Here is a 57671-nt window from a genome sequence, read left to right on the forward strand (position 1 = left end):
CAAAGCAATGTGCCCAGCGCGAGAAAAGATACAAGGCTCAATGCGCCTGCCAATCCATCAATACCATCTACCATATTAAACGCATTAATCGTACCAATGATACCTAACACAGTAATTACAACACCAAAGTACCCAAGCTTAAATTCGAAAAAACCTAATATAGAACCAAATGAACTTAAATGATTACCTGTTCCAAAAATCATAAAAATAGCAATAGCTAGCTGTACTACAATTCTAACCCTTACAGAAAGGTCATATTTATCATCTAGTACTCCCAGCAAAAGGATAAATGATGCCGAAATAATATATACACTAAAATAGACGCTATATTCTAAAAAAAGCATCGATGACATTAAAACACCAAAGTATATTGCAACACCGCCTATAAGTGGGATATGGCCGTCATGATGCTTTCTAGAGTTGGGGACATCAACAAGCCCAGTTCTAATGGCAACTGGCTTAGCAATATAAATCGCCATGACGCAAAATATAAATGACGATATTAAAGGAGCCAGATAAATCATTTAACCTCCATAGCTGATAGCACAATTGACACAGCTTACTAACCAGTTTTCATTAACCCGAAATTGGTCACTAGGCAAACTCACTTCTTCCTTTAAATGCAGAAACAGATACAACAGTAAACATTCCTAACAATAATCCGACAAAGGCTCCCAAAATGCATAGCATTGCTCTTTTTGGGCCTTCTTTTCTCTCTGGCATTATCGCAGGATCGATCGTGGTAAAAACATACTCATCTCGCACCTCGGCGAGCATGATTGTTTTAGTTTCATCTTCCATTAACTTATATAGGACAGCTCTGAGACTAGCAATATCATCTGTCTTTAGTTGCTTATTAAGAAAATGTAGGCTTCTCTTAGCTTCAGTTACATCTCGCTCTTTCATTGTCATGTTTATTTCAGAAATGATTAAATTGACCCAGTCCCTTGCTAGGACAGGCGAGTTATGCTCGATAGCAATGCTAATCAGACCAGTTTTCTTTATAAGCTGAACATCGAGCATCTCGAGAAATGCTTCAAATGCTTCTTGCTGTGAAGGTTTAGGAGTACGTGGTAAGTCCACCTCTCTTACCCACAATTTCTTTTCTACATCATAAATATCGGGATCATAAGAAAGCTTTTTTTGAACTGGATCCCATGATTTTGCTGCCATAATATCGACTAATAAATCATACTTTTCGATAAACTCACTAATAAACTTGCGAGACTGTAAAATCTCAATCGCAAGGCTAGTCTTGTCTATATCACCACCAGTGTTCAGCTCAATCCCAGCGACAGAGGCTAACCCTCCTAATTGAGAGGCTAGTCCACTGTCATCCTGAGAGCTAACAGGAGCAAGCAAAGCTTCTGACTTATATACGTCATGCATTTTAAAAGCTATCACCGCAAATATGCATAAAAACACAAATGAAAACAGCAGGACGACTGTCTTACCTTTCCATATTGAGATACATATTTCTCTTAAGTCTAGCTCTCCAGGCAAATCAGATATTTCAAAGGCTCTTTTACTGGACACTGTTCGTTCTCACTTTAAATACAAATAGTTGTTACCAACCAGATTCTAAATACTCGCACTTTTTACAATTTAAAATTACAAAAATGTTATCTACAAATAGACTTAAAAAGTATGGTTAAGCCTCTATATCCGCGCTATGGCAGCTAAACCAACACCTAGCTGATAAAAAATCTGTGTAGCTGTGCTCCAAAGGGTTAAGTTATCCATATGAGACGAGTCCATTGGAACAACGATAGTATCGCCAGCTGCAAGCTCAATATCGTCATTCACCGCAAACCAAGAATTTCTGTTGGGAATAAACACAGCACCATTAGCTTTGATAACATAGATTTTTTCGGCGTCAGCGCGATCTCGTAATCCCCCACTGAGGGTAATGTACTCTTCAATCGAAGTGCCTGATTTAAATAAATGAGATGAGCTGTAATTGACCTCTCCGATTATCGAAATTGACTCTCGCTTACCTGGCACATAGAGCGCATCACCATCCTGCAAGACAAGAGAGTCAGCTTGTGAAACAATACTTGGCAAATCAATTATCAGCCTGCCTAACGCTTTAACATTTGCAAGGTCCTTGAGCAGTCGATTAGCATCGCTGTAGCTAAGAGAGGAGTTTGCACCAATTGACTTCTGGAAGCTCTTCGCAGCAATATCCTTACGCAAATCGTCGGAGAGCCTTGCCAGTTGCTTACGCTCCTGCTCTTTTATGGCTTCTCGAGTAAATACTGCCGCTCCGGGTTCTGCATACTCGGTTAATCCGCCCGCACGATTCAGAAGGCTGAACAATGTCTCTCCGCGCTTGACAATATACTCTCCAGGGAAAACCACTTCCCCTTTAAGCGTGACACGATAACTAACCTGCCAATTTGGCTTTATCAAAACATTAAGTACATCACGATTATTAATTGGACTCTGGATGCCTTGCGCATTTAAAGGGATCTTGATGTGCGCAACCTGCCCATCCCCTTGCTCGCGGGTAATTTCAGCATATTCCGTATAGGCGGACTCTAGCAAACCTCCAGCTGCGGAAATTGCGTCACTTGCTTTCATCTTCTTTGTTATTGGATAAATACCAGGAAAGCGAACTTGCCCCAGAACTTCGATAATCTGACTCTCAGACGAGGAAGATGACTGATATTCAAGCTGTGCAAGGACTGGGGCGAGTAGAGTTTCTCGACCGAAAACCGTTGGCACATAGCTTTCTTCTATCACTTCTTCTTTTTCGATCTCTACTTCATTCTCAAGCTCTTGGTTTTGCTCTGCTGGCATCGTTTGGCTTACTTTCATATCCGGTTTAAAGGATATTTTATTTTCAAACTGACGCCGTTTATAGAGGTGCCAAAGCTTGACGCTTTTTTGCAACTCTTGCTCTTCAGCTGATATCGCCAAATTTTTCAATGCGCTTTCTTCTTGCTCTTGTGAGTTAAAACGACTGAAAATATACACTTCGTCATTTTTTTGTAATGGAATACTCTTAGACTCTAGCGCTTCAGACAGAGAGAATTGCAGTACTTCAATTTTCCCTAGCTGTTCAGCTTCTCTGACGATGATTGAATAACCCAGGTCAGCTTGTGGTAGTAAATCAGTTCTCGGATCATCTAAGTAAGACTTCAAAGTCGCGCCTTCAAACCATTGATAGTTACCTGGTCTGGCGACTGCACCTATCAGAGAAACGGAATCAACAACATCATCATTAACAGCCTGAACTTTGATTTCATCACCACCCTGAGGGATATAATCAACCTCGTTCTCGCCGAAATTGACTGAGATGACAGACTTTACGGCATTGTTTAGAACTCTGTTTACCTGAACACGCTGCAGGAATGCCCCTTCTTTGAATCCACCAAACATTTGAATCAAAGATTCGGCAGAGTCACCTTCTTTTAGTTCAAAAATCGCAGGTCGCTTTACCTGCCCCCCGACTTTCACTTGCGGCCCAACAGAAGGAATAAAAACCACGTCTCCAGATTGCAAAGTTACATCATCGCTACTATCGCCCTTTAAGAGAAGGTCGTACAAGTCCATTACTGCTATGGTGTTCCCCTGCCTTTTCACCTCAATGTTGCGTAATGAGGCTATTTTGGTAACACCACCAGTTGCGAATAAAGCATTAGTCACGCTTGACAAAGGTGAGAGTGTGTAACTGCCGGGACGATAAGCTTCACCTACGACCAACACCTGAATACTTCTCAGTTCAGCCATTGATACAAATGCACTAAGACCAATAGCTTCATTTTTTACTTTCTCCGCAATAACTTGCTTTAACTCCGCATAAGTCAAACCAGTTACGCTTACAGGCTTAAAGTAAGGTATGTTGAGCCAACCTTCACGGTCTACCGTGACCATGTGAGTCACGCTTTCTTTTCCATACAGATTGATAGTAACCGTGTCACCACTGGCTATCACATAGTCATTCGGTACAAGTTGTAATTCTGTTGGTGCAAAACTGGTTGGCTCACCAGAGAACAATTCATATCCAAAAGGTTCCAACTCCTCGACAACTGGTTCCAAAGGATCTCGTTTCTCTTTATCATCCTTTTCTGCCTTTCTCGGTAATACACTCGGAGTGCTGGTGTTTTGCATCTTCGTTTGGTTATTTGCAGCATCACCAGAAATGTCGGATAAATTTATTCCGTATTGCTTTGCCAGCGCCTGTTGTTGGCTTTTTGGCAATTTCTTAAACTGTTCTATTTGTTGTGCAGTAGGTGTAAAAGCTATTGAAACCGCACTAAACATCAGCAAAATTGCCGCAAAAATACGTTTGAAAGACATCCGGTTTTGTATCCTGTTTCACGATAGGCCAAAAAGATTGCGTATTTTACATAAAAGTGTTGCTATAAAAAAAGGGCTTATCGCCCTTTTTTTGATATATCTTTGGTTAATTATGTTAAAAGCTGTAAACTAAGGTCAAAGAAGTTTCTGTATCCGTACTTTCCTTGCCCTCATCAACTGTTGAGTTATGGGTAATATTATACGCCACCTTCATTTGTAAGGAGCCATTGATCTTAGTCAGTAATGCGGATTCAGAGGTGGTTTTAGTATTGGTATCACCATACTCCATCCCTACAACCTGAGTGAATCGTGCGTTATCCGATACCTGCCACTCAAAGTCAACTTTGGCAACACCAATGACCTCATTGTCTGTTGTGCCTGCAAGTGGGTTACCACTCTCATCTAGTTCTGTACTGTCATCCTGATATTCAAAGCGCTTCACACCGGGACCAATTTCCGCATCTAAGTACATAGTGTCCAGGTTAAGTAAACGCAAGCCGTAACCCACAGAAACGACAGTTTCACTACGATAGGCACCAAAGTAGTCCGAGTCGTAAGAACCAAAAATAAACAAGTGACTGTGATCTTCGTTAAGCTTGTAATTTCCCTGCATTGAAACAGAATACTTCTCGTTGGTGCGCTCGCTTACTCGCTCACCATCGTCATTTTCAATTTCATCTTCCTTATATATCCCGCTCAGCTTATATTCATTGCGCCAGTTTTTAAGGTTATGCTTCGCCTTAAGTGCCCCTTTAAGAGTCGTGGTTTCGGTATTACCACTGGTGATAATAGCTCCCACTTCACTGGTAACATCCCAGGTTTTTTGCTTTTTGGGCTTCTTTGCAGAAGCTTCTTGTGCAGCTACATTCGAGCTAACAGCTGCCAATACGCACAGAGATAAGAGTTTTAATTTCATTGCCTATAAACCTGTCATTAATTAGTCTTTGTGAAGGTGAACATCCATTTGCGGGAATGGAATTTCGATATTAGCATCGTCCAATGCTAATTTTATATTCTCAACCAGGTCAAAGTAAGTGGGCCAGTAGTCTGATGTTGCAACCCAGGGGCGAACAACAAAATTGACACTTGAGTCTGCCATTTCCAATACGGCAACCGTATATGCTGGCTCTTTTAGGATCCGTGGTTCTTTGTCCAGCACGGATTTTAACACATTTTTCGCCTCTCGGAGATCCGCTTCATAGCTCACGCCAATAACCAAATCGATACGACGTGTTTTTTCGCGGGAGTAGTTAACGATAGCGCCCGACATAATCGCCGAGTTAGGCATAATAATAACTTTGTTATCGGGTGTTCTTAATTCGGTCGAAAAGATCTCAATGCGTTGCACACTGCCCGCTTTTCCTCCGGCCTCAATATAGTCGCCGGATTTAAAGGGACGCAGAATAATGATCAGGACGCCTGAGGCGAAATTCGATAAGGAGCCTTGTAAGGCCAGGCCGATTGCCAGACCGGCAGCACCCAGAATAGCCACAAAGGAGGTTGTTTCTATGCCAACCTGAGACAGTGCCATCAACAGCGTCGCTGCAAACACTATGCTGTAAGCAATGTTACCAACAAACGCGCCAACCGCCTTATCTACTTTGCGTTTACTAAACGCTTTTTCTGTCAGATTTGCTGCAAGCTTTGCCAGTTTCATACCAATGAAGAATATGACCAGGGCCAGCAGTCCCTGAAAAAGGTGGTGTATGATAAGAGATGAGTTATCATCGACCCAATGAACAATCGTTTCCATAGTGACTCCTGTAAGCACTTGAGTGAGATAGCGGGGCGATTTTACCCAGCCAGTATGAATAGTAGCTGTACAAGTCGGGGATACTCAACGAACTTCTTTAAGATTTTTTTAATTTAACCCCTTTGCAAAGCCCATGTTTTTATGTATTATGCGCGCCACACCAGCAAAGGTGTTCTTATCTATTGTGGCGGCTGTAGCTCAGTTGGTAGAGCCCCGGATTGTGATTCCGGTTGTCGCGAGTTCAAGCCTCGTCAGTCGCCCCACTTCCTCTTATAAACTCAACAATTGTATACCATTAGTTAATTTACTTACATTAATTGTGTTACTTATTCTAAATATGACGATACAGAGCTTCTTGGCCAGAGTATTCATACTGATGAAACTACGACCGCAAGATAACGTTTAATACTGTTTTCGGTAAGTACAGCGCCAGCCACTTCAGCAGCCCTTTCGTATCCAATAGTCAATTTACTAAAAGACCCTTAAGCGTTTTTATCTATAAACTTCATAAAGTTACACTTTATCAACTATATCACACTGTACAGCTCACAAGATGCCGCATTGGTTACAACCAGGATATTAAGGAGTTTTCTGTATTTGTAAGCTGACCTCTAAGTGCGCCTACAACACAAATGAATGGTGTTACTGATAAAGGAGTGACATAAAAAATGCCACCTTTCGGTGGCATTACACACGGGATTATTTCTACTTTACAGATAGAAATTCTGTTTGCTATTTCCAGCTTCTCATCTTGTGGCCTTTTAAGGCATAGAAAAGAATAAACAGATAGCTGGGTAGCATTAAACTGTAAGCGCCCTGAGCACCAAGCCCAGCAACGTTTCCAACACCAATCAACAGAGGCCCTAGCGCGCCACCTGCAATACCCATGATTAACAGGCCAGATGCTGTGCCCGTTAAACGCCCTAAACCATCGAGCGCCAGAGGCCAAATAGCAGGCCAAACCATGGCATTAGCAAACCCTAGCAGAGCAATACACAGGAGTGGATCTGGCAACTGAGGACCGCCAAAGGGTACAAGAAAAATATTTGCCAGGGCTGTCGATTCATTGTCCCCTAAAACTACAGCAAAAACGGTAACAATACCAGCAATTGCAGACATGACGAGTGCATTTTGTTGCGACATAAAACGTGGAATTAATGCAATACCAATTGCATAACCAATCAGCATACAACCCATTGTGTAAGAAGTCATGACCGAGTAATCGGCAATTCCTAACTGTAAAGCATAAGAACCAATGGTATCAGCTGCAATCACTTCTACAGCAACATACAGTGCTATACCAATCACCCCTAATGCCAGGTGAGGATGACTCAAAGCTTCCTTAACTTCACCTTTACTGGTTTGCCCTTCTTCTTCAAAGACCAAATCAGGCAATGGAGAAAACTTGGCAAATGCCGCAAACAGGAATATCAAACCCGCAATAGCCAGGTAAGGTGCGATCAAGCTATTAGCCATCATATCTTTTTGGGCCTGGCTAAGAGATTCTCCTTCATTCACCACCCCACTAACAACCACAGCAGCAAATACAATGGGGACTATTACGCCAGCAGATTTGTTCAGCAAGCCCATGATACAAACACGGACCGCAGCCGAACGCTCAGACCCCATTTTAACAACGTACGGATTGACAGCAGTCTGAAGGACAGTCTGTCCAACTCCTATCATTAACTGTGCAAACAAAAAGATTTCAATCATTTGCATTTTAGCAGCCGGGATATACATCAACGCAGAAAGCGCCATGACAGCACACCCTATCGCCATGCCATTTTTGTATCCAACTCGTTTTATCAGCATGGCTGAGGGGATACCAGCAACCGTTACTGCGATGTAAAATGAGGAAATAATGAAAGAGGCCTGTAGCGGGCTCAGTTCCAGCATTTGCTGAAGAAACGGCGTGATTGCGCCATTCAACCAGGTGATACAACCCAATATAAAGAACATTGAGCCGGCAAGTGTCATCGGTAACCAGACACTTTGCTTTTCGAGGTCATCTTTTTCCACTGTCGCTTCCATAAAACTCTTCTTGTTGCTAATTAAGATTAATACAGGTCGGATTAAAACGAATTAAAAGTAATCCGGATTATTATATTCTGTGCTATCTGCCTTTATGAACGCATCCTCAAACCGGCGGTTCAATTATCTAAAACCAAAATGACAGCGCTGACATTTAACTTTACGTTAAAATTTGACCTTTTTCTAGTTAGTTTTGTAATCAAATGTCTTCAATCTGGGGAAAACGATATGCCTTCCCCGAGATGACGTAGCCGGGTGATTAGTCTAACCCTGTGGTGCGGCTAAACTTTTTATCGCCTAAACGGGTACGTAATAATACGCTACCGGATTGACTTACACTCATCGGAGCTGTGTAAATTTGCCAGCTCTTGCCATTATCAAGGCTCACTTCAATGGTTAAGTACGGGAATGCACTGTTCGCATGAAGCTGGCCATCAATCACTTTACCACCCGGTACGGGGAGGTTCACATTGACACCGGCTTTATCCAGCTTAGCCAGCTCTTTTAGTGCCAGCGCACCGGAGAATCTGTGCCAGTCCTGCGCAAAGCGCTTCTTATCCAGGCGCTCCCCTTCCCAGCTGGCTTTATGCCAGGCACGCTCTGCCATCGCGAGCAAACGTGGAAAGACCATCGCCTGCATCTGGCCTTCGGTACGAATGGTTTCACTCCAGACCTGCCCCTGAATACCGAGAATATTTTCCGGCTTTTCAAGCTCTGGTAACGGACGCCCAACCAGGGCTTCTAAGTTTTCAATAACCTCCCCACTGCGGGTAAAATCGGCGTTGGCATAGACATCATCGGGCATGTAACTGAAAGTCTTCTTGCTGTCCGTGTAGCGGGCTGCCCAATAATAACCTCGTTCAGCCGGGTGTGGCTCATAAGGGTGATCAAAGTATAAGTGCGTGCCATGGGACAACACCACCTGATAGCCATCATTGGCCAGACGGTGCGCCCTGTCAGCCACGCCCCACTCCCAGATATTGTCCCATACGTTGGCTGTGAAAACGTCATTTGGAAATGCATCGCGGTTAAACGGATTGACCTTGTCATACATCAGACCATCTTCCCAGGCGCCCGGCGCAATTCCTCGTTTTGCCAACAAAGTGGCGACTCGCTGCGTAAAATAGGGCTTGAGGTCGGTTGGACCAGCAATGCCATTGTTAGGATCGGCAAATAATGCCTGACACACAGGCGAATCCACCCAGGAGCCAGCCCCAACTTCGTCACCACCAAAATGCAGATTCGTCAGGCGCGTGCCGGCTTCACGATACATACCTTGCAACTCATAGGTGACCTTTTCAATGAATGCATAAGTCGAGCCCTGACAGACATTCATAGAGTTATCAGTATAATTCTGTACTGTGATGTACTGTGAGGTGTCTTGAGGATCGCTGAGCAAATAAGCTTTTGCCAGCTCCGGTTTGCCCGCTTCCATCAGGGTATGATAGCGCGCTTCCATTGCCTTAATCGATGCACGGGCATGGCCCGGACCTTCGATCTCTGGAATGATCTGAACATGACGCGCCTTGGCAAACTTGAGTAGTTCAACAAACTCATCCCGGGTCAGATAGCCATTACCCGAACCCGACTTATACGGACCGGTACCAAGCTGAGTTAGTAAACACTCACGCTCCTGCAAATCAAAACAGCGATAGCCGCCAATATCCGTCAGCTCTGGCAAGCCTGGGATCTCAAGTCGCCAGCCTTCATCTTCAGAAAAGTGCCAGTGGAACTTGTTCAGCTTGTAACGGCCCATCTGTTCAACCAGTTTGAACAGCGCCTCTTTGCCATGATAGTTACGGCCGTTGTCATAGTGCATGCCACGCCAGCCAAAACGCGGGGCATCTTTAATCTCTACATTAGGCACCTGTATCTGACCTTGTTGGTCGCTCGGGAATAGCGCGAGCAAACTCTGAATGCCATAAAACACACCCGCATTGTCATGGCCGGTGATCACAATTTTGTCGTCGTCTACTTCCAGCTGATAGCCCTCACTGCCCAGGTCGGCCAGCTCCTCCACTTGTAAATAGATGGTTTTGGTTTTACCGGCACTAATATGATCCGGCTGTGCTTCCAGTGTCAGGCCATAATCAGCCAGATCTTCCTGAAATACCGCGACTTCGCTTTTGAGTCTGCCCGCAAAACGGATCTGCCACTGACTGGACAAGTTTGCATAGCCTCGGTTGAAATCAACATCCATCGGCTTCGGGATAATGCGTTTCAGCGCGTCTTCGCGAGACAGCTTGCCGGTCTGCTGGTTTTGTTCATAACGCCATGCCGCGGTTGCACGGGGTGATAAGTCTTTTGGCTCGGCGTGACGATCCAGTTGGTTATCGCGAACAATCGGTGCGACAAAGTCCAGCATGTTTTCGCTGTCTGTATTGGCGAACACGGCCGGTTTGGTATTACCACTGACCATAAATGCCCGAGGCATAAAATCTGTATAAGCGGCTATCCATGCGGCGGCCTCATAAGGAATGGTCAACGTTTCGCCCGGCTTTAACCCGGCAAACGCTTTGGTAGGCACTAAGCGGTGTAAGTCGCCATTTACATGCTCAAACTTCAGCCCACTGGCCTGCTCAGTCGCGACCTTTCGGATGGAATGAAAGTAGATCTGCCAGTCGCTTTCGCCAGCAGGTAACGCTACCTTTGAGTTGTTTTGTAAGGTGATAGAAGCCAGAAAGCTGCTGCTGCCATTGTGATGATTGCTTTCGACTGCAAATGTAAAAGTGGTATTGTCAGTAAATGCTTGCAGTTGCGAATTATCCCAGGTGGCTTTAGCCATCATCGGGACTAAAAGCGTGGCCGCGATGGCCCGGGTGAGCAGTTTTTTCTGTATTTTCATTCCGGCTCCTTAACCTGCGCTGAGCGCAAACTTCAAATTGTTGTAAATACCATCATATAGAAGAAAAAATGACAGCGCTATCAAATTTTCCTTACAAGATCTCTATCGTCTTTTTTATCAGAGAGTTAATACAAAAAAGCCGCCAAAAACTGGCGGCCATGATAGCAGTAAACACTTACCAGATTTTGACCCGCTCTTGCGGTTTAAGATACATTTTGTCGCCTTCTTTGACATCAAATGCATCATAAAACGCAGGCATATTGGGTAACACGCCAATAACACGATAGTGGCTGGGTGAGTGCGAGTCGGTCATCAATCGATTTCGCAGCTCTTCATCACGGTAGTTGCGACGCCAGATCTGCGCCCATCCCATAAAGAAACGCTGCTCACCAGTGTAACCATCAATCACCGGTGCCGGCTTACCTTGCAAAGATAGCTGATACGCTTTTAACGCCACACTCAGACCACCAAGGTCACCAATGTTTTCGCCTAATGTCAGCTCACCGTTTACACTGGCATCTTCAAAAGGCTGATACTGGTTATACTGCTCAACCAGCTTTTGGCTGCGCGCCTGAAACTGAGCCAAATCTTGCTCACTCCACCAGTTGCGTAAGTTGCCATCACCATCATACTTAGCGCCCTGATCGTCAAACCCATGACCCAGTTCATGACCAATAACGGCGCCAATGGCACCATAGTTAACGGCATCATCGGCTTCCAGGTTAAAGAAAGGCGGCTGGAGGATGGCAGCAGGGAAGACAATTTCGTTATTAACCGGGTTGTAGTAAGCATTGACGGTCTGCGGTGTCATAAACCATTCGCTGCGGTCAACTGGCTTGTCAACTTTGCCGACCATGTCCTGATAGGCCCACTCATTGTAGCGAACATAGTTGCCAACCAGATCATCGGCACTGATCTCTAACCCTGAATAGTCTCGCCACTTGTCCGGATAACCAATCTTAGGTGTGAACTTGCTGAGTTTAACCTTAGCAGCCTGCTTGGTTTCTGCGCTCATCCACTCCAATTCATTGATTGACTGCTCAAATCCTTTGATCAAGTTATCTACCAGCTCACCCATACGGGCTTTGGCTTGTGGCGGAAAATACTCTTTTACATAGATCTTACCCAGCAACTCGCCCAGTACATCATTGCTGGCATTTACGGCCTTCTTCCATACCGGTGCCTGCTCTTCCAGCCCTCGCAGTGTCTTGCCATAGAAGTTAAACTTCAGGTCAACCGCCGTTTTGTGCAGCAGCTGTGCATAATCACTGGCAAAGTGAAACGTCAGATAATCGCGCCAGGCAACCACATCTGTTTTACCAATTAGGTCTGATAATCCTTCCAGATAGCTAGGCTGAGTCACGACCAGCTCATTGGTAGTCAGGCCAAACGCTTTCAAATAAGCCGCCATGTCGAAATGTGGCAACTGTGTATTGAGCGTATCAACCTGAAATTTGTTGTAGGTTTTATCCGCATCCCGACTTTCAACCCGTGACCACTGTATTTCTGCCATCGCGGTTTCAAGTGCCATGATATGCTTCGCTGCCTGCTCAGCACGCGGCTGATCATAGCCCATCACCTGCAACAGGCGTTCAATGTATTGGCTGTATTGCGCACGAATTTGTGTAAACTTTTCTGTATCCTGAAGGTAAAAGTCTCGGTCCGGTAAGCCTAAACCCGATTGCCACAAATAGAGCGTATTCATGGTGGAGTTTTTGGCATCATTATTTGCATACCAGCTTAAAGGCGTCGTGCCGCCCTGAGATAAGGCACGAGCAAATAAAACTGGCAGCTCAGATTTACTTTGTAATGCCTGAAAAGGGGCAAGGTAAGATTGCAGAGGTGAAGTACCTAACTCTTCGCGTGCCAATTCATCGGTGTAGCTGCGATAGAAATCGCCAAGCTTGGCTTCGTCTGAGCCAGGCTTGGCCTGATCGTTACTGGCTGCCTGCTCCAGCGTTTTACGCAATGCTTTTTGTGATGCATCATACAGTTCAGTGAATGAGCCATAATTTGACTTGTCTGCAGGTATTTCGGTACGCGCTAACCATTTGCCATTCACATGGTAGTAGAAATCATCCTGTGCCCGTACGGTACTATCGATATTGTCCAGTGCGACCCCTGAGTTCAGCGTACTCTCTGCTTGCATCACTTCGGCTTGTGCGTCAGTTTTCACCTGCTCGCTACACCCAGTCAGACCCAGTGCCAGCGCAACCGCTGCGGCAGTGACTGCTATTTTTTTCATTTTTATCATCCTTACTATTAATTTTGCTCAACGCCCGTTGCTACTGATGCGCACTATACTGTTGCGCCAGTGCGTCCAGAATAGCCACATTGGCTGCGGGAAACGCCAGTTGCTTTAACTCACCCCAGCTCACCCACTGGCTGGGTTGCCCTTCCAGCCCTGTCGCTTGTCCCGAAAAATCTTCGACCTTATGTACTTCCAGTTTAACCTGTTTGTCGCCATAGTCATGCTCAATTGTCAGTAAATGTTCAGAACCGTGGACGTCAATACCAATCTCTTCTTTCAACTCTCTGGCCAATGCCTGAGTCACGCTTTCCTGCGATTCGATTTTGCCACCAGGAAACTCCCACAGGCCACCCTGATGCTGCTCTTTGGCCCGTTTACATACAAAAAACTGCGCATCCCGAATGATGACACCCACAGCTACATTCACCACTTTTTTCGTCATATCTAACTCGAATAATCTGTTTTTCTGAGATAAAAAAAGCGACACAAGGTCGCTTTTTCTCAATGTCGCTGCAAACTTAAGAGAGTTTACCGCAACATTGTTTATACTTTTTGCCTGATTTACACGGGCACGGCTCGTTGCGCCCTACCTTAGGTTCAGTGCGTGCCGCGACCGCTGCACCCTGAGGCGCTTCTCCACCGACTGGCGCTGACTCTTCATGCTGATACTGGCGCGGTGCCTGCTCGCTGCGACGATGTTGCTCTTCTACTTTTTCAACATCTTCTTCAGCACGTACTTGCACTTTGCTCAGTACACCAACAACGTCCACTTTAAGGTTTTCAAGCATTTCCGAGAACAACTCAAACGACTCGCGCTTGTATTCCTGTTTCGGATTTTTCTGTGCATAACCACGCAGGTGAATACCCTGGCGTAAGTGATCCATCGCAGCAAGGTGATCTTTCCAGTGCTGATCCAGACTTTGCAGCATGACAGCCTTTTCGAATTGACGTAGTACCTGGGCACCCACCATCTCTTCTTTTTGCTTGTATGCGGCTTCAATCTCCTCACCGATACGCTCACGCAAACGCTCTTCGTATAGTTTATTGTCTTCCTCAAGCCATTTGGCAATCGGTAATTCAACCATAAAGTCGTTCTTCAGGCGCTCTTCCAAACCAGGGATATCCCACATTTCAGCCAGGCTCTGTGGCGGAATGTATTGATCAACCGCACTATTAATTACATCACCACGGATAGCAGAAATAGTTTCTGAAATGTCGCCCTCTTCCAGCAGCTCGTTACGCTGCTCATACACCACGCGGCGCTGGTCGTTGGCTACATCATCATATTCAAGCAGTTGCTTACGAATATCAAAGTTACGTGCTTCTACTTTACGCTGCGCATTCTCAATCGCACGGTTAACCCACGGGTGTTCAATGGCTTCGCCGCGTTGCATGCCGAGTTTACGCATCATGTTAGTCATACGTTCACCAGCGAAAATACGCATCAGGGCGTCGTCCATTGACAAGTAGAAACGGCTTGAACCCGCATCACCCTGACGACCTGAACGACCGCGTAGCTGGTTATCGATACGACGAGATTCATGACGTTCAGTACCGATAATATGCAGCCCCCCCGCTTCTAGCACATCATCGTGACGTTTCTGCCACTGCGCTTTAATTTCATCAATCTGCGCATCGCTTGGGTTGTCCAGCTTGGATACATCATTCTGCCAGTTACCACCCAGCATGATGTCCGTACCACGACCCGCCATATTGGTTGCAATCGTGACTTTGCCGGGTAAACCAGCATCTGCAATGATATCCGCTTCCTGAGCGTGGAATTTCGCATTCAGTACGTTGTGTTCAATCTTTTCCTTACGCAGGAAGTGCGACAGATACTCAGAGCTTTCGATTGAAATCGTACCGACCAGTACAGGCTGACCGCGTTTCTGACAGTCGCGGATATCGGCCAGAATGGCTTCAAACTTCTCGTCCTGAGTCAGATAGACGAGATCAGCACGATCATCACGGATCATCGGCTTGTTGGTCGGGATAACCACGGTATCCAGTCCGTAGATTGACTGGAATTCAAACGCTTCTGTATCGGCAGTACCTGTCATCCCGGCCAGTTTGTCGTACAAACGGAAGTAGTTCTGGAAGGTAATGGAGGCCAGCGTCTGGTTTTCGTTTTGAATACGAACATTCTCTTTGGCTTCCACCGCCTGGTGCAGGCCTTCTGACCAGCGACGCCCTTCCATAGTACGACCCGTGTGCTCATCAACAATGATGACTTCATTGTCTTTCACAACATAGTCAACGTCTTTCTGATATAGCTTGTGTGCACGCAGCGCCGCATAAACATGGCTCAGCAGGGTAATATTACCCGCAGAGTAGAGCGAATCGCCCTCTTCAATCAGGCCATTTTTAACCAGTAATTCTTCCACTTTAACCTGACCACGCTCGGTCAGGTGTACCTGCTTGCTCTTTTCGTCGAGCGTGAAATCACCATCACCTTCAACCCCTTCTTCATCTTCCTTCTCCTGCAGGATCAGCTCAGGTACGATGGTGTTGATCTTAGTGTATAGCTCAGAGCTGTCTTCTGCTGGACCGGAAATAATCAACGGTGTACGGGCTTCATCGATCAGGATTGAGTCAACTTCATCCACGACAGCATAATGCAGTGGGCGCTGAACACGCTCTTCAATGCTGAACGCCATGTTGTCGCGCAGGTAGTCAAACCCGAATTCGTTGTTGGTACCATAAGTGATGTCGGCTGCGTAGGCTTCTTTTTTCTGAGCTGGCATCATACCCGGCACGTTACAGCCAACGGTGAGCCCTAAGAATTCGAACAGTGGGCGGTTATTCTCGGCATCACGCTTGGCAAGATAATCGTTCACGGTAATCACGTGCACACCTTTGCCTGTCAAACCATTTAAGTAAGCAGGAAGTGTCGCAGTGAGTGTTTTACCTTCACCGGTACGCATTTCAGAAATGCGACCCTGATGCAGGACAATACCACCGATCATTTGTACGTCGAAGTGGCGCATACCAAATACCCGTGTCGATGCTTCACGCACCGTAGCAAAAGCTTCTGGCAGCATGTCATCCAGGCTGGTGCCTTGCTCAAATCTTTGTCTGAATTCCGCGGTTTTAGCTTGCAGTTCTTCGTCTGATAGCGCCTTATATTGTTCTTCTAGGGCATTAATCAGGGCGACCGTTTTTCTCAGATTTTTAATCATTCGGTCGTTGCGGCTACCAAAAATCTTGGTAAAAATTTTCGTTATCATGTTTAAACCATTTCACTCATCTATTTGCGAGCACCTATTTGGGTAACGCGGTTGTCACGCTCGCTCGTCCTGTTGGCGACAAAGTCGGACCTTGCTGTGTGCCGAGTTAAATTTGTGCCCTATCATACCAGACTATGCGCGTCTGCAAACCATCAAAAAGTAATCTGTTCCTATTTAATTATACAAGGCAGGGAAACACACCCGAACCACTTAATGGCAGCTGGTGATATCGACTTCCAAATACAGAAAGTAGGTAAGGTTTTTGACGTACTGCTCCTATATATTGAGGCAATAGATGCGTATTTCAAGCATAATCTGTTTCGTATACACGTATCTACTATCTGTCACGGTATGCACACGTTATACTTGTACATGGAAGAGCGAAACCAGTAAGTTAGCCGTTGTGAGTGGGTATTATGAGTAAAAATCGGTTTGACCCTAAGCCGCTAGGCGAATTGGCCGGTGGCTGGTCAGATAAACTACATGGCTATATGCAAAAAGCGCAGGGGATCACAGAACTGCAGCAACCTCTGCAAAACGCATTGGGCCCTGTTCTCAGCAAAAAGTGTCGTGTTGCCAATTATCAGGACGGAACTTTGTATGTTGAGGCAGCTTCGGCGACATTAGCAACGCGATTAAATTACCTGAAAATGGAGATCCTCAGTAGTTTTCGCGCCGCTGGTTACCATGACTGTTGCCAGGTTAAGATTGGCACCAATCCAGAGGCACAACAAAGACTTACCAAGCCTCACAATCAGATTAAGACACCCAGTACGAGCTATTCAGGACGCCAAATGAGTGAGCAAACGGCAGGCGATTTAATGGCACTCGCCGAGCATGCTCCAGCCGGGCTAAAAGAAAAACTACTGCGCCTGGCAAAACATGGCAGGCAAAAAAAATGACGCACTCGGCGTCATTTGTTATCTAATTTTTTTCAGGCAGTAACCAAAGACGTATCTACGTCCATGCCTGGTGCTGGCATAGTCACAGGCTCATCAAATGTTGCCCATTCCCAAGCTGACTCCGACGCCATGATCTGACGCAGTAGCTTATTATTAAGGCCATGACCTGACTTGAAGCAAGTGATCTTGCCCAGAATGTTGTGCCCTGCCATAAACATGTCGCCCACACAATCTAGGATCTTGTGCTTTACGAATTCATCTTTATAACGTAATCCGTTCGGGTTCAAAACCTTGAACTCGTCCAGAACAACAGCATTATCCATACTGCCACCCAGAGCCAGATTATTTGCATGCATATACTCGATGTCCTTCATGAAACCGAATGTACGTGCACGGCTGATCTCTTCAGTAAAGCTCTGTGCGGTAATATCCAAGCCAATACGCTGACGACTGGCATTTATTGCCGGGTGGTTGAAAGCAATTTCAAAGTCGATGTGGAAACCGTCATAAGGCTCAATTTCAGCCCATTTGTCGCCGTCTTCCACACGCACTTTTTCTTTGATTCGAATAAAGCGCTTTGCCTGATTCTGCTCTGCAATACCGCCTTTTTGCAGTAAGTAAATGAAAGGTAATGCACTACCATCCATAATCGGTACTTCTGCACTATCCAGCTCAACGATTAGGTTATCAATTCCCAGTGCCGCAACGGCCGCAATTAAATGCTCCGTTGTTGACAGACGGACACCGTCTTTATTGGTCAAACAAGTACACAATTGCGTGTCGCCCACAGCTTCGGGGGTTGTTTCAAAATCGACAACCGGGTCGAGATCTACGCGACGAAATACGATCCCCGTATTTACGCTCGCAGGTCGGAGAGTGATCGTGACCTTTTCACCTTTGTGTAATCCTACACCTGTGGCTTTAACGACTTCAGCAATCGTTCGTTGTTTTATCATAGGTTCGTCCGCTTCTGACTGGTTAATGACTAATGAGACCGCAAATTCTATCACAGATAGAAGTCGCTGCCAATCGTTTGTTTTTTAACCTGACGTTAATCAGATTGTTTGCGCAAAAACGCAGGGATATCAAAGTAATCCCCTTTTTCCTTACCACCTGAGCTATTCGACGATGTAGGTGTACTCGTCGGTTTAGGCTCAGATACTGCCGGACCGCTTTGCTCAGGTTCACTACTTTCACCGGTGCTTTGCGTAAAGCTAGGGACAAACATATTCTGTCCTTTGCCGCCTTCGCTGTCCGAACCGACCACTTTTTTAAGGCCACTCTCTACAATGCCAAATTGAGGTCTGCGCTCGCCACCCAGTCCAGTTGCAACCACTGTTACACGTAGTTCTTCACTCATCTCTGGGTCGATAACAGCACCAACCACGACTGTTGCATTTTCAGACGCCAGCGCCTTCACATGGTTCCCCACAATCTCAAATTCTTCGATTGTGATGTCCATACCAGCCGTGATGTTAACCAAAATACCTTTCGCACCAGTTAAATCAACATCTTCAAGCAGTGGGCTGGAAATCGCAGCTTCAGCCGCTTCTTGTGCCCTGTCGGGACCACTGGCCGCCGCCGTGCCCATCATTGCCGTGCCCATCGCCGACATAACAGTACGTACGTCCGCAAAATCCACATTGATCAAACCTGAACGCGTGATCAGTTCTGCAATGCCCTGCACCGCGCCGTACAATACGTCGTTTGCTTTAGCGAAGGCATCTAATAATGTAGTGCCTTTGCCTAAAACTTTAAGTAACTTGTTGTTAGGAATTGTGATGAGTGAATCTACAATTTCTGACAACTCACCAATGCCCTGATCGGCTGCGGCCATACGCTTTTTGCCTTCCAGGTCGAATGGACGTGTTACCACTGCCACAGTCAGTATGCCTAGCTCTTTAGCCACACGTGCAACAACCGGCGCCGCACCTGTGCCGGTTCCGCCACCCATACCGGCAGCGATAAACACCATGTCAGCCCCTTCAAGGCTCGCTTTAATGGCATCGACATCTTCTTCTGCTGCGCTGCGTCCCACTTCTGGGTTGGCACCTGCACCCAGGCCTTGGGTGATCTGAGTGCCCAGCTGCACAGTCACATCGGCAGAGGATTTACGCAGAGCCTGCGCGTCGGTATTCGCTACGATGAAGCGAACACCTTCAATTTCCTGCTTTACCATATGTTCTACAGCGTTACCGCCGCCGCCACCGACGCCGATGACTTTAATAACGGCTTCTTCGCCGTGTTGTTCCATAATATCAAACATCTTCACTCTCCGACTTGAGCTTAAAACTCACCTTGGAACCATTTTGTGATCCGGTTCCACCAACCATCTTCGGCATCCGCTTTCGTCCTGTGTGCATTTTTGACTTGCAGCGTTCGGCCGTATTGTAACAAACCTACCGCTGTTGCGTATGCCGGATCATCAACATAATCGGTTAACCCTGTTATCCCTACAGGTTTACCAACACGAACGGGCATCTGGAAAATGTCTTCCGCCACTTCCAATGCCCCTTTCATTTTCGCACTGCCGCCAGTGAGTACAATACCCGCGGCAATTTGATCTTCAAACCCAGACCGACGTACCTCTTCAAGTACGAGCTCAAACAGTTCTCTAAATCTGGGCTCAACAACCTCAGACAAGGTGTGTCGAGACATAATCCGCGCAGGCCTTCCACCTACGCTGGGTACTTCAATCGTTTCTTCGTTGCTAGCCATCTGGCTGCTCGCATAGGCATATTGTACCTTCAGCGATTCCGCGTGAGAAATAGGGGTGCGGAAAATTTTTGCAATATCCCCTGTTACCTGATTTCCAGCAACCGGGATAACGGCGGTATGGCGCAATGCACCGTTGACGTAGATAGCAATGTCCATGGTACCGCCGCCAATATCGACAACCGCCACGCCCAGCTCTTTTTCGTCTTCAGTCAGCACTGAGTAACAAGATGCCAAGGCCGTAAAAGTCAGCTGATCAACCTGTAACCCACAACGCTCGACACACTTTTCGATGTTTTTCGCCATGTCATTTGAGCAGGTAATAATATGCGCCTTGGCTTCCATTCTGACACCACTCATTCCCAGTGGGTTCTTAATGCCTTCTTGCATATCCACACTATATTCCTGAGGCAGCGAATGCAGCATTTTACGCTCTGCTGACATAGGTACCGAGCGTGCAATGTGGATTACGTTCGCAATATCATCATCAGTGATCTCTGCATTATTGTTAATTGCAACAACACCGCTCTCGTTCTGGCACTGAATGTGTTTACCCGAAATACCGAGATACACGGAGCTGATCCGACAATCAGCCATCAACTCAGCTTCGTCAACAGCACGCTTAATAGAATCGGACACCAGATTAAGGTCGTTGACACCTCCTTTATCCATACCATGGGCAACCTGATTTCCGACCCCCACGATACTCAGCTGGTTGTCTGCGGTGATCTCCCCAACCGTTGCAACCACCTTAGAGGTGCCCACATCCAGTCCAATCACTAAGTTTCTCTCTGCCGACTTGGTCATGCTTTACTCTTATCTTTATTGTCTTCGTTCTGGCTGAACTTCCAGCTAACCGCCAGTCCCGTATCATACCTCAGGTCAATCGCATCTACCTGAGCCCCCTCAGGCTTTTCCAGCCTAGGGTAAACATCTATAAACCTCTGAACACGCTGTGCTTTGTCTTCACGGCCCAGATTGAGTCGAATACCGTTATCCAGCCATAACTGCCAGGCAAATCGCTCTGACAGTGCCAAACTAACCAGGTTAAACTGATTGACAGCCAGCATTTCTTTTAATTGTACAAACGTCTGCCAGGCTTCTACTTCACTCCCTTCCGGGCCGTATAGCTCTGGTAGCGTCTTTGACAGCCGAGTGCTGTTGGCTTGAAACACATCGCCTGCACTATTTAACAACAGATCGCTATTCCAATAAGCAACCGGTTTATGTTCAACCACGTACACCTGCAGGGTATCTGGCCACTGCTTCCTGACCGAGACAGTCGCCACCCAGGGCAGAGCTTGTACCTGATCGTGCACAGCCTTTACATCAAGTTCAAAGAAACTCGACAGATCCGCTTTTCGGATCGCTGCCACAATGTCGTTCTCGGCCGTGTAATAAGGCTGGCCAAGTACCGTCAGGGTCTTGATTTGGGTATCTCTGTGCTGGGTCAACCAGTCACGAGCCCACAGCCCAGTTTGCATCAGACCAAGTAGCACAATCAGAAAAAAGCCCACACCAAAAAACAGTGACCAGTTGACACTGTGCTTCAGAGCAGCGATTTTTCCCAAAAGAGCACGCATATTAAAGGGTTTGCTCCAAAATGCGAATAACTAATTGTTTAAATGACAACCCATTTTGCTTTGCTGCCATAGGCACCAAAGATTTTTCTGTCATTCCCGGTACCGTATTTACTTCCAGCAGATAAAACTGACCATTGCCATCTTGCATGGCATCTACCCGCCCCCAGCCTGTTGCACCAACCAACTCAAACGCATGCTTGGCCATTATCTGTAACTGCTCGGTATGGGCCGCACTAATCTCTGCCGGGCAATAATATTCGGTGCTGTTGGCCTGATACTTTGCCTGATAATCATAAAACCCACGTGGCGTGCGCATTTCAATCACAGGGAGTGCCTCTTCTGCAAGCATAGCAACGGTAAACTCTCTGCCTTCAATCCACTGCTCCACCAAAACTTCATCGTCATATTTAAATGCTTCAGTGAGCGCAGTTTGCAGCTCTGGTGCTGTGGCAGCCTGAGTCATACCAATACTGGAGCCCTCGTGACTTGGCTTCACCATAACTTTGCCAAATTCAGCCATCAATGCGCTGGTATCTATATCTTGAGAGGCTTTGACCACGCAGTAACGCGCCGTGCTCAACTTGGCAGATTCAAACAACTGTTTGCAGCGGATCTTATCCATCGCCAGAGCACTCCCCAGCACACCACTACCGGTGTAAGGTAAGCCCATAAATTCAAGCGCCCCTTGCACTGTACCATCTTCACCACCTCGGCCATGCAAAGCAATAAACACCCTGTCAACCTTGAGACTTTTCAATTCCCACAAGTTACGCTCGGCAGGGTCAAATGGCACGACCTCTACCCCGGCTTCTTCAAGCGCATTGATAATTGCCTGACCAGACTTTAGCGATACTTCTCGCTCGGCTGAATGACCACCCAGCAGTACAGCAACTTTGCCAAACTCACTCATAATGCACCTTGTTTTAATTTTTCGACCGACAACTCTGTGGCTGCCAGCTGCTTTACAATTTGCCCGATGTTGCCGGCCCCTTGCGTGATCACCAGATCATTGTCACGCAATACGTCTGCCAGTACGGCTTGTAAATCCTGACCATCCGCGACATGGATTGGCTCAACACCACGCTGGCGCAGACTGCGACACAGACTCTTGCTGTCTGCACCGACGATAGGGGTTTCTCCGGCACTATATACATCCAACAACAACAGTTGGTCGACTTCACTCAGAACCTTCACAAAGTCTTCATAAAGGTCACGGGTGCGGGTATAGCGATGCGGCTGATACAACATAACCAAGCGCTTATCAGGCCAGCCAGCTCGCGCTGCACGGATAGTTACAGCCACTTCTGAGGGATGGTGACCATAATCATCGACCAACATCACTTCGCCACGTTCATTTTGGAAAGAACCATAATGCTGAAAGCGACGCCCAATTCCGGCGAATTTTTCCAGCGCCGATAAAATAGCTTCGTTACCTATGTCGTGATCTTTTGCCACGGCGATAGCCGCGGTAGCATTCAGTGCGTTGTGCTTACCGGGCATGCTGAGTGTTACCTCGAGCTGTTCGCCAGCTTTATGCACTACTTTAAAACGACTCTGGTTCTGCGTTTGCTCAAAGTCCACCATGCGGTAATCCGCTTCAGGGTTTTCCCCGTACGTGATCGCAGGTCGGGCGAAGCGGGGTAACAACTCTTTGGCAACATCGGAGTCGGTACACACCACAGCTAAACCATAGAAAGGCAGGTTGTGAATGAACTCGACATACGTGTCTTTCATCTTTTCAAAGTCGCCATCATAGGTGTCCATATGATCGGCTTCGATATTAGTGATCACCGATACCATTGGCTGCAAATGTAAAAATGACGCGTCACTTTCGTCGGCCTCTGCAATCAGATAATCGCTGCTACCCACCTTGGCATTACTGCCCGCACTGTTTAACAAACCACCGATAATAAAGGTTGGGTCTAATCTCGCTTCAGCGAAAATACTGGCGATCAAACTGGTTGTTGTGGTTTTACCATGAGTTCCGGCAACAGCGATACCATGGCGAAAGCGCATTAACTCAGCCAACATTTCGGCCCGTCTGACGACCGGTACCCGGGCGCGTTTCGCCGCCACAATCTCCGGGTTGCTGGTATCAATGGCGCTGGAAACCACGACTACGTCGGCATCTTTAACATTGTTTTCATCATGACCGATAAAAACTTCAGCCCCTGCGCGGATAAGGCGTTCCGTCATCGCATTCTGGGCAATGTCTGAACCGGTAATTCGGTACCCTTCAAAAGCCAGTACTTCTGCAATTCCGCCCATACCAGCCCCACCTATTCCGATGAAGTGGATGGTGTTAATGCGTCTCATGGCTCTGCGTCTGTTAATTTCTTTCACTGTTTTCTCTTTTAATTCGTTACTTCTTCGCATATGGCGGCCACTGACTGAGTTGCTGAAAGCTGTGCACAGGCTTTGGCTTTATTTGCTTTGTCCCAGATCAGTGCCCGGTCGCGACAATAAGGCACCAAAGTGTCGCACAAATGCTGTGCAGATAAGCCTGACTGCGGGATCAAAAGTGCCGCCGACTCATCCACTAAAAATCGCGCATTGGCCGTCTGATGATCATCCACCGCATGCGGTAAAGGCACAAAGATGGCCATCTTACCTGCGGCAGCAATCTCGCTCACCGTCAATGCACCCGCGCGGCAAATCACCATATCGGCCCAGTCATAAGCCTGATCCATATCATCAATAAACTCGGCCACTTTGGCCTGCAATCCAAAGCGCTGGTAGTCACCTTCTAGTGCTACATGATTGCCTTTACCGCTTTGGTGCCAAACCTGTATGTCGCAGGATGTTGCCTCAGTCAGTAATGCCATAGCCTCAGGGACCGTATCGTTGAGCACTTTCGCGCCCAGCGAACCACCGACAACCAGCACATTGACAGAGGCACCCGGTTGTTTCGGCTGAAGCTGCGCAACACTTGCACGTACGGGATTACCGACAACATCATGGGCACGCTCGGCAAAAGCCTGCGGAAATGCCGCTAATACTCTGCTGGCAATGCGCGCCAACAATTTATTACTCAAGCCGGCAACCGCATTTTGTTCATGGATCACCAAAGGCACCCCAGCCAGCTTAGCTGCCAGTCCAACGGGACCTGTGACATAACCTCCCATCGCCAGGATCACGTCCGGACGGCGATTGCGAATAATGGCTCTGGCAGCAAAAATGGCTTTTATCACCATCCAGGGTGCAGTCAGCAAGCGTTTTACCCCGTTACCGCGTACCCCTTTTACTTCTATAAAGTCGATGTCTATACCATGTGCAGGTACGACTTGCGCTTCCATTCTGTCTGCGGTACCTATCCAGGATATCTTCCAGCCCTGCGCTTCCAGTGCTTTAGCCACCGCAATACCCGGAAAGATATGCCCGCCCGTTCCACCAGCGACGACAAGTAACCGCTTGGTCATTTTTTACCTCCACGGGAAGTGGCCTGTCGCGTCGACAGCTTGGTTTCAAAATCAATGCGTTGCAATAAACCGGCGGCGATCGTCATGATCAATAAGCTAGAACCACCGTAGGATATGAAGGGTAACGTCAAGCCTTTAGTTGGCAGCATTCCCGCACTCGCGCCGACATTCACCACAGTTTGAAACGCAAACCAGATACCAATCCCCAGTGCCAGATAACCTTCGTATTCTTTACCCGCTTTCAGCGCTTTTTGCCCGATGAGTAACGCTCTGAACACCAATGTAGCCAGTGTCATCAACACACAAATCACACCGATAAAGCCCAGTTCCTCCGCCACGACCGCGAAGATAAAGTCATTGTGGGCCTCAGGTAAGTACTGCAACTTCTGTACACTATTACCCAGCCCCTGACCGAGCCAGCCACCCTGACCGTACGCCATAAGAGACTGGACCAGCTGATAACCTTTACCGAAGGGATCTTCCCAGGGCTCCAGGAAACCGACTACCCGCGCCATCCGGTAAGGCTCAAAAATAATCAACATCACAACCAGCAACACACCGGTCAGCATCAGGGCAAAAAACTGCCAGAGTTTTGCACCTGCCAAAAATAGCAAACCGACCGTTGTAACAAACATCACCACCACAGTACCTAAGTCTGGCTGCATCAAAATTAAAAATGCGTAGACCGCAAATACAATAATGGGTTTTGCAAACCCCTTGAGGTTTTCCTGCACTTCGTCACGCTTACGCACCAGATAACCGGCAATGTAGCTAAAGAAAAAGAGTTTCGCAGCTTCAGCGACCTGAAAACCGATTGGTCCAACGGGCAACCAGCGTTTTGAACCATTTACTTCACGCCCGATAACCAGTACAACCGCCAGTAACACCAGTCCCAACAACAGCAAGTACGGATTAAAGCGCTTCCACCAGGTCATCGGCACTGTGGTACTGAGCCAGAACAACACTAATGCCATGACCAGGAACATGCCGTGGCGCGTCACTATGTGATATGGGTTATCGTACAAGCGTTCTGCTACAGGCATAGAGGCACTGGTCACCATCACAAAACCAATTCCGACCAAGCATAACATGGCATACAGCAGCGGTACGTCGAATAACGAGTCCGATGGAGCCGGGGTGAAAGAGCGCCGCAGTGCGGTCATACTCAGCATGCTTGCCCCTCAACCAGCCGACAGAACTCCTCGCCACGGGCCATGTAGTTGGCATACATGTCAATGCTGGCACACGCTGGCGCCAGTAACACTAGGTCCCCGGACGTGGCTTGTTGGGCTGCCAGTGCTACGGCTTCACTCAAGTTGTTGACCATCTGACTCTCAGGATGCAAAGGCATGAAATCCGCGCCATCTTTACCAAAGCAAAAGATGGTTTTGCAGTAGTGTTGTAAAGGTTGCTTGAGTGGAGACAGATCCGCGCCTTTGGCATCGCCGCCAACGATCAACAGGATCTGCCCCTGCTCACCGGCCAGACTCTCCAACGCCGCCACCGTCGCACCAACATTGGTTGCCTTAGAGTCATTAAAATAACGAACCCCTTTTACATCGGCAACCAACTGACAGCGATGCGGTAACCCTTTGAATGCTCTGAATGCCCTGATGAACGCACTCTGTGGCAAAGACAGCGGTGACAAAAGCGCCATCACAGCCAGAGCATTAAACTGATTATGTTTACCTGGCATGGCAAGTTCATCGACCGGGCACAGTTTTTTGCCATTGAGCGAAAAATAACTCTGTCCATCTTCTTGTGTTAAACAACAGTTAGCCCCTTCAAGCGCCACACTCAGCGCGTTATCATGGGGCAGATAGGTGCGGGCGTCTTCGGCGTTATATACAAGACAATCGACCTGCTGATAGATGCGTAATTTGGCTTCGCAGTAGGCGGCAAAATCCGGGTATCTATCCATATGGTCTTCGGTGATGTTGAGGATCATCGCGCTCATACAGTGCAAACTATGGGTGGTTTCGAGCTGAAAACTAGACAGCTCCAGCACAAACACATCAAAGTCTTGCTCCAGTAGATCCAACACCGAAGTACCAATGTTCCCACCCAGGCCAACTTTGAGACCAGCTTGCTGACATACCTCAGCAGCCAGGCTGACCACGGTTGATTTACCGTTCGAGCCTGTTACAGCAATTACCGGCTTTTCATTCAGGCGAGCAAATAATTCCACGTCGCCAATGACTTCAACTCCGGCAGCAATGGCCTGGGCAACACAGGTCTCATACAAAGGTACACCCGGGCTAATCACAACCAGATCGGTGGCACTCAGTGCCGCCTCTGCGAGCGGGCCAAATACCGCTTCACACTCTGGCAGATTATGATTCATCCAGTCGGCTCCGGGAGGCACAGGTCGTGAGTCAACTACCTTAGGGGTAATCCCATGGCGTACCAAAAAACGTACTATGCCCAGACCGGTCACCCCCAGCCCGAGTACAGTTATATGTTTATTCTTTAAGGTGTCTAAATAACCCATATCCTGACCTTAGTGTACTACTTTAGCGGATCTTTAAAGTTGCCAGCCCCGCCAGCACTAATATGATCGAAATAATCCAAAATCGCACAATTACTCTGGGCTCTGGCCAACCCTTTAATTCATAATGATGATGGATAGGCGCCATGCGGAAAATCCGCTGACCACGCAACTTATAGGAGCCAACCTGTAAGATCACAGAAAGTGCTTCCATAACGAACACCCCGCCCATAATCAGCAACACCAGCTCCTGACGTACCAAAATGGCGATAATCCCGAGTGCGCCACCGAGTGCAAGTGAGCCAACGTCGCCCATAAAGACTTGAGCCGGATAGGTGTTAAACCACAAAAAGCCAAGCCCTGCACCAACAATTGCCGTGCAGACCACCACTAGCTCACTGGCAGAGGCTATATGAGGAATATGGAGGTAATTTGCAAATACAGCATTTCCGGTTACATAAGCGATAATGGCCAGTGCCGACGCCACAAGAATGGTCGGCACTATGGCTAAACCATCGAGTCCATCGGTCAGGTTCACGGCGTTCGACGTGCCTACCAGCACAAAATAGCTCATCACCAGGTAAAACAAGCCCAGTTGAGGCAATACGTCTTTGAAAAATGGCACGACGAGCACAGTTTCTGACGGATCTGAGGAAGTGAAGTAAATAAAGGCCGCGACCGAAATCGCAATCACCGACTGCCAGAAATATTTCCACCTAGCTATCAAACCTTTACTGTCTTTACGTATCACTTTACGGTAGTCATCAACGAACCCGACAACCCCCAGCGATCCAATCACAAACAAAGTGATCCAGACATATTTATTGCCAAGGTCACCCCACAGTAAAGTGCTGGCAAAAATAGCACCTAAGATCAACAACCCGCCCATGGTTGGAGTGCCAGACTTAGATAAGTGCGATTCAGGACCGTCATCCCGGACTGTCTGGCCAATCTGCATTCGCTGTAACGCTCTGATCAGCTTAGGTCCGAAATACAAAGAGATCATTAACGCGGTCAGGATCCCCAGGATCGCACGCAGCGTCAGATAGGAAAAAACGTTAAAGCCACTGTAATATTGCGTCAGATATTCCGCTAACCAGGCTAACATGGGCGTTCCTCTTCACTGTCAGAACCATTATTGGATGCTTGCTCGGCTGCAACCAGATCGGCAACCAGTAACTCCATGCGTGCACTGCGTGACCCTTTTACGACCACGGTACAAACCTCATCGCGTTGTGCCAGTAATTGTACAATTGCCTGCAGCATATGCTCTCTCTGAGAAAAATGCCGATTGGCAGTTTCAAGTACATCGCTGGCATAACGACTCAATACACCTAATGAAAACAGCGCATCAATGCCTTTTTCTTTGGCATATTCACCTACTTCTTCATGGTATCGACGTGCTTCTTCTCCCAGCTCGCCCATATCACCTAATGCGAATACACGATAACCTGGCATACTGGCCAACAAATCAATGGCGGCTTTAACTGAACGAACATTCGCGTTGTAGCTATCGTCAATGATCCGCAGCGTGTCTGATACCTCGATCAAATTGACGCGACCTTTTACCTCTGCCATGTTTTCCAGCGCCAGTTTCACATCTTCCAACGTCGCACCCAGTTGTACGGTACAAGAGGCTGCTATCAGGGCATTCATAACGTTGTGCTCGCCGGGTAAAGGGAGCGTGATGGAGACGCGTTGCGTACCCTGACACAATGTAAAAGTGGCACGGCCCAGTGTATCCAGGGTGATATCTTCCACCCACAGATCACGTTGCTGTGTCATAGAGAAACGACTGGTACGCTGAGTTGTCAGACTTTGCTCCCACATCGGCGCAAAGCGACAGTCACAGTTCAACACAGCAACACCGTTATCTTTCAGACCGGAGAAAATTTCCCCTTTTGCCTGCCCAACTCCTTCAATCGAGCCAAAACCCTCAATGTGCGCCGGCGCAACATTACAGACAACAGCAACATCTGGATTTACCAGTGCACTGGTATAAGCAATTTCACCGATATGGTTTGCGCCCAGCTCTATCACTGCAAATTCATCGTCTTCACTGAGACGCAACAAAGTCAGTGGCACCCCAATGTCATTGTTGAAATTACCGGCAGTCGCCAACACTTTACCCAACCGGGACAGAATGGCCGCAGACATTTCTTTCACTGTGGTCTTGCCAACACTCCCCGTAATAGCAAGTGTTTTTGGTGCTACCTGCCTGATCACGGCCTGACCAAGTTGCCCCAGTGCCAGTCGTGTATCTTTCACTACCAGTTGAGGAATATCTACTTCTACCGGATGATCAACAATGGCGGCAATCGCGCCTTTTTGCTGCGCCTGGGCAACAAATTTGTGACCGTCAAAATTCGGCCCTTTTAACGCCAGAAACACTTCGTTTTCACTAATTGTACGTGTATCTGTATTTACATTTGAAACACTGCGGTTTTGCCCGTCATAAGGGGCCTTCAGTACATCCGCAAGCCAAGAGAGATCCATCTTGATCATGCACTTTCCCCTGATAATATTTTCTGGGCCCAGCTAATATCACTAAAAGCCAGGCGTTGTTTTCCTATAATCTGATAGTCCTCATGCCCTTTACCCGCGATCAGGATCACACTGTGTTGATCAGCGCCCCGAATTGCGTCACGTATGGCACTCGCCCTATCAGGCTGACAAAGAGCATACTCGGGCTTACTGAGCCCAGCCTTAATGTCTTCAATAATTGCTAATGGATCTTCACCACGCGGGTTGTCACTGGTGATCACCACAGTATCTGCATATCGCTCAGCCGCCTGTGCCATTAACGCGCGCTTGCCTTTATCGCGCTCACCACCGCAGCCAAACACACAAGTTACTTTGCCTGGTACATGCTGCTGCAACGCCTGAAGTGCCAGTGCCAGCGCATCTGGCGTATGGGCATAGTCGACCACACATGTTGGCTGCCCGGCAACTTCGATGGCCTGCATCCGGCCGGTGACGGGCTGTAATTGTGCAGCTCCTGCAACCAGCTGAGCCAGTGGAATACCCTGAACCAGCAATACAGCAAATGCCGCACTCAGGTTGTACAGATTAAACTCACCAAATAGCGGGGTACTGACCTCAGCGTCTCCCCAGCTGGTGTGCAATCTAAAATGGATCCCCTGACTGTCAAATTGTGCCTCACTGAAGTACACGAAATGCTTTAACGCGTCATGTAATAGGCCATCAGCAGGTTTGCGACCAAAACCTATCGGGTGAACAACCTTACCCGCTTTCAGCCATTCCTGTGCCCAAGGGTCGTCAATATTAACCACCCCGTAATTCGGCGCACAGTCACTAAATAGCCTTAGTTTGGCCTCGGCATACTTTTCCATTGTGCCATGATAATCAAGATGGTCGCGGCTCAGATTGGTAAATACCGCCACATTAAACTGACACTGTGAGACTCGCCCCTGTACCAGCCCATGAGATGATACTTCCATAGCAGCCAGTTGGTAGCTGTGACGCAGTTCATTTAAAATACGCTGCAAATCAACATGAGACGGTGTGGTATTATGCAATGGCGTCAACGCATCTGGTGCACCATATCCCAGTGTGCCAATCACTGCACCGGGCAAACCACACGCGCTAGCCAAATGTGCAATCATTGCCGTCGTGGTTGACTTACCGTTGGTCCCAGTGACACCAACGAGTTTCAGAGCACGGCTGGGCTCACCATAAAATGTCGCCGCCAGCAGAGCCACTTTGTCTGCCAGTGCGCTGATCCGCAATACTCGTTCATCCTCTACATCGAGGGTACAGTGTGTGTCGGCCAAGACCACAGCTGCGCCACGCTTTAACGCTGCACCGACATACTGACCACCATCTTGCTGATGGCCCTGAAGTGCAATAAAGCAATCGCCCGGACACACATCTCGGCTGTCCAGGCGCAAATCGTTGACGGGGATAGCTGGGTATGACACCCCAATATTAGCCAGTGCAAGGCTCAGATCATGTATCATTATCAGGCCTCGACAGGTAGGCGACACGCTCTTTATCCGGTGCCACATTTAAAATTCTCAGTGCATTGGAAACGATTTCGGCAAATACCGGCCCCGCCGTATGACCACCGTAATACACATCACCACCAGGTTCATTGATCATCACAACCACCGCAAGACGGGGATTGCTGACCGGTGCAACGCCGGCAAAATAACCCACATATTCGTCGCCATACCCGCCTGCGATGGCTTTTTCCGAAGTACCGGTTTTAGCTGCTGCCCGATATCCATCGACGATGACATTAGAAGCCGTGCCGCCTTTTTCAAACACCGATTCCATCATCTCCACCACAGCCAGTGCATCTTCTTCACGAAACAGACGTTCCCCCGGCACAGGTCCATCCTGCTTCATTATGGTCAGTGGCCGGGAAATCCCGCCAGCACCAAACGTCGCGTAAAGTCTGGCTACCTGTGCAGTACTGACTGAAACCGCATAACCATATGACAAGGTAGCAATTTCAAAGTCAGACCAGCGACGATTAGGGTAAAACAGGCCCGAACTTTCGCCAATCATCATAGTGCCGGTGTCTTCGCCAAACCCAACCTGCTGATACAGGCCAACAAAATATTCTTTGGGCAGCATCTGGCTGATTTTAGCCACCCCCATGTTACTGGAAATCTTAAGGATTTCGCGCAGTGTCATTTCACCGTGATTACGCTCATCTTTGACCAAGCCACCATTAAGGCGCATCCAGCCCGGATAGGTATCTATGGTATCGTCCGCCTGGATCACGCCATGATCTAACCCGGCCAGCACAGCCAACGGCTTGAGCGTGGAGCCGGGCTCAAATAAATCGGTTATAGCACGGTTACGGCGTTTATATGGCGCCGCATCACTCATATCATTGGGATTAAAGCTGGGACTATTAACCATCGCCAGAATTTCGCCGGTGTGAACATCAACCACCATGGCCGAGCCAGAGGTTGCCTGATAAGTCAGTACAGCTGATTTAAGTGCCTGATAAGCAATTGCCTGGATACGTAAGTCAATACTCAGGTGAACATCTTCCGGCTCTACGCGTTCTTCTTCGGCCAAAACCTGAACCTCGCGCCCCTGTGCATCCTTACGTATGGTGCGGCGGCCTTCGGTACCAGTCATCGCCTTGTCATAGAGCTTTTCAATGCCTTCGATACCAATGCCATCAATATTGGTGACACCCAGTACATGGGCCGTGACTTCCCCATTGGGGTAATAACGTTTCGACTCGTCGAGTAAGTGGATCCCGGGTAAGCGCATCTGACGAATATAGTTGGCCACCGCAGGCGTGACCTGGCGCTTTAAATATACAAAGCGACGCTTGGGATTGTCGCGCAGGCGTTTATCTATCTTTTCTTGTTTGATTTGCAGTACATCAGCCAGTTCCCGCCAACGCACTTCGTCCCGATAAAAAGCGTGTTTACGGGCACTCAGCTCTGCGGCGTTATCGGCTAATGCCTGAGTATCTTCACCATTACGGCGGGCTTTTCTCAGCACCTTTTTCGATAATGCTTTGTCCAGCGCCTTAGGATCAGCATAAACACTGACCACAGGCACACTGACCGCCAGTTCCTTGCCATTGCGATCGAAGATCATCCCGCGTTGTACCCGCACAGTCTCAACCCGTACAGTGCGCTTGGCATTTTCAGAACGAGCTTTATCGGGCTCAATCACTTGCAAATAAGCGGCACGCGCAATCAGTGCGGCAAACACCAGCACCAGCATCACGCTGACCAACGCAAAACGCCAGCTGATTAAATTGACTGTGGTCTTCTTCGCCGGGCTCATGGTAGTACGATCACCTGTTCTTCTTTACTGGTTGGCCGCTTCATCTGCAATTGAGTTCTGGCGACTTCTTCAATACGTGCATGTTGCGAGTAAAACTCCTCCTCAACCAACAAGTAGCGCCATTCCAGATCCAGTTCATCTCGTTTTTGTAATAATTTATCCTGCTCAATCAGCTGCTGGCGGGTTAGGTGGGTCACCTGCACCACGGCAAGAGCCGACCCTAAGGTCAATGCCAGCAACAAAAACGTCAGCTTGTTATCCAGTAACAATTGGCATATTTCTACGAATAACTTAGGCTGACGCTGATGCTTTTTCATTACAGTTTCTCAGCAATTCTCAACACTGAGCTGCGCGCCCGCGGATTGGCATCAATTTCTGCCTGGCTCGGTTTGATAGCCTTGCCCACCGCCTTCAGTGTCAGATTTTGCTTTAGCTGTGCATCCGTCAGCGGCAAGCCGCGTGGCACAGCCTCGCCTTTACTCTGTTTTTTAATAAATTGCTTAACAATGCGATCTTCCAGCGAGTGAAACGAGATCACCACCAGGCGCCCACCCGGTTTTAATACCGTCAACGCAGCCTGCAATGCCGTCTGGATCTCTTCCAGCTCACTGTTGATATAAATTCGAATCGCCTGAAAAGTGCGGGTAGCAGGATGTTTGTGCTTGTCTTTTACCGGCACCGCTTCATCAATGAGATCTGCCAGTTGCTTGGTTGAGGTGATCTCAGTGTGCTCACGGGTTTCAATGATTTTGGTCGCAATCCGGCGGGCAAACTTTTCCTCGCCATATTTTTTGATCACAAACACCATGTCTTCCAGTTCGGCTTCCGCTAACCACTGTGCGGCACTGCGACCTGCCGTTGGGTTCATGCGCATATCAAGCGGACCATCTTTCATGAAGCTAAAGCCACGCTCGGCGTCATCAAGCTGAGGTGAAGACACGCCAATATCCAGCAAAATACCATCAACCTGACCCAGCAAGCCGGCATCACGGGCAACGCTCTCAATGTGTGAAAAACGATTGTGGGCAATACTGAAACGCGGATCATCGGCAAACTTTTGCGCCGCCGCAATCGCTTGCGGATCCTGATCGATGGCCTGCAACCTGCCCTGCTCGTTCAGCCGCTTAAGTATTTCACCCGAGTGACCACCGCGGCCGAATGTGCCATCGATATAAGTGCCATCGGGTTGGATATTCAATGCATCCAGCGTTTCAGCCATCAGCACTGAAATATGTTGCCATTCTGTCGCCATAAAATTTGGTTTTCACCCCAGTTATAAAGAAAAGTCATCCAGCTCAGGGCACGCTTCCACGTCACCACTGCGCTCGATCTCAGTATCGGCCTGCATTTGCTCATACCAGCGTGCTTCGTCCCAAATCTCAAACTTATTGAGCAGTCCCACCAGCATCAGCTTTTTGCCAAGGCCAGCGTGCGCACGCAGCGTGGGCGCCAGTAAAATACGGCCGTTTTTGTCCAGCTGGTATTCTTCCGCATGCCCCAAAAGCATGCGCTGCCAGCGTCTGACTCTGGGGTTAGTGTTGGAGAGTCGTTGTAGCCTGGATTCTATTTCTCGCCATTCTGACAGTGGATACAGCCACAGGCATGGTTCGTTGATCGCAATAGTGCAAATCACAGCGCCCTGTTCTTCAGACAGCAGAGGCTGGCGATACCGAGTTGGTATCGAAAAGCGTCCTTTGTCATCGAGGCTCAATGAGCTTGCGCCGCGGAACATACTTACCCGCTCGGCCTGTTACAATAAACGAATCTTTGATCCAATTTGATCCACTCTAACCCACATTTTCCCACAGGATGACAGTCTAGGGCTTGACAAGCCTTTTTGTCAAGTTGGATCACTCACCTTGACTCGCCTACAGGCCAGAAAAATCGCGGGGTTTATGGAACTCCATGAAATCGGTGGGAAAATGTGGGCAGACGAATAATCCGAGATCTTTTGGCTGAAAAACGTACCTCATTTGACTACTTAAGGATATTTCATTCATGAGATTTTTAGGCTTGATGGTGTTACCAAAAAGCCGAAAATTTAATAACTCTCGACTAGTATTTAGGTTAAACGGGTTGGTTAAAGCGCGCAGCGCTTGTATCATGCCGCCACCTCATAACCAGGCGAGTTTGTATTATTAAAGAAATATCAATAAAACAGCGATTTTACCGATTGATGCTGGTGCTCAGTCTGCCTGGGTTCTTGTTGATCCTGGCTCTGTTATTCGCGCAACGCAGCAATATGCTACAAATGCAGGAACAGCAGGCGTTAATGTATGCCAACCAGGTTGCCACGCTGCAGCATGCGGAAATTGCCGCAACACAAAGGCTATTGCAGCAATTGGCCTATCAGCCAAAAGAATTACAACATCAGCCAGGCGTATGTCCGCAGCTGCTTTCAAGTGCACAGCACTTATCACCCAGCTTCGCGAATTTTGGTCTGGCCACACCGGATGGCAACGTCACCTGCTCGTTATCTCGAATATCTGGCCCAATCTCTATCGCCGATCGTCCCTACTTTCAGCAAGCGATAGATGAAGGCACATTCAGCATTGGGGAATACCAGCATGACAGAAGCATTAACAGTGCAACGCTCAATTTTGCTCACCCAGTCTATCAGGACGGGCAGCTCGCCATGGTGATCATTGCCGTCAAACGCCTGTCGCACTGGAGTCGCTCACTATCAAGGCTGACGCTGCCTCAAGGTACCCGTGTGATGGTGGCCGATCATACCCGAGCGATTGTCGCAGAATACCCCTACAGCAATGCGCCTTTAGGCAGAGCCGTTAGCGAAGACTGGCCCGAAGGCCTGAATGAACAGGCAGTGCTGCTCAATGATGCCAATGGCCATCACCATGTGTACATTCGCCTGCCCTTGTTGGCAGCACGGGGTGAACTGACCATTTATTTCGCTTTCCCCTTTGAAAGTGCCTGGCAACAAACACAGCGCCACTTTGCCTTGGTTTTAAGCAGCTTTTTTATCTTGTTGTGCCTGCTTATCTGGCTGGCCCGTTATCGTCTCAACAAAACCCTGTTGCAACCCTTAACGCAATTCAGACAAGCCATTGCGGCTCTGGCACAGGGACGCACACTGGACCTCACCAGCCACACCATGCCTCAGGAGCTTGCGGTTCTGGGTGAGCATTTTGAAAGCATGGCCAAGGTGCGCTTGCAAACTGAACAGCAATTGACAAATAAACACACTGAACTCCAGACCTTGCTGTCGGCGCTGCCCGACAGTTACCTCCGTGTTGATACTCAGGGCCAGGTGCTTGCTAAGCATGGCTCGCTGGTGCAGCAAGGCAATACACTGAGTGAGCTATTTCCCCATCATATTAATAAACGGATCCGTGTTGCGCTGACGTTGCTCAAAGATCAGCCGCACCTGCTTCTGGAATACACGCAGGGCGAAAACCAACGAGGCTACGAAGTCAGAGTCCAGGGGATGAGTCATGCTGAAGAGGCCGTTATTGTGATCCGAGATATCAGTCATCGCAAACAACAGGAAGAAGCACTAAATCTGGCTGCGCTGGTTTATAACAACTCAAGTGAAGGCATGGTGATCACGGATGCTCATGGATATATCTTAGATGTGAATCTTGCCTTTACCGAGGTGACAGGTTTCTCTGCGCATGAAGCAATAGGCAAAACCACCGCCATACTCAATTCAGGCAAACACGATCGCGCTTTTTATCGCCAAATGTGGCATGCACTGAGCGATACCGGCCGCTGGCAGGGCGAGATTATTAACCAGAGAAAAAATGGGGAACTGTATACCGAATGGCTGACCATAGATACCGTCTATGATGAACAACAAGAAGCCTATCGCAGAGTCGCGATTTTCACCGATATAACCGACAATAAGCTCAAAGATGAGCAACTTTGGCGACAAAGCCACTATGACTCATTAACCGATCTGCCCAACCGGACCAGCCTTAAAAAACATCTCAATAATCTGCTGGCAGAGCCAGGTAAGCAACTGGCCATACTGTTAATGGACATTGACCATTTTAAGGATATCAACGACACCCTGGGACATTATTACGGCGATCAACTACTCACCCAGGTTGCCAAAGCATTGCAATCACTTGAGCAGACTGGCGTCACACTTTCGCGGATCGGCGGTGATGAATTTGTCATCATTTGTGAGCACTGCAATAGCGAAGAAAAGGCCATCGCCCTGGCAGAGCGGGTTCAGCAAGTATTTAAACAGGACTTTGTGTTGGATGGAGAGTCCTGCCATGTGGGTGCCAGCATTGGCATTGCACTGAGCCCCCGTGATGGTGATAGCAGTGAATTATTGCTAAAAGCGGCGGATCAGGCCATGTATCGAGCCAAAGATCAGGGCCGTAACGGATATGCGTGTTTCGATTCGACTTTACGCCAGCAAAGCGAGCAGCGTTTATTAATGCTCAGAGACATGCGTCAGGCATTATCCGACGCGCAGTTTGTGATGTATTACCAGCCCATTGTGAACATGAAAGATCAGCAGATCCATAAAGCCGAAGCCCTGATCCGCTGGCAGCACCCCGATAAAGGCATGATCAGCCCCGGTCACTTTATACCCCTTGCAGAGGAGACCCAGCTGATCCATCAACTGGGAGAGTTTGCCTTCCAGCAAACCCTGCAAACACTCAGCCGCCTGCAACAACGCCATGGTGTGTTCCAGATCAGTCTGAACGTATCGCCGGTGCAGTTCAATGCCAAGCACACCAGCCTGCTGAAGTGGCAAGAACAGCTCCACAACGCCAATTTGCAACCCGAAGACGTGGTCATTGAAATCACCGAAGGCCTGATGATGCAAGGAGAAGGCCGTAGTCAGGCACGGCTTGGTCAGCTTATCCAGCAAGGGTTTTCAATTGCGCTGGATGATTTTGGTACCGGTTACTCCTCCCTGGCTTATCTTAAGCAAATGGACACCGACTTTATCAAGATAGACAAACGCTTTGTTGATGGCATTGAGCACAACGAAGACGACCTGGTACTGTGCGAAACCATGATCATGATGGCACATCAGCTGGGGCTCAAGGTTATTGCAGAGGGCATTGAGACCGCCACGCAGCATGAGCTGCTCAAACAAGCAGGGTGTGATTATGGCCAGGGGTATTTTTATGCCAAGCCTATGAGCCTGGCAGATTTAGAGGCTTTGTTGTTAGAAAAATCACAGTAACTGCAGTAAATTGCGCTACTGTGACCGGCGTTATAGCTTGTTCTTAACAGTAAGGATAACTTGGTATCGAGCCCCCAGGTGGTATGGTGCAACCAAACGGTAGGCGTTTTCTTTGCAACCAAATCCTATTAACACGTCACACATGCCTATCTGTGTGAAATGGCTTTAGTGTCAACACAGGAGGCACAGTCACAATCACGGTGTCTGGAACCACGAATCCTCAAAGGTAATCGTGCAAACGGGTGCCCCATCTTACAAGTTAAAGAAGGATGGGGTGCTATAACGCAGTGCTATTATTGGTCATCAGATCCTTTGCTAATTCCCTTAAGAAAGGGCCCATATACATCACTCAATAGCGCATTATCAATAAAGTGGTCATAACCGATATTTCCACTCAGTTTATCCCCCTCTTTCTTCCAGTATGCACTCGACAGTTTTGCACTCTTTTTATAAATCCCTTTCTCAATAAAGTAGGCAATCAAATAAGGCGCCTGAGCGGAACCCGCTTTCCAGGCATCCACCAAATTTTTAAGCGCCAGCTTTCTGTTTCTGTTTTCAAATTTTCCCTGTAATAATGCCAGCGCTCAAAGAACATGGTATCGATTCATCACCTGAGCACTACGTTCAGCGGTTTGGCGCAGCAAGGCGACACCGGCATACATCTGAAGCGCATTTTCTGCATGTACAATTAAAACAAAAAAGGCCACTGCACTGCAGTGGCCCAACAAGATCTCCAGATCTTACATGTTTGTTATTATGGATTATCCTTAAAAGTCAGTACTTACTCTGCGTCTTGCAGGCCCAGAGCTTTGATCATCTTAGTACCGATATCGACATGGTGTTGCAGCGTAGAGAACTGCTCAGTCACGCCCGCCGGACCAAAGGCATAGACAGGTACTGGAGCCGCAGTGTGCGTACCTGTGCCCCAAACTACGTTTTGTTGCTTCGCCACTACACGACCGATTTTTGCAGTAAAGTCTTCTGTGTCATATACATAGAAGTCAGAGAAATCTTCAAATTTAGGCAGTGGGTAGTTGCTGCTATTCAGAGCGTCTGAGGCATTCACTTTTGCAGCTTCTTCTAATGTCACTGTGTATGGCGTGTATTTCTCAATAGCCTCTTTCCATTGCTGATCTGTCGCATCTGTGTAGTTGTAATCTCCATTCACTTCACCCAGCACGTCGTAGAAGGTGCCTACTTGTCCATATAAAGTATCCAGAATGCCCAGCCCACCAAAGTTAAACTTAGGCTTATACTCGGCGCCATTCATACCATCACCAGGCAACAATACGCCTTCTGGCTTGTTGTGGCTTGAGTAACTAAAACCAAAGCTGCCGGTTTCATGGTCAGCGGTGACCAATACCAACGTATCTGTGCGCTCTTTTGCCCACTCATGAACGGCTTCAACAGCTTCGTCGAACTTAAGCAGCTCGTTCAACATCCAGCCGGCATCATTCGCATGGCCTGCCCAGTCAATCTGGCCGCCTTCAATCATCAGGAAGAAACCGTCTTCATCTTTAGACAGGATATCCAGTGCCTTAACCGTCATCTCTTTTAGAGACGGCTGCGTACAACTGTCATCGGCCTTACAGTCTCTGTAAGCAATGCCATCCGCCATACCTGAGTTGGCAAACAAGCCAAGCAGTTTATCGCTATCCGTTTTAGCTAACTGTGCCTTATCAAACGCCAGTGTATAGCCATGCTTGTCTTTCGCTTCAACAACAACATTGCGGTCATCACTGCGCTTCGATTTTTTATAGACACTGGCAGGCATGCCCAGCTCTGCAAGTATTTGCTGATCCTCGGCATCTTCTTTAATATCAGATGGGATAAAGACGCGTGCACCACCAGAAAGCATGACATCGACCATGCCGCTTTCTACCATTTCAACCGCAATTTCAGGCTCCAATGAGCGATGTGGTTGGTGTGCTGCAAAGGCCGCTGGCGTAGCGTGTGTTAAGCGAGTATCAGAAACCAGACCTGTCGCTTTGCCAGCTTTTTTCGCTTTCTCAAGAATAGTTTCGATAACGTAACCCTGGTCATCCAGGCCAATCATCTCTGAGCCCGATGCTTTACCAGTCGCCAGCTGAGTTGCTGAACACGCAGAGTCTACAACCAGGCTGCCATTTGCACCGTGAGGTGCGTTCAGAGACAGACCCAAGTGGCCACCCGCTGCAAGCTTAGACAGTGCAGTTTGGTTGTTTTTATTATTGTATGTTGAGTTAGGTGCACGGCGCGCATACTCTTCCAGTAAACCAACCTGCTGGGCACCCATACCATCGCCAATCATCAGGATAACATTCTTAACCTGAGTCACAGCCGTCGGAGGCACTTTCACCTCTTTAATCACTTCGACTTCAACTTCTTTAACCACTTCTTTTGCAACTTCGACTTCCTTTACGACTTCAACCGTTCTGGTGTCGTCATTGTTACATGCGGTCAATAAGACGGCAGATACTGCCACTGCTAATAGCTTTTTATTCATTGTAGTGTTCCTAAAACGTAATCATCTGAGCCGCGGCACAGTTTAGGGACACTTGATGACTTTTTTATTTCACCCGAGTGACACTTTTTGTTCGTCTACTGTTGTTTTTTAGTCAAAAAAGAGCCAGCAAGATGGCCGCTCACACCAAAGATAAAAATACTCAGCAACACAGATGCAGCGGTAATCTTCGTCAGTAGCAGGCTATACGCAAGATTGGAACCCAGCAGCATCAGGCTCAGTACCACAGAGGCTAGCCCCTTTGGACCAAACCAGGCCAGCGTCACTTGCGCCCGCCAGTCTAAACGGGTCGGCATAAGCAGCACCATAACAGGGATAAAACGAAACACCACAACAGCCAGCAGGGCATAAAGCCATATCTGCCACTCAAATGCAGTAAATAACAGCACACTGGCACTGATCCCAAAGATGACCCACAGGATATAGGCTGCCAACTCTGCTATTTGCTCACTTTCCTCAATTAATTTGTCTTTAAAGGCATCGCGAAACCCATAGTCAAACAACAGGCCGCTGATAAACACCGCAATAAAACCACTTCCCTCCAGTAACTGAGTAAGCGAAAAGATCCCAATCGCAATGCCGATAAATAAAAACGGGCTACTTTTAGCGGCAAAAAAGTGATGACGATAGGTCAATTTTATCAGCCATATGGCGGCAATGGTTAACATTAATGCAACAGCAAGTGCAATCCCTACCTCCTGTAAAAACAACATCAAAAGTGAGTGCCCCGAAGGCGCTTGCGTATGAATGCTGCTGCTTAATAAAAACAGAAAAACAGGCACACACAAGCCATCATTCAGACCACTTTCGACATTGATGGCCTCACGGAGTTTCGCTGGTACTTGTTTATCCTGAATAAAGCTCTGACACAGCGCGGCATCAGTTGGTGTCAACATGATGGCCAGAATAAGCCCTGCCAACCAGGGCAGTGAGAGTAGCCAATGTGCCCCCAATGCGGCCAGGCCCATAGTCAAAGGCAGAGCCAGCAGTAATAACAGGGGAAGTTGATAAGAATGCAGCAGCACTCTGAGCCGGGTTTTTGCGGCATCAGAGAAAAGAAAAATGGCCAGGATCAGCTCCACCAGCGGCAAAAACTCACGCAAGCTCTCCGGACGCAACGACAGTGATCCCTGGAAGTACCATCCCAACGCACAGCCAAACAGCACAAACCACATCGGCCCGGTAAACTCCGCCCGCTTCAGCTGACGAATAGCAATGGAATACAAGAAAATAGCCAGCCCCAACCAGGCCAGCACCAGATAGATTTTTTCCATTCAACGCCTCCTTGGCCCTACCAGAACAAACATATGTGTTCAGTAATGTAGCGATGAAACTTAGGATAATCAATTATCTGGTTCATGTGTGTTCACCCAACATGAGTGAACACACAAAGCTGCCTATACTCAGTTGGCGCGGCGGTACCAAAGTTCAATTAACTTACCATCCCGTTTGCTTGCACTCAGAACAGGCAAACCAAGTTCATCGAAAAGAAAATGCTCTTCAACATTGCCTTCTCCTTTTCTTATCCAAATGCCATCGTCATAGTGCGTCTCATAAGATGACACGACATGAAAAAGCTGCGATTAGCCCCGCTTATGCTGTTTTCTTGTGGTTAATTTTTGCTAGAATGGCGACAAATTTTTTTGGAGAACCGTCAATGGCAATGTATGTAGTGGGACATAAGATCCCTGACTCAGATTCAATTTGTGGTGCAATTGCACTGGCTTACCTGAAGAACCAGATCGGTGAAGAAGCAATCCCAACACGTTTGGGCGATGTCTCTCCTGAGACTCAGTTTATTCTGGACCGCTTTGGCTTTGAAGCGCCGGAGCTAAAACTGAGTTATGCGGGTGAAGAAGTCTATATCGTTGACCATACCGAAAAGACTCAGGCACCGGATGACATCGATGAAGCAACGGTTGTCGGTGTGGTTGATCACCATAAACTGGGCGACCTGACTACCTCAACGCCGCTTGAGTGCTGGATCCGTCCGGTTGGCTGTAGTAACACCATCATCAAAATGATGTACGACTTCTACGGCGTAGAGATCCCACAAGGGATCGCAGGCCTGATGATGTGTGCAATTCTGAGCGATACCGTGATCTTTAAGTCACCAACCTGCACTACAGCAGACATTAAATGCGTTGAAGCGCTGGCTGAAATTGCAGGCGTAGAAGACTTTAAAGCACTGGGCATGGACATGTTCAAAGTAAAATCAGCGGTTGAAGGTACACCGGCACGCGATCTGGTTATGCGTGACTTTAAAGACTTCAACATGAATGGCAACCTGGTTGGTATTGGCCAGCTGGAAGTGATTGACCTGTCTGTATTTGATGACATCAAAGCCGACCTGGAAGCCGACATTGCTAAGCTGAAAGAAGAAGGCGGCCGTCACTCAGTATTACTGCTGCTGACCGATATCATGAAAGAAGGCTCACAAATGCTGATCGCATCTGACGACGAAAGCATTGTAGAAAAAGCCTACCAGGTCACCCCTGAAAATAGCCGGGTATGGCTGGATGGCGTACTGAGCCGTAAAAAGCAGGTCGTTCCGCCACTACAGGATGCGTTTGCATAATCCGCATTACTGTCGGTAACCCTAAATTAAGCCCTGATCATATCAGGGCTTTTTTGTTGCTAGCTGTTATGTACCGCTGACGGCGCCTCTTGTGGCGTACTACTGCGTTTGCCCTGATACTGATAGACAAAAATCGCAAACATGATAATCGCCAGACTCACCAGGATCCGCGAGTCAAATGCCTGATCCGTCACCAGATAAGACAGTAATACTCCAACTGTTGGTACCAGGTAATTGCTGAATGAAGCAAATGCAGGTCCTTTACTCATGATCAATTGCATAAACAGAATATAGACCACACCACCACAGAACACGCCGAGATAACCGCTGGCAAGCATCGCATCGACACTTATCTGTGTGACATTAAGATCCGCAAACAGCATCGCTAACGGTAGCAATTGCAATGCGGAGAGTGCAATAACGTCACGGGCAACTACAACCGGATGCAAATGCTCAAGCTTTTTCACCAGAATTAAGCTCAGTGCAAAGCTCAGTGCTGCGATAAAGATGGCCGCGGCACCGACAAACTGGGATGCTGACTGCGCCTGAAGCTGAGGTAAAAATAAATAAAGCAAACCGGCAAAGCCAATTAATCCGCACAGAATGCCTTTGACGCTGAAATCGCTGTCCTTTAGCAACAAAGGCGCCAGTAAAATCGTCAGTAACGGGTTCATACCCGTGATGACAGCAGCGTGAGACGCCGCCGTCGTTTGCTGACCCCAGGCAACCAGCAAAAAGGGCAAGGTGGCTTCCAGCAATCCAATCACAAACAGTAATCGCCAGTGACCTGGCTCACGCTTTAAGCCCAGAAAGTAACAAGCAACAATCAGTACCAGTGCGCCAATGGTGGAGCGCAATGCTGCGATCCACAAAGCTGGCATGCTCTCAAGAGCAATGGCGTTAAAAATATACTGAGATCCCCACAGGAAACCACACGCCACTAACATAATCATATATTTCATCAAACACTCCTTTTATGAATTGGCTGCATCTGATTGAGCAAAGGCACGCTCCAGTACCGATGCAACCGCCAGCACCTGATGCTCACACCACAACTGCCCAACCACCTGTACCCCAATCGGCAAACCGTTATTATCTTTTCCAATACAAACAGTTGCCACAGGTTGGCCACTTAAACTGTAAGCCATGGTAAAGGTGTAATTGTCGATCTGTCTTACTGAGTGTCCGTGGGCTTGTGCCGTTGTGGCACTGACCGGGCACAAAGTGATTGGGTAACGCTGGCTAAAAGCCTGCATTGCAAAATTGTATTGGTCCCACTCACGCAGTCGGCCACGCAATTCAGTGACCGTCAGCTGACAAGACGATGCAGACTCCAAAAAGGCCTCAAACAGGGGAGACAGTGCTTTGCTCCCCATTAATTTTGCCCCCTGATACCAGCTTTGTCCGCCATCAGCACCAAACGCAATCATCTCCAGAGCCAGCGACTTAACCTTATTCAGACATGCCGGCGCGTCATTGGTCACTGATCCAACAAATGGCGCAAGTGTATCAACGGCCCGTCGCAATGCCTGCACGATTTCCGGCTGGACATCGCACCAGCCATTGTTTTCATACCAGGCCACATCCAACGTAGAGATATCACAACGCTGGTAATCCTGCACGGGTACAGGCATAGTATTCGGGTCAATGCCATCTGGCCCGGCAATGATCTCCAACAGTAACGCCACGTCATCAATGTAACGCCCCATAGGACCATAAGACGCCGATCTTACGTGCAGACTGGCCCCTTCCATGGGCACCCGTCCGGTTTGTGGCAAGCGACCTTGTGTGACTTTTAGCCCGGCAATGCCCACCATGCTGGCAGGAACACGAACACTGCCCATAGAATCTGAACCAAGTCCGGCTGGCGAACAACCCGATGCAATAGCAGCCGCTTCTCCCCCGCTGCTACCACCGGGTGATAAGTGCGAGTCAAGCGGATGATTGGTTCGGCCATAGATCAGGTTATCCGTCTCGAACGCCATCAGTAATTCAGGCACATTGGTAATGCCCAGAATAATGGCTCCTTGCGCTTTGACCCGCGCAACTATGGTGGCATCTTCTTCGGCAACAAACCCGGTCAGCCCTTCCGTCCCCATGGTGCAGGGGAAACCTGCGACCTTACACATGTCTTTGACTGTCATAGGCACACCATGCAGACGACCCAGTGGTGCGCCACTGCGTACCTTTTCGTCCGCAGCTTGTGCCTGTGCAATCAGGTCTTCAACCCGAGCCACCTGAACAATGGCATTCACTTCACCATTGTGTTTTGAAATCATATCCAGATAATGACGCACCAGCGCTTCACTTGATAGCGCACCAGACGCTATCAAGTCAGCCTGAGTGCGCAATGATAAAGTTGCAATATCCACTCAGACCTCCGGTTTACTTGGCAATTAGTGGCTGGTCATACTGGATCTTCTCCAGACCATTAATGGGGAACATGATTTGATCGTGGATCACGATGCCAGGTGGTTGTGTGCTTTCGAACACACTGCCATCTTTGTCAATAACCGTTGCAGGTGCTGCGGTAATAAAGGAAGAGGCACCTGTGATAGACGCATTCGGGTGATAACTGATGATCAGATACAACAGTGAGCTGCCATCCTCAGTAGGCAGTAGCGGACAGCCGTTAATTTCTTTTTCATAGCGCGCATTACCACGTTTATCTGTGATGAATACATTCGGCAGGCCACCGAAAGGCTGTACCACTAACTCGCCTGCCCGATCCCAGACCGCCAGCATCGAGTACATAGAATTGGGAAACAAGTGCTTGAATCTGGCCACAGTTTTCGCCGAATTATCGTTATAACACTGAAACTTGTAACGACCACGCGCTTTAGACCAGGAGCCTAAGGTGATCTCTTCTTTCGGTCCGTCGAAGAAGGGTACAGGATTCGAGTGCTCTGGTAAACGACGCTCGATGTAGCCATGATTACCGATCAGGTCGACATAAGTTGGCTTGTCCATAATGGGACGATTTTTAAGTCGGGGATCGGCGTCTGGCATGTCCAGAAAACTCTGCAACCAGGCTACATTAACAGGATCGGTCGTTGAGGCAAGAATGGTATCAGCCTCACAGTTCTCTGCACTTAATGGCTTGGCATCCAGCGCCCCCGGCGTTGGATCGTATTCGCCAACAAACTGAAAAGACAGATCGTTAAGGCTATCGTAAGCCGCCGGGAATTCGAATAATTTACGACCACAGTAGTTATTTACCCCTGTGGTTAAATGACCTTTTACAGTGCGTTTGGCAATAATTTGTTTGTCGTGTTCACTCTGCTGGGCTTGTGTTTGAGGTGCAGCATACAATCCGGTGGCACACAGCAGTCCGATGATCAGTTTGTTCATGAGTTTGTTCCTTTTATCCTATTGGGCTAATAGCGCATCTGCGGCTCCAAAAACGACTGGTGTTTGCCAGGACTAAGAGTGAGCCGCAATATTGAACTGAAAAGTTAAATGCTAATGACAATCTTGCCGCGCACATGCTCGGTTTCTGATAAGGCATGAGCTTCGCCGATGCTGGTAAAAGGCATTTCAACAATTTCCGGAAGCTTAATTTCTCCGTTGTCAATTAATGCACCAATCTCACTAAGCTGACCGCCGTTTGGCATCACCAGTACGCGCTCATGCGCGAAGTCATATCGGGCTGGCAGCTCATGTGTCTTGAGTGTGGAAATATATTTGCCAGTTGCTTTGACTGTGTCGTAAATACCCGCAACATCGTTGTCGACAATATCAAAGACCACATCAAACTGACCCAGAGATTGCAGATAGTCCGGTGTGTTGTAGTCGACCACCTGATCCGCGCCTAAGGTACGCAAGTAGTCATGATTCTTTGCTGATGCAACCGCCGTAACGGTGGCACCCAGACGCTTTGCAAACTGCACAGCGAAGCTGCCAACACCGCCGCTGGCACCATGAATAAGGATCGATGTCTCAGAATCGATATCAGCCAATTGATTAATCGCCTGCCAGGCGGTCAAAGAGGTAAGCGGGACAGATGCGGCTTGTGCAAAATCCAACTTCTGTGGTTTTTTCGCAACCAGCGCAGCATTCACACTAATAAACTGTGCATAGGCACCGTCTTTGGTCAGATCGCCAAACGCATAGACCGGGTCGCCAACCTGAAAGCCCGTCACGTGCTCACCGACTTTAGCCACAGTTCCGGCAACGTCCCAGCCCAGGATCAAGGGCAACTGATGAAGCTCTTCTTCTGCTAACCAGCCTTCGCGGACTTTCCAGTCAACCGGGTTAACACTGGTGTAAGCCACCTCTATCAGTACGTCGTCCTCAGCAACGTTGGGCAGTGCGACCTGCTCTTCAAGCAGTTTACTCTGCCCCCCGTATTCGTGAATTCTGAGGGCCTTCATAGTCGTGATGTTCGTCATATTTGCTCCTGATTAAATGTAATGAATCAACCAGTCATATGCTAATACGACGCTGTTTTTGTGCACCTGTCCAGGCAGTCAGGTTTACCCAGATAGGCCATTTGGTCGCGTTCAGGCTGCACCTTTCAGGCGGCCACTTCCAAATGATTCAGCACTTTTCCATGCTCATTCAACCTCAACTCAGCGACCTGATATTTACCAAATAGCAAAGGCAGAGTACTTTGCAAACTGGCGGCCAGATCCACTAACAGCACTTTGGGATTATGTTCATAATAGCGCCCCCAGGTAGATTGCTGCTGTTGTGGTAACATCTCGACGTTAGCCCGTGCCACTTCATGGAAATAAAACCCCAGCCGGCCAATCATTTTTTCAACGATGGGGGTAACAGTCACTAAGGTATATTTCTGACCTTTTGACCACATAATATAAGGTAAGGACTCCAGTAGTTTGAGCGCGCCACCTCGTCCCTTAAATGACGAGAATGCACCAATCTCACAAATTTCCTGACGAGACAGCTCTATGCCCAATGTATCGAGCACATGTGTTTCAATGTTATCTCCTTCTATATATTGCTCCGAAAATAAGGCTTTGTTTGCCGCATAGGTAATCCCATAGGCCGCCAAATACTCTTCACAACCATTGGCGCTTTTTTTCAGTGATATGAATTCATCGACCTTAGGCTCAATAATGGCTTCATGGACCAGTTCATAGTGACTCGCGACCAGCTGCTTAAGAATAGAAAAACAGGATGAGTCTGGGTTTATGGTATTAATGGTGGACAGTGTTTGTGTACAGTTTTCGATTGCAGTCATGATATTTCCTTTATGCTAGTTTGTGATTACCTGTCCACTGTACTGCCCTATTCCCATTACAGACACAACGCAATATTTCGTTTCATTTCAAGTGATTACATATCACGCTGATATATTTCAGGACCTTTCACTGTCCAACAGTACAGCTGCCCATTGGATCGGTTATGCGATTTTTAGCGCTCCCTATAATGGGTCGTATTGAAGCAACACGGCTTAACAAAAAACGTACTAATGCGAAACGGCTTAATTAAAAAGGAACTGAACCATGACTAAGGCAATCTCAATCATCGAAAACAACTGGCAGGTACTGGTAACACGTGCATCAAACAAACTTATCGACTGCTTTAAACTCAGACACAGTGTTTTCTCTGAAGAACTGCGTTGGGTAAAAACAGAACAAAGTAAAATGGAAATCGATAAGTACGACTTTGCCAGCACTCATGTCATGGCCTATCAGGAAGATACTGTGAAAGGTTACATGCGTATCACTCCTGAGCACTCGCCCTGGCTGCTGAATGACACATTTAGTTTCCTGATTGAAGATAAAAACTATCAGTTTGAGAAAAACAGTGCAGAAGTAACACGTCTTGCAGTAGACATCATTTCCCGAGATGCCAAGGTAAAAGACACCTTTACAGTGTGTGACCTGTTGATAAAAGGACTACTGGCACATGCACAGCAAAATAATATCCAATACTGGTATATCGTTGTTTCAAGACAGATTTTGTCACTACTAAAACGTAAAGGCCTGCCATGTGAAATACTGGGTAAAACAGTGACTATGCCTGATGGAGTAAGAACCGTTGCAGCCAAAATTGATGTACGCCAGTTTATTTCTGCCTGTAACCAGTTTTATCTGACAAATACTGCACCAGAACCTGTGGAAAATATATCCTACCTGCAAGCTGCATAAAATATATTTAAAAAGCCGGAGCTTGGTTACCATCCGTTCCAGTAACCAAGCTGTACCCGGGATAAAAACTTCACAAATTAACACTTGACTAACTATGCACTCACCATAGAATAAATATTCTCATTAAAACGTAACTATGGTGTGCTTAATATGATTGATAAGGATAAATTGATCCAAACACTGGATTTTGTCGATAGCTGTGTAAAATCGGAAAATGACAGTATCTCAGTAAATAACTTATTTAATAAACTAGACAAACTCATTCCCATCAGAACCGCGATTTTAGCCATCGATGTACAAAATCAATTCCAGCTCACGAGTCCCTCGCAGTTATTTTCCTACAACTTGAGCAATGAGTGGCAGGATATCTACTTTCAGCGAAAGTTCTATCAACAGGACCCCGTGCTTAATGCGCTGTCTCAAAGCAACCAGGTGGTTGACTGGCAAAGTGCATTTCAGTTCTCTCCGGCAAAAGAGCAGTACTCCAGTGATTTTCAGTTTTTATCTCAGAAATATGTGGGCAGTCATGGCCTGTCTATTGTTGTCAACAACCACAGTGGCTCTACCCTACTGTCTATTTCGACCGAGGCTACGACCAATAAAGCAGACGCGCATATCTTGTCTTACATCGCGCCACATTTTCACGAACTGTTCTCACGTGATGGTGAGAACACCCGACGAAAAATTGGCATGCCACAACTGTCCAAACGAGAGCTAGAAGTCTTGCAATGGGCCAAAGAAGGCAAAAACAATGGTGATATTGCCATCATCCTCAGTATATCTGAGCGTACAGTGAAGTTTCACTTGTCTAATATATTCACTAAGTTGAATGTGGTAAACCGCTCTCAGGCGATAGCGAAAGGCATGAGCTTCGGTATTATCTAGGCAAACCGCCCCTTAAAAGGAAACAAATATATTTTGTTACAAATAATATATCCACAAAAATAGCGAACTCCATTTAGGTGGATATATTATTTTCAAGATCACAGTTAGAATAATACTAGCTTTTTATTGAAGATAATAGAAAAATACCATTTACAACAACAATTCTTGCTTTAGCAGACATAAAAAAGAAAAATAAAGCATACCAAATATTGAAATTAATCGTGAGCCATTATGGTGCATTATTTACACTTGATTCACGAACTAACATAGGCGTTATACTGTTGTAGTTATTCCACAGATACAGAAATACAACGCCCTGTCGTCATAATATTAAGCAGCCATCGCCTGCTCGTCAGGTTCAGGCTCCGCTATCTGCCAATTTTCAATGACGATTTCACAGCTATTCCCTTTGAGGACTTCAACATTTCCAAAGTTAATCCGCAGTGCGCCCTGCCTGTATGCGCAGGGCTCAAATACATCCAAACCCAGAGTCTTTGCAGCATCATGTAACTGCTTTTTAGCACGGCACAGTTTTACATTGAACTGAGTTTCATTGTCGCCAATCATACGGTGCAATAACTCCCGCTCAACCCACCCGGTCAGCAAAGGATCGACTTTTTCGCCCTCTTCCCAGGCTTTCATTGCTTGCTCATGGTATTCGCGCACCAATAACAGCAGGATATAGTGATGTACACGCTCGCCCAGATCCACACACTGAGAACCACGCTTGAGCAACAAGCGCACATGCCAGTCGTTGTCGCTGACCTCAAAACGCAGTGAGACTGGCGTGTCACTTTTTATCGCCGGCGTCATTTGCATGTTCCCAGGTACAGCAGTGGGAGCAGGCGTAACCTTCAGTGCTTCTTGCTCTACAAATGCCTCATCACCACCAAATAAACGTAGACAGATATATTTTTCGAGCAATGCCAGGTCAAAAAACCGCTGATAGTCACCGTAGCTTTCCAGCACTGAGCCAATCGCCAGAGCGCACTGATCTCGATTAAAAAAATGTGCACTCACCTGCAAATAGTTACAGCCATGTTCTATTGCACGCAGTGCATTATCATGAGCGTCAATGTTTGAAGAATAGAAGATAAATTCCGTATTCAGCTCGTAGGCCAGTGCTTTGGGCGCCAGCCAAAGCATAAAATTCTCAACCCCGGCAGGGCGGAACCCACCCAGGCAATCTTCAAATGCGATCCGATCGCTGCCAATCATGTCGCAGACTCGCAACGCTTTTTTAAGCTCCTGACTGCCAATGCGATACGCCTCTTGCAATACCAGCCTGAAGCGAAAGACCTTATGCGTCAGAGCCGACTCAAGTATATCGATCAGATCAGCGACCCGCGCTTTGCTTGCCAGCAATTCAGGCTCAACACGTACATAACATAACCGGGGCAAGTCCGCGCCTCCTTCCTCCAGCATCTGTTGCAACTGTGCTACTGTCATCGTGCCCCAGACGTCGTCCATACAGGCATCTGCCCCGGACCAGACTATGTCTGCAAATTTCGCCTGTTTACTCAGAGCCAGCAGCTCAGCCGCAACCGGCTGCTCTACACGTTCAACAAAACCCTGAAATGTGACTGGATACAGCTGTCTGTTCCAATTTTCCACCTGTTTTCGAACGATTCCCATTTGTTGCTCTCCTTTTAATCCCTCATAATCTCGACGGTAAACAGAACCACATAGTTAAATACTGTCTAGACAGCGTGCTGCGCCTGCGCACGCTGAGCCAGCACAAAGTACACCGCAATGCCGCCCCAGATAAATGCCAGTCCCAGCCACTGACCTGCCATCACCACTTCTTTAAACAGCAGCACCGCAATCAACAACATCAGTGTCGGGTTAAGATACTGGGACAGAGACACAAATGCGCTGCTAAGATGTTTCACAGAAAAGTTATAAAGTAACAAAGGTAAGGTAGTTACCACCCCCAGTATGCACAGTTTCATCATGTCATCCTGCTGTAACTGATGCGATAAACCACTGCCCGACGCGATATACTGAGACCACGCCAGATACAATAAAGCGGGTAATGCAGCACACACATGCTCCGCCGCCAGAACCACCACCGCAGGTTCCTGTAAATACCGCCTGAGCACCACATAAAGTGCAAACGTCAAGGAAATAACCAGCCCCTGCCAGGGTAGCGCAGCATAAGCTTGCATCTTGATGTACAGCAGCACGCCACACAGGCACAAGCTCAGACACGCGTACTCTTTGAACTGCAGCCCTTCTCGATTAACCAGCTTGAGTAACAGCAAAGTCAGGACCGGTGCCAGGTAGTATCCCAGACTGGCGCTGTTGAGCTGCTCGCTGCTAATGCTGCTGATCACCAGCAACCAGTTGCTGGCAATGAGCAGAGCACTGAGGGCAATTAACTTAAACCGGGCACGCAGCAATGCAAGCAACGCGCTTTGTTGCCCCATCAGCGCTACCAACACCAGACACATCAGCGTCGCCAGGACAATTCTCAGGCTCAGTAAATCAAACAGGGCAATGTGCGTCAGCTGATGAAAAAAAATCGCGGCTGACGCCCACAACAGGTAGGCAAGTAAATTACTTGCCTGCGCGGTTTTAGTGCGCCTCAACATGGCTGCGCACTCACTTGCTGAAACAATACAAAATCCTGGCCACTGGCCACACTCAGCCTGTCACCATTTCCCACTCGCTGAGGCCCGACCTGAGGGGTACCCTCATTGCTGAGTATGGCGGCCACCCGGGTAATATCACGACGACAGTCCGCCAACAGCTCCTGTACTGAGCAACGCGGCAGCTGCTCCATTAACAAGTTAATCGGTACCAGACTGTGCAGGCTCAAACCTCGACCATAAAGTGCCCGGGTCGGGAACTCCCGGTGATAATGGAAAGTAAAGAAATCGCCGTCATGACAGCACAGTGGCAACAGCAGCTGCGGATCAATCACAGGCTCCAGTTCTATTACAGTGGTAAAGGCCCCCTGTAAGGCATCTTCTTCCAGCTGCACTGTGGTGACAGTCTCAACCCCGGCAATCTGGCTCTGGATAAGTGTCTGCTTTTGCTGTTTATTATCAACTAACAAACTCACCTGATAGCCAGCTTCGAGCAGGGCATCTGCAACCAGCGTCGTCGACAACCGCTCGCGGCCCACCAGCAAAACCCGTCCCTGCTGAACATGTTTGAGTTTTTGCCGTATCAGCCAGGCTTTGCTGTACGGGTAAATCAGGTTACCCAGCAGCTTATCATCAAGTTTCTCTGGTGCTTTAATCACATGCTGTTCACTCACCAGCACAAAATCCGCCAGCGCGCCCAGCCGCTGGCTTTCTGCCAGCAAGCACCCAAACACCCGTTCGCCTATCTTTAGCGAGCTCCGACTCTCTGCCACATGCACCACTTCGCCGATAAACTGACTCAGCGGTACCAAAGCACTTTGCGACAACAGCTGGGGATATTCACCCGCTAAAATGCGCTGATCCAGCTCCGAAAAACCACATCCGGTCACCTTCACCAGCACTTGTCCGGCAGCTACCACAGGACGCGCCACAACCTGCTGATGTAAGGTCTGATCCTCGCTGTTTAACCGGCTTATCCGCATGACCTTATCATTCAGACACCGCTCCAAAAAAGCGCTCATTGCCCGGTTAAACTGCTGCGCATCTTCCACATGCGGACAATGATGACAATCCGCAAAAGTAAGGGCCTGAAACTGTGCAATTTGCTGCTCCAGGCCCGTGACATACTCACAGTGAATGAAAGGATCTGCTGCACCTGTGATGGCCAGTGACGGGATCTGAGCTTGCTGTAACAACGCAATTTCATCACATAGTGGCCCGCTCTGCAGACCTGCCAGGATCCCTTCGCGCGCACCGGGCTGAGTCAGTTCAACACTGTGCGACACTTTCAGCCACTGTGCCAAAGAAACTTGCTCTTTATTGACGAACAGACCACATACCAGCTCAACATCCTCATCGTTCAATTCAGAGCGAAAAATACGCCCCTGAGAGGGCTCTTCTTTAAACGCTTGCGCAGCCGTATCGGCTGAAAATGGTGGTGCGCCGACCAGTACGACGCCTTTCACCTGAGGTAAGTGAGGCAAAGCATCCAGTGCCACGTGTCCCCCCAGGCTGTGGCCAATGATGACACATTCATCCAGCTGCAATGCACCTATGAAATCACGTAATTGAGTCACACATCCGGCAAAGCTGTAGGCATCACTCTGATGTGCAGCAGACGACTCCCCATGGCCAAGAAAATCCACAGCCAGACAATGGAAATGCGCACCGAAGTAGTTCATCTGGGCGTCAAACGCCGCCGCTTGCGAAGAGTTCCCATGCAAAAATATCAAAGTGGGGCCGCGCCCGGTCGACTCCAGATAACTGATGGTGCCCTGGGAGGTGGTGAGTCTAGCTCGCTTCATGATAAATCTCCTGATATTGTTCAATAAACGCGCTCACCTGACGACCAAATAGCGCATTAATTTGCTGTGCCATCGCCGTTGACATCAGAGGCTCACAGTAAGTGAAGACACAGTTCAACCTGTGTCCTGAGGTTGCCAGGTGACATGCAATCCCAACGTTTCCGGCATTGCGATTGGCAAAATTTGCATACTCCCGAACAACCACTCCGTGTCGGGCAGTATCAAACTGCACCACACCATGGTTTGTCATGGCAAAATCACAACCAAAGCGCGACGGGTTGTCCACACTTTGGCGCAACTGGTGCAACGCTTGCTCATCCATTGGTGGCACATAGCCAAGTTCAGCATCAATCGTTTCGGCTAACTGCTGATCAAAGTGACGAGCAAAAGTCGGCCAGTCCGTGCTGTCTGGCATATCCAAAGCACTGACGGCTATCAAACACCCGAGTGCGGAAGCAGCGCTTTTTACTGCGGTACGCTGCCTGAGTGAGATAGCCATTAACAGGCGCAACTTGTCTGTGCTGTGCACTTGTTTAATGGCCTGAGTCAAAATGTAGGTCAGGACCGTATTGAGCGCATTGCCACTGTGTTTGGCAATCGCTTTCAGTGCAACCAAAGCGTCTCGTTCAATGGTTTGTCGGCAAAACCGGGTGTGTCGTTGAGCCGGTTTTGCCTGGATGACAACGGGCCACCCCATATGAGCTGGCAGGGGCGCGACATTACCTCGCGCCCGCTCCAGCTGAGATTCAATCGCCGGTGCCAGTGCACTGCGCTCGCTATGTGCCAGGTTGTGATAACAATGCAGCAACTGGTCAAGCAGATAGGCCAGACTGTGACCATCCACCAGTGCATGGTGACAAGTCAGGGCAATGTGGCTTATCGCCGTATCCTGCTGCTGGACAAGCAGAACAGAGCATAACTGCCGCTGCGGCTGTAGGGGCGTGTTCAACACCGCCTGGATCAACGACGCCAGAGCCTTGTCATGCGCAACTTCCGCCACACCGAGCTCGTGCAGCGGCCCAGTTGCAGGCGCCTCTGTAAAAGCATCCTGCTGATTATTCAGTGTCAACATCAGTGCCGGATTAAGCTGTAACCAGCGTGTCATCGCTTTAGCCAGCCTTGTCTCGTCGAGCCGTTGTCCAAGTGTCAGTAAAGACGTTGTCTGAGCATTCCCCTGCACATCGTGCAGAGTTGCCATTTTTCGCTCCAAAGTGCCAAGTGCTCTTATTTCATTCATGATCAGGCACTCTCAGCCAGTAACAGTGTGTCATTTAAAAAACGGCTGCACTGTAGTTCATTGCCACTGAAGGCAATGATCTTATCGGGCCGGACCAGTACACACTCGGCCTCAGGATCAAATTGATGTGCCACTGTGTCTCGTTGACATACCTGGATCCGAGCCTGTTCACCTGAATACGCCACTTGTTGAGCCAAACGCTCCGCGCATGCAGCATCACTGACAAACAAGGTGTATCCCGTGCCCTGGTGCCGATAACCTTGCAGATCAAGGGGTAAATAAATACGGCCTACACCTTTGACTGACTCAGTTGCAGCATAATCAAGCTGATAACCTGCCGCCGCCTGAACAAATTGGCGAATAAAGGGACGATTTTTCTGTTTGGGCGTAAATAGCGCTTCGTCATCTGCCGAGTGCCGATCAAGACGCGCGATCAGCGAGGTATTTTTATCAGTCAGGCGCAGTAACGATTTGGCGTTCTGGCGGCGCTCTGTGTCATAGCTATCTAGCAGCACGTCAGGCGCTTCGCCTTTAGCTACCTGAGCCAGCTTCCAGGCCAGATTATACGCATCACCAATGCCGGTATTCATACCAAAGCCACCGATTGGGCTAAATAAGTGACAGGCATCACCGCAGATAAACACGTTGCCGCGTCTGAACTGGCTGGTTTCGCGATTATAAAAGGGGGCCGATGAAATCCAGCTGGGTTCGAAAATCTCCAGATCCGGATCAAGACGCTGCAAATGGGCCTGGATCAGATCAAAGTCGATGGTCTGTTTAGGATCAAACGCCCCGGAAACCTTGATAACAACTCGGTGGTAACCCTCGGTCAGTGGCAGCAAAATAAAGAACCCCTTTTCGCTGACCATGTAGTAGCTCTGAGTGGTGTCACGGTTCCAGCGCACCTTCACATCCGCCAGAACAAAATGCATATCATAATCGTACCCACTGAAGGGTAATTTCAGTAATTCCCGGGTGCGACTGCGTGCGCCGTCACAGCCAACCACATAGTCATAGGTCTCTTTATATATCTGACCATCACGGGACAGCGTCACCTGTACCTGATCACCCTGCTGCTGCAAGTCGACCAGTGCCGTGCCACGTTCCACCTCACAGCCCATTTCGGCCATACGCGCCTGCAATGCTGCTTCGGTATCTGGTTGTGGCAGCATCAAAAAATACGCAAAGCGACTGTTCAGTTGTTTAAAGTCCAGCTTAAACAAACGCTGGCCTTCATAAATTAAGTTTACACTCTGGTTTTGTTTGCCACGTGCAAGCAACTGCTCCGTCGCGCCCAAATCATCCAGAATATCTAACGAAGCCGGGTTCACACTCAGCGCTTTAGAACCGGACCCGGCAGCCACACGTGAATCAATCACGGTTGCATTAACGCCTAAACGTTTGAGTTGTAGCGCCAGCACCATACCTGTTGGTCCGGCCCCTACAATTAAGACTTGCTTAACCATTACACATACTCTTT

Annotated in this window: 43 protein-coding genes and 1 tRNA gene (1 of these 44 cut by a window edge); 6 read left to right on the forward strand and 38 right to left on the reverse strand. The window is 48.1% G+C overall.

What is annotated here, in order from left to right:
• The 5 genes from wecA to ACXAH1_RS00800 all read right to left on the reverse strand — a co-directional run.
• Positions 1 to 524: the 5' portion of a UDP-N-acetylglucosamine--undecaprenyl-phosphate N-acetylglucosaminephosphotransferase gene (gene wecA, locus ACXAH1_RS00780; RefSeq protein WP_475193007.1), read on the reverse strand. Its footprint begins 520 nt before the window's first position; the window shows 524 of its 1044 coding nt (coding positions 1-524); it begins with the start codon at positions 522 to 524; its stop codon lies beyond the left edge, outside the window.
• A gap of 70 nt (positions 525 to 594) precedes the next feature.
• A complete protein-coding gene (locus tag ACXAH1_RS00785; RefSeq protein WP_475193009.1) occupies positions 595 to 1536 on the reverse strand; it encodes a Wzz/FepE/Etk N-terminal domain-containing protein in 942 nt (313 codons plus the stop codon).
• A gap of 123 nt (positions 1537 to 1659) precedes the next feature.
• Positions 1660 to 4305 (reverse strand): SLBB domain-containing protein, encoded by a 2646-nt coding sequence (locus ACXAH1_RS00790; RefSeq protein WP_475193012.1) that lies wholly within the window; start codon positions 4303 to 4305, stop codon positions 1660 to 1662.
• Positions 4306 to 4420: 115 nt separating this feature from the next.
• Entirely contained in the window at positions 4421 to 5221 is an 801-nt protein-coding gene (locus ACXAH1_RS00795; protein ID WP_475193015.1) for a DUF481 domain-containing protein, read from the reverse strand.
• 21 nt (positions 5222 to 5242) lie between these two features.
• Positions 5243 to 6058, reverse strand: coding sequence for a mechanosensitive ion channel family protein (locus ACXAH1_RS00800; protein WP_054014800.1), 816 nt, complete (start codon positions 6056 to 6058; stop codon positions 5243 to 5245).
• A 187-nt stretch (positions 6059 to 6245) separates the two neighbouring features.
• Here ACXAH1_RS00800 and ACXAH1_RS00805 point away from each other — a divergent pair.
• Positions 6246 to 6321 (forward strand) — tRNA-His (locus ACXAH1_RS00805).
• A gap of 469 nt (positions 6322 to 6790) precedes the next feature.
• Here the strand turns inward: ACXAH1_RS00805 and nagP are convergent.
• From nagP to secA, 5 genes are all read right to left on the reverse strand, one after another.
• Positions 6791 to 8092 carry an N-acetylglucosamine MFS transporter NagP gene (gene nagP, locus ACXAH1_RS00810; protein ID WP_475193017.1) on the reverse strand — a complete coding sequence of 434 codons (1302 nt, stop codon included), beginning with the start codon at positions 8090 to 8092 and terminating at the stop codon, positions 6791 to 6793.
• 259 nt (positions 8093 to 8351) lie between these two features.
• A complete protein-coding gene (locus ACXAH1_RS00815; protein WP_475193019.1) occupies positions 8352 to 10937 on the reverse strand; it encodes a family 20 glycosylhydrolase in 2586 nt (861 codons plus the stop codon).
• A 175-nt stretch (positions 10938 to 11112) separates the two neighbouring features.
• Complete coding sequence (locus tag ACXAH1_RS00820; protein ID WP_475193022.1) at positions 11113 to 13182, reverse strand: M13 family metallopeptidase; 2070 nt, start codon at positions 13180 to 13182, stop codon at positions 11113 to 11115.
• Between the two features lie 40 nt (positions 13183 to 13222).
• Positions 13223 to 13630 (reverse strand): 8-oxo-dGTP diphosphatase MutT, encoded by a 408-nt coding sequence (gene mutT, locus ACXAH1_RS00825; protein WP_253046648.1) that lies wholly within the window; start codon positions 13628 to 13630, stop codon positions 13223 to 13225.
• 76 nt (positions 13631 to 13706) lie between these two features.
• Positions 13707 to 16415, reverse strand: a complete 2709-nt coding sequence (gene secA / locus ACXAH1_RS00830) for a preprotein translocase subunit SecA (RefSeq protein WP_475193023.1) — start codon at positions 16413 to 16415, stop codon at positions 13707 to 13709.
• 416 nt (positions 16416 to 16831) lie between these two features.
• On the opposite strand from secA, the gene ACXAH1_RS00835 reads away from it, so the two are divergent.
• On the forward strand, positions 16832 to 17317 hold the full coding sequence (locus ACXAH1_RS00835) for a DUF721 domain-containing protein (protein WP_253046643.1): 486 nt from the start codon (positions 16832 to 16834) through the stop codon (positions 17315 to 17317).
• 32 nt (positions 17318 to 17349) lie between these two features.
• Here the strand turns inward: ACXAH1_RS00835 and lpxC are convergent, their stop codons facing one another.
• From lpxC to mraZ, 16 genes are all read right to left on the reverse strand, one after another.
• Positions 17350 to 18273, reverse strand: a complete 924-nt coding sequence (lpxC, locus tag ACXAH1_RS00840) for a UDP-3-O-acyl-N-acetylglucosamine deacetylase (RefSeq protein ID WP_138550746.1) — start codon at positions 18271 to 18273, stop codon at positions 17350 to 17352.
• Positions 18274 to 18368: 95 nt separating this feature from the next.
• Positions 18369 to 19583 (reverse strand): cell division protein FtsZ, encoded by a 1215-nt coding sequence (ftsZ, locus tag ACXAH1_RS00845; protein WP_253046641.1) that lies wholly within the window; start codon positions 19581 to 19583, stop codon positions 18369 to 18371.
• A 20-nt stretch (positions 19584 to 19603) separates the two neighbouring features.
• Positions 19604 to 20839 (reverse strand): cell division protein FtsA, encoded by a 1236-nt coding sequence (gene ftsA, locus ACXAH1_RS00850; RefSeq protein ID WP_475193026.1) that lies wholly within the window; start codon positions 20837 to 20839, stop codon positions 19604 to 19606.
• On the reverse strand, positions 20836 to 21615 hold the full coding sequence (locus ACXAH1_RS00855) for a cell division protein FtsQ/DivIB (RefSeq protein WP_475193028.1): 780 nt from the start codon (positions 21613 to 21615) through the stop codon (positions 20836 to 20838). Before ACXAH1_RS00855 ends, ftsA begins: the two co-directional genes overlap by 4 nt.
• A 1-nt stretch (position 21616) precedes the next feature.
• Positions 21617 to 22525 (reverse strand): D-alanine--D-alanine ligase, encoded by a 909-nt coding sequence (locus ACXAH1_RS00860; protein WP_475193029.1) that lies wholly within the window; start codon positions 22523 to 22525, stop codon positions 21617 to 21619.
• Positions 22522 to 23991 (reverse strand): UDP-N-acetylmuramate--L-alanine ligase, encoded by a 1470-nt coding sequence (murC, locus tag ACXAH1_RS00865; protein WP_253046635.1) that lies wholly within the window; start codon positions 23989 to 23991, stop codon positions 22522 to 22524. Before murC ends, ACXAH1_RS00860 begins: the two co-directional genes overlap by 4 nt.
• Positions 23970 to 25034, reverse strand: coding sequence for an undecaprenyldiphospho-muramoylpentapeptide beta-N-acetylglucosaminyltransferase (gene murG / locus ACXAH1_RS00870; RefSeq protein WP_475193032.1), 1065 nt, complete (start codon positions 25032 to 25034; stop codon positions 23970 to 23972). Before murG ends, murC begins: the two co-directional genes overlap by 22 nt.
• Entirely contained in the window at positions 25031 to 26206 is a 1176-nt protein-coding gene (gene ftsW, locus ACXAH1_RS00875) for a cell division protein FtsW (RefSeq protein ID WP_253046631.1), read from the reverse strand. The genes murG and ftsW overlap by 4 nt, the downstream gene beginning before the upstream one ends.
• Complete coding sequence (murD, locus tag ACXAH1_RS00880) at positions 26200 to 27525, reverse strand: UDP-N-acetylmuramoyl-L-alanine--D-glutamate ligase (protein WP_475193034.1); 1326 nt, start codon at positions 27523 to 27525, stop codon at positions 26200 to 26202. The genes ftsW and murD overlap by 7 nt, the downstream gene beginning before the upstream one ends.
• Positions 27526 to 27547: 22 nt before the next feature.
• Complete coding sequence (gene mraY, locus ACXAH1_RS00885; protein ID WP_054014815.1) at positions 27548 to 28630, reverse strand: phospho-N-acetylmuramoyl-pentapeptide-transferase; 1083 nt, start codon at positions 28628 to 28630, stop codon at positions 27548 to 27550.
• Positions 28624 to 30027, reverse strand: coding sequence for a UDP-N-acetylmuramoyl-tripeptide--D-alanyl-D-alanine ligase (locus tag ACXAH1_RS00890; protein ID WP_475193037.1), 1404 nt, complete (start codon positions 30025 to 30027; stop codon positions 28624 to 28626). The genes mraY and ACXAH1_RS00890 overlap by 7 nt, the downstream gene beginning before the upstream one ends.
• Positions 30024 to 31499: a UDP-N-acetylmuramoyl-L-alanyl-D-glutamate--2,6-diaminopimelate ligase gene (locus ACXAH1_RS00895; protein WP_475193292.1), complete on the reverse strand. Its 1476-nt coding sequence runs from the start codon at positions 31497 to 31499 to the stop codon at positions 30024 to 30026. Before ACXAH1_RS00895 ends, ACXAH1_RS00890 begins: the two co-directional genes overlap by 4 nt.
• Entirely contained in the window at positions 31492 to 33306 is a 1815-nt protein-coding gene (locus ACXAH1_RS00900) for a penicillin-binding transpeptidase domain-containing protein (protein WP_475193040.1), read from the reverse strand. The genes ACXAH1_RS00895 and ACXAH1_RS00900 overlap by 8 nt, the downstream gene beginning before the upstream one ends.
• Complete coding sequence (gene ftsL / locus ACXAH1_RS00905) at positions 33303 to 33623, reverse strand: cell division protein FtsL (protein ID WP_253046618.1); 321 nt, start codon at positions 33621 to 33623, stop codon at positions 33303 to 33305. Before ftsL ends, ACXAH1_RS00900 begins: the two co-directional genes overlap by 4 nt.
• Positions 33623 to 34558: a 16S rRNA (cytosine(1402)-N(4))-methyltransferase RsmH gene (gene rsmH, locus ACXAH1_RS00910; protein ID WP_475193045.1), complete on the reverse strand. Its 936-nt coding sequence runs from the start codon at positions 34556 to 34558 to the stop codon at positions 33623 to 33625. The genes ftsL and rsmH overlap by 1 nt, the downstream gene beginning before the upstream one ends.
• Positions 34559 to 34579: 21 nt before the next feature.
• On the reverse strand, positions 34580 to 35038 hold the full coding sequence (mraZ, locus tag ACXAH1_RS00915; protein ID WP_046004813.1) for a division/cell wall cluster transcriptional repressor MraZ: 459 nt from the start codon (positions 35036 to 35038) through the stop codon (positions 34580 to 34582).
• A gap of 444 nt (positions 35039 to 35482) precedes the next feature.
• Here mraZ and ACXAH1_RS00920 point away from each other — a divergent pair, with 444 nt between their 5' ends.
• Positions 35483 to 38476 carry a bifunctional diguanylate cyclase/phosphodiesterase gene (locus ACXAH1_RS00920; RefSeq protein WP_475193047.1) on the forward strand — a complete coding sequence of 998 codons (2994 nt, stop codon included), beginning with the start codon at positions 35483 to 35485 and terminating at the stop codon, positions 38474 to 38476.
• Between the two features lie 781 nt (positions 38477 to 39257).
• Here ACXAH1_RS00920 and ACXAH1_RS00925 read toward each other — a convergent pair.
• Together ACXAH1_RS00925 and ACXAH1_RS00930 are read right to left on the reverse strand one after the other, a co-directional pair.
• Entirely contained in the window at positions 39258 to 40961 is a 1704-nt protein-coding gene (locus ACXAH1_RS00925; protein ID WP_475193049.1) for an alkaline phosphatase, read from the reverse strand.
• Positions 40962 to 41056: 95 nt separating this feature from the next.
• Positions 41057 to 42253 carry a cation:proton antiporter gene (locus ACXAH1_RS00930; RefSeq protein WP_475193050.1) on the reverse strand — a complete coding sequence of 399 codons (1197 nt, stop codon included), beginning with the start codon at positions 42251 to 42253 and terminating at the stop codon, positions 41057 to 41059.
• 383 nt (positions 42254 to 42636) lie between these two features.
• Between ACXAH1_RS00930 and ACXAH1_RS00935 the strand changes: the two genes are divergently transcribed.
• Entirely contained in the window at positions 42637 to 43557 is a 921-nt protein-coding gene (locus ACXAH1_RS00935; RefSeq protein ID WP_475193053.1) for a manganese-dependent inorganic pyrophosphatase, read from the forward strand.
• 59 nt (positions 43558 to 43616) lie between these two features.
• Here the strand turns inward: ACXAH1_RS00935 and ACXAH1_RS00940 are convergent, their stop codons facing one another.
• From ACXAH1_RS00940 to ACXAH1_RS00960, 5 genes are all read right to left on the reverse strand, one after another.
• Positions 43617 to 44519 carry a DMT family transporter gene (locus ACXAH1_RS00940; protein ID WP_475193055.1) on the reverse strand — a complete coding sequence of 301 codons (903 nt, stop codon included), beginning with the start codon at positions 44517 to 44519 and terminating at the stop codon, positions 43617 to 43619.
• 12 nt (positions 44520 to 44531) lie between these two features.
• Positions 44532 to 45929 carry an amidase gene (locus ACXAH1_RS00945; protein WP_253046596.1) on the reverse strand — a complete coding sequence of 466 codons (1398 nt, stop codon included), beginning with the start codon at positions 45927 to 45929 and terminating at the stop codon, positions 44532 to 44534.
• Between the two features lie 13 nt (positions 45930 to 45942).
• Complete coding sequence (locus ACXAH1_RS00950; RefSeq protein ID WP_253046594.1) at positions 45943 to 46908, reverse strand: hypothetical protein; 966 nt, start codon at positions 46906 to 46908, stop codon at positions 45943 to 45945.
• 104 nt (positions 46909 to 47012) lie between these two features.
• Entirely contained in the window at positions 47013 to 47948 is a 936-nt protein-coding gene (locus ACXAH1_RS00955) for an NADP-dependent oxidoreductase (RefSeq protein ID WP_475193058.1), read from the reverse strand.
• Between the two features lie 125 nt (positions 47949 to 48073).
• Entirely contained in the window at positions 48074 to 48760 is a 687-nt protein-coding gene (locus ACXAH1_RS00960; protein WP_253046590.1) for a thermostable hemolysin, read from the reverse strand.
• A gap of 265 nt (positions 48761 to 49025) precedes the next feature.
• Here ACXAH1_RS00960 and ACXAH1_RS00965 point away from each other — a divergent pair, with 265 nt between their 5' ends.
• Positions 49026 to 49673: an acyl-homoserine-lactone synthase gene (locus ACXAH1_RS00965; protein WP_253046588.1), complete on the forward strand. Its 648-nt coding sequence runs from the start codon at positions 49026 to 49028 to the stop codon at positions 49671 to 49673.
• 150 nt (positions 49674 to 49823) lie between these two features.
• Positions 49824 to 50558 (forward strand): helix-turn-helix transcriptional regulator, encoded by a 735-nt coding sequence (locus ACXAH1_RS00970; RefSeq protein ID WP_475193059.1) that lies wholly within the window; start codon positions 49824 to 49826, stop codon positions 50556 to 50558.
• A gap of 330 nt (positions 50559 to 50888) precedes the next feature.
• Here the strand turns inward: ACXAH1_RS00970 and ACXAH1_RS00975 are convergent, their stop codons facing one another.
• The 5 genes from ACXAH1_RS00975 to ACXAH1_RS00995 form a co-directional block, all read right to left on the reverse strand.
• Positions 50889 to 52193 carry a hypothetical protein gene (locus ACXAH1_RS00975; protein WP_475193061.1) on the reverse strand — a complete coding sequence of 435 codons (1305 nt, stop codon included), beginning with the start codon at positions 52191 to 52193 and terminating at the stop codon, positions 50889 to 50891.
• A gap of 65 nt (positions 52194 to 52258) precedes the next feature.
• Positions 52259 to 53152: an EamA family transporter gene (locus tag ACXAH1_RS00980; RefSeq protein WP_475193062.1), complete on the reverse strand. Its 894-nt coding sequence runs from the start codon at positions 53150 to 53152 to the stop codon at positions 52259 to 52261.
• Positions 53146 to 54954 carry an alpha/beta fold hydrolase gene (locus ACXAH1_RS00985; RefSeq protein ID WP_475193064.1) on the reverse strand — a complete coding sequence of 603 codons (1809 nt, stop codon included), beginning with the start codon at positions 54952 to 54954 and terminating at the stop codon, positions 53146 to 53148. The genes ACXAH1_RS00980 and ACXAH1_RS00985 overlap by 7 nt, the downstream gene beginning before the upstream one ends.
• Positions 54941 to 56191 carry a condensation domain-containing protein gene (locus ACXAH1_RS00990; protein ID WP_475193066.1) on the reverse strand — a complete coding sequence of 417 codons (1251 nt, stop codon included), beginning with the start codon at positions 56189 to 56191 and terminating at the stop codon, positions 54941 to 54943. Before ACXAH1_RS00990 ends, ACXAH1_RS00985 begins: the two co-directional genes overlap by 14 nt.
• Before the next feature lie 2 nt (positions 56192 to 56193).
• A complete protein-coding gene (locus tag ACXAH1_RS00995) occupies positions 56194 to 57657 on the reverse strand; it encodes an FAD-dependent oxidoreductase (RefSeq protein WP_475193067.1) in 1464 nt (487 codons plus the stop codon).
• Positions 57658 to 57671 lie beyond the last annotated feature (14 nt).

It is taken from the genome of Pseudoalteromonas sp. AWH4_217, from assembly GCF_056161105.1.

What these genes read in the sequence shown, in the direction of transcription:
- ACXAH1_RS00790 (WP_475193012.1), bottom strand. Translation starts at nt 4,305, where the DNA reads ATGTCTTTCAAACGTATTTTTGCGGCAATTTTGCTGATGTTTAGTGCG.
- ACXAH1_RS00795 (WP_475193015.1), bottom strand. Translation starts at nt 5,221, where the DNA reads ATGAAATTAAAACTCTTATCTCTGTGCGTATTGGCAGCTGTTAGCTCG.
- ACXAH1_RS00800 (WP_054014800.1), bottom strand. Translation starts at nt 6,058, where the DNA reads ATGGAAACGATTGTTCATTGGGTCGATGATAACTCATCTCTTATCATA.
- nagP (WP_475193017.1), bottom strand. Translation starts at nt 8,092, where the DNA reads ATGGAAGCGACAGTGGAAAAAGATGACCTCGAAAAGCAAAGTGTCTGG.
- ACXAH1_RS00815 (WP_475193019.1), bottom strand. Translation starts at nt 10,937, where the DNA reads ATGAAAATACAGAAAAAACTGCTCACCCGGGCCATCGCGGCCACGCTT.
- ACXAH1_RS00820 (WP_475193022.1), bottom strand. Translation starts at nt 13,182, where the DNA reads ATGAAAAAAATAGCAGTCACTGCCGCAGCGGTTGCGCTGGCACTGGGT.
- mutT (WP_253046648.1), bottom strand. Translation starts at nt 13,630, where the DNA reads ATGACGAAAAAAGTGGTGAATGTAGCTGTGGGTGTCATCATTCGGGAT.
- secA (WP_475193023.1), bottom strand. Translation starts at nt 16,415, where the DNA reads ATGATAACGAAAATTTTTACCAAGATTTTTGGTAGCCGCAACGACCGA.
- ACXAH1_RS00835 (WP_253046643.1), top strand. Translation starts at nt 16,832, where the DNA reads ATGAGTAAAAATCGGTTTGACCCTAAGCCGCTAGGCGAATTGGCCGGT.
- lpxC (WP_138550746.1), bottom strand. Translation starts at nt 18,273, where the DNA reads ATGATAAAACAACGAACGATTGCTGAAGTCGTTAAAGCCACAGGTGTA.
- ftsZ (WP_253046641.1), bottom strand. Translation starts at nt 19,583, where the DNA reads ATGTTTGATATTATGGAACAACACGGCGAAGAAGCCGTTATTAAAGTC.
- ftsA (WP_475193026.1), bottom strand. Translation starts at nt 20,839, where the DNA reads ATGACCAAGTCGGCAGAGAGAAACTTAGTGATTGGACTGGATGTGGGC.
- ACXAH1_RS00855 (WP_475193028.1), bottom strand. Translation starts at nt 21,615, where the DNA reads ATGCGTGCTCTTTTGGGAAAAATCGCTGCTCTGAAGCACAGTGTCAAC.
- ACXAH1_RS00860 (WP_475193029.1), bottom strand. Translation starts at nt 22,525, where the DNA reads ATGAGTGAGTTTGGCAAAGTTGCTGTACTGCTGGGTGGTCATTCAGCC.
- murC (WP_253046635.1), bottom strand. Translation starts at nt 23,991, where the DNA reads ATGCGAAGAAGTAACGAATTAAAAGAGAAAACAGTGAAAGAAATTAAC.
- murG (WP_475193032.1), bottom strand. Translation starts at nt 25,034, where the DNA reads ATGACCAAGCGGTTACTTGTCGTCGCTGGTGGAACGGGCGGGCATATC.
- ftsW (WP_253046631.1), bottom strand. Translation starts at nt 26,206, where the DNA reads ATGCTGAGTATGACCGCACTGCGGCGCTCTTTCACCCCGGCTCCATCG.
- murD (WP_475193034.1), bottom strand. Translation starts at nt 27,525, where the DNA reads ATGGGTTATTTAGACACCTTAAAGAATAAACATATAACTGTACTCGGG.
- mraY (WP_054014815.1), bottom strand. Translation starts at nt 28,630, where the DNA reads ATGTTAGCCTGGTTAGCGGAATATCTGACGCAATATTACAGTGGCTTT.
- ACXAH1_RS00890 (WP_475193037.1), bottom strand. Translation starts at nt 30,027, where the DNA reads ATGATCAAGATGGATCTCTCTTGGCTTGCGGATGTACTGAAGGCCCCT.
- ACXAH1_RS00900 (WP_475193040.1), bottom strand. Translation starts at nt 33,306, where the DNA reads ATGAGCCCGGCGAAGAAGACCACAGTCAATTTAATCAGCTGGCGTTTT.
- ftsL (WP_253046618.1), bottom strand. Translation starts at nt 33,623, where the DNA reads ATGAAAAAGCATCAGCGTCAGCCTAAGTTATTCGTAGAAATATGCCAA.
- rsmH (WP_475193045.1), bottom strand. Translation starts at nt 34,558, where the DNA reads ATGGCGACAGAATGGCAACATATTTCAGTGCTGATGGCTGAAACGCTG.
- mraZ (WP_046004813.1), bottom strand. Translation starts at nt 35,038, where the DNA reads ATGTTCCGCGGCGCAAGCTCATTGAGCCTCGATGACAAAGGACGCTTT.
- ACXAH1_RS00920 (WP_475193047.1), top strand. Translation starts at nt 35,483, where the DNA reads ATGCTGGTGCTCAGTCTGCCTGGGTTCTTGTTGATCCTGGCTCTGTTA.
- ACXAH1_RS00925 (WP_475193049.1), bottom strand. Translation starts at nt 40,961, where the DNA reads ATGAATAAAAAGCTATTAGCAGTGGCAGTATCTGCCGTCTTATTGACC.
- ACXAH1_RS00930 (WP_475193050.1), bottom strand. Translation starts at nt 42,253, where the DNA reads ATGGAAAAAATCTATCTGGTGCTGGCCTGGTTGGGGCTGGCTATTTTC.
- ACXAH1_RS00935 (WP_475193053.1), top strand. Translation starts at nt 42,637, where the DNA reads ATGGCAATGTATGTAGTGGGACATAAGATCCCTGACTCAGATTCAATT.
- ACXAH1_RS00940 (WP_475193055.1), bottom strand. Translation starts at nt 44,519, where the DNA reads ATGAAATATATGATTATGTTAGTGGCGTGTGGTTTCCTGTGGGGATCT.
- ACXAH1_RS00950 (WP_253046594.1), bottom strand. Translation starts at nt 46,908, where the DNA reads ATGAACAAACTGATCATCGGACTGCTGTGTGCCACCGGATTGTATGCT.
- ACXAH1_RS00955 (WP_475193058.1), bottom strand. Translation starts at nt 47,948, where the DNA reads ATGACGAACATCACGACTATGAAGGCCCTCAGAATTCACGAATACGGG.
- ACXAH1_RS00960 (WP_253046590.1), bottom strand. Translation starts at nt 48,760, where the DNA reads ATGACTGCAATCGAAAACTGTACACAAACACTGTCCACCATTAATACC.
- ACXAH1_RS00965 (WP_253046588.1), top strand. Translation starts at nt 49,026, where the DNA reads ATGACTAAGGCAATCTCAATCATCGAAAACAACTGGCAGGTACTGGTA.
- ACXAH1_RS00970 (WP_475193059.1), top strand. Translation starts at nt 49,824, where the DNA reads ATGATTGATAAGGATAAATTGATCCAAACACTGGATTTTGTCGATAGC.
- ACXAH1_RS00975 (WP_475193061.1), bottom strand. Translation starts at nt 52,193, where the DNA reads ATGGGAATCGTTCGAAAACAGGTGGAAAATTGGAACAGACAGCTGTAT.
- ACXAH1_RS00980 (WP_475193062.1), bottom strand. Translation starts at nt 53,152, where the DNA reads ATGTTGAGGCGCACTAAAACCGCGCAGGCAAGTAATTTACTTGCCTAC.
- ACXAH1_RS00985 (WP_475193064.1), bottom strand. Translation starts at nt 54,954, where the DNA reads ATGAAGCGAGCTAGACTCACCACCTCCCAGGGCACCATCAGTTATCTG.
- ACXAH1_RS00990 (WP_475193066.1), bottom strand. Translation starts at nt 56,191, where the DNA reads ATGAATGAAATAAGAGCACTTGGCACTTTGGAGCGAAAAATGGCAACT.
- ACXAH1_RS00995 (WP_475193067.1), bottom strand. Translation starts at nt 57,657, where the DNA reads ATGGTTAAGCAAGTCTTAATTGTAGGGGCCGGACCAACAGGTATGGTG.